The sequence below is a fragment of the Faecalicatena faecalis genome, assembly GCF_012524165.2.
GTDB lineage: Bacteria > Bacillota > Clostridia > Lachnospirales > Lachnospiraceae > Faecalicatena_A > Faecalicatena_A faecalis.
Window position 1 is genome coordinate 1 of record NZ_JABACJ020000020.1, and the last position, 57,671, is coordinate 57,671.

The following is a 57,671-nucleotide window of genomic DNA, read 5'->3' on the forward strand; positions in this document are numbered from 1 at the left end:
CCGAAACTGGGGACAGGTATACGGGGAACTGAGCCTTATGTATGAAGGCCGGCTGCCTATCTAAAGGAATCCAAAACCTTTCAGGCCAGGCGGAAGTCCGGCTGTTCTTGACATACGCAAATATATGCGTTATATATAAACCAAGGGCTGAATGCTCATAAAGAAGCCTTCAGCCCTACCATTATCATAGAAGATCTGCTTTTACAGAGATTTCTTCACACACTCGGGACTGATTAGTATCCCCCTACCTCTTTAAATATCTGCTCTTTTGTTGCCAAGATCATCTCTTTCAATTCTTCAATCCGTTCATCACTCATCCGGTCTTTGGGAGCCGAAATGCTGATAGCATAGGAAGGCTTTCCGCTGAAACTTTTCAGAGACACTGCAATACAGCGTACCCCCAGTTCATTCTCCTCATTGTCCATGGCATATCCATTCTTTCGGATATCCTTGATGAGTGCCTCTAATTGTGCAAAATCAGTCACTGTATATTCTGTCAGCCGACGGATATCACTGTGCTCCCAGATATATTGAATTTTCTCATCCGGCATTTCTGCCAGCATCGCTTTACCTACACCGGAGCAGTAGAGTGGGATGCTCTTTCCAACCATAGATACCAGCCGCACAGTGTTGCGTGCAGATTCCACCTTGTCAATATATACGGCATTCATACCATCAAGCTGTACCAGGTGCACGATCTCCCCGGACTGTTCGGCCAGTTGCTTCAGATAAGGCTTTGCAAGATCGACCATATTGTTCTGAGAGAGAATCTGGGTAGAAATCCTGCAAAACTTAAAACTAAGACTATATTTTGATGTTTCCGGGTCCTGCCTAACATAATCCATACAGATAAGCGAGTTCAGAATCCGATGGACGGTACTCTTGTTCAGCTCCAATTCTGTGCTCAATTCCTGTAGTCCCATCGGGCCGGATGCGGCGAGACACTCGATCGTGTGAAAGATACGTTCGGATACCTGGATTGGATTTTTCGTTTCCATAAATGGACAGCCTCCTGACAAGTCATAGTTATAATATACGATGTATTGTATCATGATTAAATAGAAATAGCAAAGAAAAACAGAGAATAAGATTTGCAAGATTTAGTAGAATAAAAGACAGGAAATTGCTTTTTATCTATGCTAAAATAAGCATGTTTGTGTGGGGAAGATCCAGAGACTTAAACAGACCCTGGGAATGAATCATGCATAATTCAATTCCCCACTGTAAAGAGATGACAGGCTGCCTAAAGGTCTGCCATTACGAAGCACAATAATGATTATATTTAGAAAGGAAGCAAAATTATGGAATTAAGAACAGCTGCATCACCAAGAGATGTAAAAAACTATACAACCGAACGTTTAAGAGAGGAATTTCTGATTCCACAGCTCTTTTTTGCAGATGATATCAAGTTAGTTTACAGCCACATTGACCGTATCATCACAGGTGGAGCAATGCCGGTCAAGGAGACACTTGTACTGAAAGCAGGGGAAGAGCTCCGTGCAGATTATTTCCTGGAGAGACGTGAGATGGGCGTCATCAACATCGGCGGAACAGGAATCATCACAATCGATGGAAAGACATACGAAGTCGGACATAAAGAAGGAATGTACATCGGCAGAGGTGCAAAGGATATCACATTTGCAAGTGTAAATGCAGATGCACCTGCAAAATTTTATTTGAATAGTGCACCAGCACATATGACCTATCCGACGGTACTGATTAAGAGAGAGGGTGAGCCGTCAGAGGGTGTTGTGATTGTAAAGGACGAGAATAAAGTAGAGCTTGGAAGTCTTGAGGATTCTAATCACCGTACGATCTGTAAATATATCCTGCCGGGACAGGTAGAGAGCTGTCAGTTGGAAATGGGAATGACCAGTCTGGAGCCGGGAAGTGTTTGGAACACAATGCCTTGCCACACCCATGACAGAAGAATGGAAGTTTACATGTATTTCGAGCTGCCCGAGGATGCATTTGTGATGCACTACATGGGTGAGCCGACAGAGACAAGACATATTGTTGTTAGAAATGAGCAGGCTGTGATTTCACCGAGCTGGTCTATCCATGCAGGAAGCGGCTCCAGGAACTATACATTTATCTGGGGAATGGTCGGAGAAAATCAGGATTTTGATGATATGGATCACTGTGAAATGAAGGATCTGATGTAAGATAAGAGTATAGTCACAGATTTCTATGTAAAATAATAAGTTTCTTATAACAGAAGAAAGTCAATCAAAGGAGGAAAATTGAGATGAAGATCGCATTGATCAATGAAAACAGCCAGGGTGCAAAGAATGCAATGATTTTAAACTCCCTGAAAAAAGTAGTGGAACCGATGGGACACGAAGTATTTAATTATGGAATGTATACAGCAGAGGATGAATGCCAGTTGACATACGTACAGGTTGGTATCCTGGCAGCAGTGCTGTTGAACTCCGGCGCTGCAGATTACGTTATCACAGGATGCGGAACAGGTGAAGGGGCTATGCTGGCATGTAACTCTTTCCCGGGAGTAATCTGCGGACATGTTGAGGATGCACTTGATGCATATACATTTGCACAGATCAATGATGGAAATGCAATTGCAATCCCATTTGCAAAAGGTTTCGGATGGGGCGGAGACCTGAATCTGGAATACATCTTTGAAAAATTATACGTAGAAGAGAGCGGACAGGGATATCCAAGAGAGCGCGCCGTTCCAGAGCAGAGAAATAAGAAGATTCTGGATGAAGTAAAAAAGGTGACATATCGTAAGCTCACAGATATCTTGAGAGAGCTGGATCAGGAACTTGTAAAGGGTGCACTTAGCGGAGAAAAGTTCCAGGAGTTATTCTTTGCAAATTGTAAAGATGAGGAAATTGCAGCAGCCGTGAAAGAGATTTTGGGGTTATAGAATATGAAGATTGGTGTACGTGCCCATGATTATGGGAAAATGGAAATCGAGCAGCTTGCCAAGACGCTTCATTCCGTTGGATATGAAGCTGCACAGCTTGCACTGCCGAAAGCATTTGCAGGGATAGACAGCTATGAAGATATAACACTCTCCCATTTAGACCGTATTCGTAATGCATTCGAAAAGAATGGAATTGAAATTCCGGTATTTGGATGCTATATGGATCTGGGCAACCCGGATGAAAGTGTGCGCAGATTTGCGGTAAAGACACTGAAAATGTGTCTGGCATACAGCAAAGAGGTTGGTGCAAAGGTAGTGGGAACAGAGACCGCATATCCTCATCTGAGCAGGGAAGAGAAGGCCGTTTGGTATCCTTATATGCTTGACAGCATTAAGCGTGTTGTGGAAGAGGCCCAGAGATTGGATGTAAAGCTGGCAATCGAGCCGGTTTACTGGCATCCGCTTGAGAACCTGGAGGCAGTCATGGATGTAATGGAGCAGGTGGGCGATGAGATACATCTGAGGATGATTTTTGATGCATCCAATCTCTTAGAGTTCCCGGATACGACAGACCAGAATGCCTATTGGAGCGAGTGGCTTCGTAATACAGGAAAATATATTGAGGCGATGCATATTAAAGATTTCTATTTTGATGAAAATAGAAATTATTGTCCGACCCCACTGGGGAAAGGCGCGATTGATTATTCAGCGATATCAAAGTGGCTACATGAGAACCGGCCGGATATGTATCTACTGCGAGAAGAAATGAATCCGCAGATAGCCCAGGAAGATATTCAGTTCATGAAAAATTTATAGTAAAATAAAGGGGCAGTTTCTGTAGTTTGCAGAGGCTGCCTTTCATCATATTTAAAGCAGGAGGTTTCAATAACAATGTTAAGATTAAGAAGAGATATACCTTTATTTCCACAGGGAAAAAAGAAAGCACTGACTTTAAGCTACGACGACGGCGTTACACAGGATGAACGTCTGATTGGTCTAATGCAAAGATATGGAATAAAAGGGACGTTTAATATCAATCCCGGGCTGGCGGGAGACAATGACTGGTTGGAGCAGCCGGGAGTCCAGGTGGACCATAATAAGTTTCCGAAGGAAAAAATAGCAGAGATTTATGAAGGACAGGAGATTGCAGTCCATACGATGACCCACCCGGATCTGCCCAGAGTGCCGGAAGGAATGGCTGCCTACGAGATTGCTGAATGCCGCAGGGAGCTGGAAGCCTTAGTGAAGGCACCGGTCACTGGGATGGCTTATCCGTTCGGTACATGGAGCGACAAGGTGAAAAAAGTTGCGGCTGCCTGTGGAATTTCTTATGCAAGGACTACAAAGCCGACTTTCGGATTTTCACTGCCGGAAGATTTTTTGGAATGGCATCCGACCTGCCATCACACAGAACCAAGGATGATGGAACTGCTTGAAGAATTTTTAAAGCCAATTGACCAGAATCAGTTCCTTTCTCCGCAGCTTTATTATTTATGGGGCCATGCCTATGAATTTGACGCACATGATCAGTGGGAAGAAATCGAAGCGTTTCTAAAGAAAGCATCTGGCAGAGTGGACATATGGTATGCTACGAACAAAGAGATCTGTGAGTACATAAAAGCGGTTCGTAATTTGGTATATTCCGCTACAGGAGATTACATTTATAATCCATCCTGTCTGGATGTTTGGATGCAGATCGATGGAAAAGAGTACTGTATCAAAAGTGGAGAAACAACAACAATACCATATGAACATCATTAATTTTGAGAGCAATATTCTTTGAAAAATGTGTAATAGAAGCAATATTTATAGAAAAACCCCATTTTTTTTGTGCTAGAATAGCAACATAACAAGTGCACAAACAATAAATGATACAAGATGAAATCGAGTATACCATGTGAGAAGAAGACCGGTCTGACTGACATGGGAGATTCATTGAAGAGAAGGAGAGTAACATGGGAAGCATCAAGAAAAAGATTGGGGTTGCGGCTTCCGCAATCGGACTTTTAGCTGTAGCTGCAACGTTCGTATCTGTTGTAAGTGCTAACAGCAGTGAGAAAGTGGAAATCAGGCTGGCACATAATCAGTCCGCCGGTTCAGAAATTGCAGACTCTATTGCAAAATTTTCAGAATTTGTAGCAGAAGACGATTCCAAGAATCTTGACATTAATATTTATGCCAGTGGTGTACTTGGAACCGAGAAGGAAGAGATTGAGATGGTCCAGGCAGGAATCCTGGATATGGCAAAGGTAAGCTCCAATACGCTGGGACAGTTTGATGACAGATATGCAATTTTCGCAGTACCATATCTGTTCGTAGATCAGGAACACTACTATACAGCGATGGAGGAGAGCCAGGAAGTAAAGGATCTGTTTACTGCAACAGAGGACCAGGGCTTTATCGCAATTGGTTATTATGCAAATGGCTCCAGAAACTTCTACTTAAAGAAAGATGTCTGCTGTGACAGCCCGGAAGTGCTCAAAGGATTAAAAATCCGTTCCATGCCAAGTTCAACATCTATGGATATGATCGAGAAAATGGGAGGTTCCGCAGTACCGATGGCAGGTAGTGAGACATATACTGCATTGCAGCAGGGAATTGTAGACGGTGCGGAGAACACGGAGCTGGCACTTACCGTTGACGGACACCAGGATCTGGTTAAATCCTATACATATACTGAACACCAGTATTCTCCTGATATCTATATCATCAGTACAAAAATGTGGAACAGCCTGAATGCAGACCAGCAGGATTACCTGGTGGAATGTCTGGAGAAGACAAATGACAACTTCAAGAGCCTGTACAACGGAATGATGGAAGAGGCGATTGAAGAGGCACAGTCCCATGGAGTGAATGTTTATAGGGATATTGATAAGAGCGCGTTCATCGAGGCCGTACAGCCAATCCATGAAGAGTTCTGTGAGAGAGGCGAAGGCTACAAAGCACTCTATGAAGATATCCAGAGTTACGCAGAGTAGGGGGAACAGATGATGAAAATATTAAATAAGATAATAGAATACGTACTGGCCATTCTGGTCGTAGTCATGGTGGCTGGATGTTTTTGGCAGATATTCACCCGGTTTATCCTGAATAATCCGAGTTCCTGGACAGAAGAGCTTCTGCGTTATGCTCTGATCTGGTTGACTATGCTGGGTGTTCCATATGCGTACGGAAAAGAACAGCATATCGCAATTGAATTTATTACAAGTACATTTACAAAAAAAGGTACATTGAAAAATAAGATTTTTATTGAAATTCTTGTACTTTTCCTCAGCTCCTTTGTTATGATCGCCGGAGGTATCATGGTTTCTGTCAATGCGGCAGGACAGGTCTCACCGGCCATGGGAATCCCGATGCAGCTCTACTATATCGGAATCCCGATCTGTGGAGTATTGATGGTAATTTACTCCGTACAGAGATTGATTCGGTTCATACGTGAATGGAAAGAAACAAAGGAGGAGGGCAAATAAATGGAATTACAGGCAGCTTTAGTACTGGTTATATTATTCTTTTTCCTGCTGGCGATGAGCGTTCCCGTATCATTCAGCATCATCACCTCAGCATTGGTTACAATTATCATGTTCCTGAACCCACAGTTCGGAATGTTTATCTCCGCACAGAAACTGGTCAGCGGAATCGATAGCTTTACACTGCTTGCAGTCCCGTTCTTTATCCTGGCAGGCCAGTTGATGAGCAGCGGCGGTATCGCAAGACGGTTGATCAACCTTGCGATGTTATTCCTTGGTAAAGTACCAGGATCTCTGGCACTGACAAATATTGCAGGAAACGCAATGTTCGGTTCTCTTTCTGGTTCCGGTATCGCAGCAGCAACTGCAATCGGCGGTGTTATGAACCCATTGGAAAAAGAATCCGGTTATGACGAAGGATTCTCAGCAGCAACTAATATCGCAACCGCACCAGTTGGACAGTTGATTCCTCCGACGAACGCATTCATCGTATACTCTGCAGCAAGCGGCGGCGCATCTGTTGCTACCTTATTCATGGCAGGATGGATACCAGGACTCTTATGGGCATTTGCATGTATGGTCGTTGCATTCCTTTATGCAAAGAAAAAAGGCTATGTAATTAAACGTGATAAGCTGACAGGAAAGATTATCTTAAAGACAATCTGGGATGCAATTCCAAGCCTTCTGCTGATCGTAATCATTATCGGCGGTATCCTGTCCGGTTACTTTACACCAACAGAGGCTTCTGGAGTCGCAGTTATTTATGCCTTTATCTTATCCGTATTTGTATATAAGAGCATCAAGGTCTCTGAAATCAAAGATATCCTGGTCAATGCTGCAGTCATGACAACAATCGTTATGCTGATCATCGGAGCATCCTCTGTATTGTCATTCGTACTGTCATTCACAGGACTGCCGCAGGCAATCTCAAGTCTGATGCTTGGAATTTCTGACAACAAGATTGTGATTCTGCTCCTGATCAATGTCATCTTACTGATTGTGGGAACCTTTATGGATATGGCACCGGCACTTCTGATTTTTACACCGATCTTCCTGCCGGTTGTGACAAGCATTGGCATGGACCCAATTCAGTTTGGTGTTATGATGGTTATGAACCTTTCCATCGGTACAATCACACCTCCGGTCGGAAGCGTATTGTTCGTTGGATGCAGCGTTGCAAAACTAAAAGTAGAAGATGTAATGAGACGTTTGATTCCATATTTTGTGGCAATCGTTGCAGCATTACTCTTTGTAACATTTGTGCCGGCATTTAGTACCTGGCTGCCGGGTGTACTCGGCCTGATGTAATCTAAGGCAGAGCAAGAAAGAAAAGACGCCGGAAAATCCCCCTGCTCAGGGATTTACCGGCGTTGTATTGGAAATAAAGAGATTCCGGGCTTTACGGTATTTTAACGGGGACATGGTCATGTAGTTCTTAAAGGTTTGTTCAAAATGAGTAAGGCTAGCATAGCCTACCATCTCCGCAATCTCCGAAATGCTGTAATCAGTCTCCTCAAGAAGTCGTTTGGCCTTCTGAATCCGGTGAATATTGATATATTCGCGGATCGTATAACCGGTGACATCCTTGAATAACCGACAGACATAATACTTGCTCAAGAAGAAACGCTCCGCAAGCTGTTCCAGGGAAATTTCATCCTCGCAGTGTTGAGAGAGATAGTCAGCAATCTCATAAACATGATGGTACTTCTCGTCGTTTGGCAGAAGCGGCAGTTCCTGAGTAGTGGAATCTAAATCCCGCGAAATATTCAGGAAATAAGAGGTGACGGCAAGCTCTATGGCCTGCTTGTAATTACGTTTTTTATTTTTATATTCTTCCTTGAATAGATAATACAGGTTCATGAATTGTTCCTGCTGCTGGGGAGTCAGATGGTAGACACCATAATTCTGATGGAAGAAGCGGACCAGATGCAGGGTATTGAACTTTTCATCCAGCTCCTTCATCTTATCCAGCGTAACGTAAAGGATGATCCTATTGTGGCCTGTATCTTCTGCAGATACAGATTTTGTCATGTGAATCAGGTTGGTATCTACAAGGATCAGATCGCCTTTGGAGGCAACGAAATTCCTGTTATTAAAGAAGAAAAGGCGCTGCCCTTCCAGAATATAAAAAATCTCATACTCGGTGTGGAAATGCTTAACACGCATATCAAATTTGCCGTAGCGGACCATGTGTTCCAGGGAAATGCCGTCAATGGCTGCATAATAAGTGACCTTTTCCAAAGCTTGGACCTCACTTTCTCTTTCATTAAGTATATTTCATCGAACATTCGTAGTTCAATAAGTTTATTCTATTGACCATTCGTAGTTTAATAAGTATATAATAAAGGAAGAAAAAAATCCATAACAGGAATAGGAAAAATCGGATATCGTATGGAACATAAGCAGTTCAATAAGCATACCTTATTGACCAATCGTAGTCCAATAAGTATGCATTAAAATCATTTAGTAATCGATAGGAAAGGAAATCAGGAATGAATATTAAAGAAACAGAACTCAGAAAGAAATTAGATCTGGTAATTGAGAAGCTTCTGAACCTCGGCGGACCGGATAATGAAAAAGAACTGGAGGAATCCGGCGGGGAAGCAATCGGATTTTTCAAAAGGGATTTTGGAATTAGAGAATGGGACTGGCCTCAGGGAGTTGGTCTGTATGGGCTGCTGAAAATCATGCAGTATGACAAGAACGAGGAGTATAAAGAATTCCTGCATGATTGGTTCGTAGAAAACATGGAGCAGGGACTTCCGTCAAGGAATATCAATACCACTACTCCATTGCTGACACTGGTCGAGCTGAATGAGTACTATCATGACGAGAAGTTCGAAAAATTATGTCTGGATTGGGCTGACTGGCTGATGAACTGCATTCCGAGGACAAAGGAGGGCGGCTTCCAGCATGTGACAAGTGCCAATGGTGACCGTCAGGGAGTGCGCCTCAATGAGAATGAAATGTGGATCGATACTTTGTTCATGACAGTTCTCTTCCTGAATAAAATGGGACAGAAATATCAGAATGAAGAATGGATCAATGAGGGAATTCACCAGGTACTGATGCACATCAAGTATTTGTATGACAAAGAGAGCGGACTGTTCTATCATGGATGGACTTTTAATGGATACAACAACTTCGGTGGAATCTTCTGGTGCCGCGGCAACAGTTGGTTCACTTTGGGAATTCTGGATTATGTAGATATGTTCAAAGGCAGTCTGAATCCAGGTGTGAAGACAATCATCATTGATACCTATAAGGCACAGGTAAAAGCACTCAAAAAGCTTCAGGCTCCGAGCGGTCTGTGGCATACTGTGCTGACTGATCCTGACAGTTATGAAGAGGTATCCGGGTCCGCTGCAATTGCGACAGGTATCCTGAAAGGTATCCGCTTTGGTATCCTGGATGATTCTTACTTGCCATGTGCAGAAAAAGCAATCAAGGGAATCTTAAAGAACATCGATAAGGATGGTACTGTTCTCAATGTATCCGGCGGTACAGGTATGGGAATGGATGCTGACCATTATAAAAATATCCTGATTGCGCCGATGGCATATGGACAGTCACTCACAATTCTTGCATTGGCAGAGGCACTGCTACATTTATAATCAGTGTGAAGTTTTTTAGGAACAAGCGGTAAAAAACGGTCATGGGCAAGTATTGCAATTGTTTGAGCGTCCGCTTTACAAACGTTTTCTTACCGCAACCAAGAGATATTATAGGAGGAAAAATAAATGAGTATTTTAAACAGTTTTTCATTGGAAGGAAAAGTTGCGCTGGTAACAGGCGGAGCTTATGGAATTGGGTTTGCCATTGCAGAGGCATATGCAAAGGCAGGAGCAAAGATTGCATTTAACTGCAGAAGCCAAGAGCACATGGACAAGGCACTTGCAGATTACGAGGCAAAGGGTATTGACGCAAAAGGTTATATCTGTGATGTGACCGATGAGGCACAGGTCGCAGATATGGTTGCTTCTATTAAAAAGGAACTTGGTATCATCGATATTTTGGTAAATAATGCAGGAATCATCAAACGTATTCCTATGACAGATATGAGCGTAGAAGAATTCCGCCAGGTAATCGATATTGACCTGAATGCACCATTTATCATGTCCAAGGCTGTTCTTCCAGATATGATTGAAAAAGGTCATGGAAAAATCATTAACATCTGCTCCATGATGAGTGAACTGGGACGTGAGACTGTATCTGCTTATGCAGCAGCTAAGGGCGGTCTCAAGATGCTGACAAAGAATATCTGTTCTGAATATGGGGAGTACAATATCCAGTGTAACGGTATTGGACCTGGATATATTGCAACACCACAGACAGCACCTCTTAGAGAGACACAGGAGGATGGAAGCAGACATCCATTCGATCAGTTCATCATCTCCAAGACACCAGCAGCACGCTGGGGAAATCCAGAAGATCTGATGGGACCGGCTATCTTTCTTGCTTCAGATGCTTCCGATTTTGTCAATGGACAGATACTGTACGTAGATGGAGGAATCCTGGCATATATCGGAAAACAACCCAAATAAAAAGACGTAGTGACGAGCTTTAGTCTCGGAACGGATGGGGAGGACGCCAAATGAAACGGGGGACCGGGAGCCTGCTGACCTGTGATGTCGTTTCAAAATCCGACCGCTTGACGAAGATGTACTAATGGCCCAGTAGGCACTCAGAAGGACAGACCCGGGATGCGGTGAAAAAAATCGATATTTTTTCACCGCATCCCGGGATGAAAATTGATTTTGGAGAATCAATTTTCATTCCTTCTGGGTACCTACTGGGCCACAAGTACATCTAATCGTCCGCTTTAAGGACTTTCGAAACGACATCACAGGTCAGCAGACTCCCGGCCCCCGTTTCATTTGGCTTGGTGCATCCAGACGGTCGGAAAAGCTGTTACTAAGGCAGCCACCCAACTGAAGCAGCGTATTCATTCGAAGAGGGGGGAGTGGTCAGGAGAGTTCATATTGTTATAGAAGTGAAGTTCACTCTTTATCGAGTAAATACGCTTTTCAGGTATGCGGGCCCCTTAGTAACATTTTTCTGACGTTTGGATGAGTCAGCTGAGGAAGATATGGAGGGTGATCGGCCCTGCCTGTGCCCCTGGTGGTTCCAAACCCATAAAGACCGTGTTAGAAAACGTTACAGAAAAAATGAGGAAAAGGAAGGTCGGAATTAGGCGTTCAGCGCCTAATTGCGTGCCATACTTGCTGAGAAATCATCCAGATTTCTCAGCATATATGGCAGTGCCTTTCTTTTCCTCATTTTTACTGTTACATTTTCTTCACGGACGGTAAGGGTTTGGAACCAACAGGGGCACAGGCAGGGCCGATTACCCTCCATATCTTCCTCAGCGTCCCTATATAATCTAAAAACTGTTACTCCTTCCCCCGCTTCAGCGTTCGAATTGGGCGTATTTTTTGGGGGATATCCCCACTGCCTTTGTAAAGGCTTTCAGGAAGTTGCTGTAGTCATTGAATCCACACATTGGGCAGACATCGGTTACGGAATATCCCTCTGCGAGCAGAGCCTTAGCGTGTGTGATTCGTTTGGCGGTGATATAACGGTTGATGGTAGTTCCGGTCTCAGTCTTAAAGATCTTGCAGAGATAGGAGGGGCTTAGGTAAAAGTGGGAAGCAAGGTTCTGAATCGTCAGCTCTTCTGTCAGATTTTGGTTCACGTAGGACAGAATCGCGTCAATCTGTGTGTGACGTGAGGTAGTATTCTTTTCAAGGTCCCCATCCTTTTCGGCTGCATGGACAGCTTCGTCTAAAGAACCTTCCGAAGTCTCCGACTGGATGTTACGTGTATAAAAAATTTTATTTAAAAATGTCATCAATTCCAGGAATAGTGCATGTTCCAGAATATCTTGTCCAAATGTCCCTACATCTCTGAGTTTATGGATATAATAGAGAAAACGGTTTTGCTCATCAGCGGTTAGAGAAATCTTATGGCCGCCCGCATGTTCACGGCTGGAAAAACAGTAGTTCAGGTCCGTCTGCTGGCTGCAGCAGCTTTTCAGATAATCCGGGTAAATGGAGAGGATGATTCGTTCATGGGTCACACTATCAATTTGTGACAGGTAGTGGCTTTCATATTGGTTGATGAAAAAAAGGTCCCCGGGTCTGAAATCATAGAAGCGGTTATCAATCAAGAACTGTTTTCCACCGGAAATGGAATAGTAGATTTCATAACAGTCATGGATATGGATTTTCATCGGTTTTTCATCATTATATAAATGAGCTGCAGCGAAGCGCTGTGTATTCAGACAAGATTCAATGGCGTCCTGACATGAAGTATGGATCAGCATAGCTTTACCTCCTTTTGCTATCAAGTATAACATGTCCGTCAAGCGGATGAAAACAGCAGAAAATGAAAAAAATAATCCCGGGAGGTTTTTTGCGAATGGCATGAGTGAACAGTAACAAATTTTCGAGATATTTTGGATAAACAGGTTGACAACGAGGGCGAAAAGAGTATAATAAAAAACATAAGAGGTTCATAATATGGAATATAGTTCCATAATATGAAATGATGAACAGGCAAGACGAGCAGAAAAGTAATCCGCAAATATTAGAAATCAAAAAAGGAGAACAGTTATGAACGAAGTATTAGAGAAGATTCAGAAGATAGGACTTGTACCAGTTGTAGTACTTGAGGATGCAAAGGATGCAGCACCTTTGGCAAAGGCACTGTGTGAAGGCGGACTTCCATGTGCAGAGGTGACATTCAGAACTGCAGCAGCCGAAGAGTCTATCCGTATCATGGCATCTGAATTCCCGGAGATGCTGGTAGGAGCAGGGACTGTACTGACAACAGAGCAGGTAGACCGTGCAGTGGCAGCGGGCGCGAAGTTTATCGTAAGCCCTGGACTGAATCCTAAGGTCGTAAAGTATTGTATCGAAAAAGGGGTGCCGGTCACACCGGGAACCTCCAATCCAAGTGATGTTGAGCAGGCACTCGAATTAGGCTTAGATGTTGTGAAGTTCTTCCCGGCAGAGGCGTCAGGCGGACTGAACATGATCAAATCCATGGCAGCCCCATATACGAACCTTAAGTTCATGCCGACAGGCGGAATCAACGCAAAGAACTTGAATGAGTACCTTGCGTTTCCGAAGATTCTCGCATGCGGCGGAAGCTGGATGGTAAAGGGAGACCTTGTTAAGGCTGGGAAGTTCGATGAGATTACAGCACTGACAAGAGAGGCAGTGATGAAGATGCTTGGTTTTGAGCTGAAGCACATCGGTATCAATTGTGCAGATGAAGATGAGGCGGAGAAGACAGCAGGAGCATTTGCAGGAATGTTCGGACTGGAGAAGGTAAGCGGCAACAGCTCTGTATTTGCAGGAACTATGGTAGAAGCAATGAAGAGCCCATTCAAGGGAGCGAACGGACATATTGCAATTGCAACGAACAGCGTAGACCGTGCAGTGAACTACCTGGAATCTCAGAACGTAGAATTTGATTATGATACAGCAAAATATAAAGATGGAAGAATGACCGTGATTTACATGAAAAACGAAATCGGTGGATTTGCAGTACATCTGGTACAGAAATAAGAAGCAACAAAATAAAAATTAAAATAAGAATTTTAGGATCAAAGCGGAGGATTACAGATCATGAGTAAGAAAGTCATTACATTTGGTGAAATCATGTTAAGACTGGCACCGGAAGGATATTATCGTTTCGTACAGGCAGAGACATTGGGAGCGACCTATGGCGGAGGAGAGGCAAATGTAGCAGTTTCTCTGGCTAACTATGGATTTGATGCAAAGTTTGTTACGAAGCTGCCAAAGCACGAGATTGGGCAGGCAGCAGTGAACTCCCTGAGAAGATATGGAGTAGATACCTCTTACATCGCACGCGGCGGTGACAGAGTGGGAATCTATTTCCTGGAGAAGGGTGCATCCCAGAGACCATCCAAAGTAATTTATGACCGTGCAGGTTCTTCTATTTACACTGCATCAAAGGAAGACTTTAATTGGAAAGAGATTTTTGATGGAGCAGAGTGGTTCCACTTTACAGGAATTACACCGGCGCTCAACGATGGTGTTGCTGAGATCTGTCTGGATGCATGTAAAGCTGCAAAGGAAGCAGGGGTCAAGATTTCTTGTGACCTGAACTACAGAAACAAGCTGTGGAGCAAAGAGAAAGCTGGTCAGGTAATGGGCGAGCTGTGTAAATATGTAGATGTCTGCATTGCGAACGAAGAGGATGCAGCAGATGTATTCGGTATCCACGCGGCCAATACAGATGTTACAGCAGGAGAAGTAAATCACGAAGGTTACAAGGATGTTGCAAAACAGCTCGCTGACCGCTTCGGATTTGAGAAAGTGGCAATTACACTGCGTGAGTCCCTTTCTGCAAATGATAACAACTGGTCTGCAATGTTATATGATGGAACTGATTATTATTTCAGCAAGAAATACAAGATGCATATCGTTGACCGTGTAGGCGGCGGAGACAGCTTTGGAGGCGGATTAATCGCTGCATCCTTAAGTGGATATGATCCACAGGCTACTATCGAATTTGCAGTTGCTGCATCTTGTCTGAAACACTCCATCGAGGGTGACTTTAATATGGTATCAATGGACGAAGTCGCAAAACTGGCCGGAGGAGATGCTTCCGGACGTGTCCAGAGATAAGATAGAGAATCTCATTTTGCCAATTTAGGATATGGCTGTCACATTTTTGTGGCAGCCATATTCTGTTATATGGAATCCATCACCTCACCCCAATAAGCAAAAGGGTAAGCGGCATCACAGCGACAGATAGTTTTACTGGCTGCTTTTGCGCATGTAGGTTGAAATGAGCTGTGAACAGTAATGACGAAGAAGCACAGAAAATAATAAATAAGAAAACAATAAATAAGAAAACAACTTTCTATTTTTATATAAATATAGTAAACTGAATGCAGGAAAAAAGAGTTATAATTGGACATAGAATAGAAGATATTGAGGGATAGAACAGCAGCAGAAAGGGAATAGACCGGCATGGATGAATTAAAACAGTATCAGGAAAGACTACATATCGCATTGACCGCTGCTAAAATCTGTATTTTTGAAGTGGATATTACTAAGCAGTTATATACATTCTTTGAAAATGCAGAGGCAATCTTCGGTGTGTCAGATGATACGATTTTAAAAGCAGTTCAGCCCTACAGCACATTGGAACCGGAAGCATACCGCGTGGCAGTGAGTTCTTATTTTTCTCATCCTGACGATGGAGAAGTGATTGCGGATGCTTTTGAGCATATCTTAAAAGGTGACCCGGTCACCTACGAGGCACGGATGAAAGCAGGAGATTCAGAATTTATCTGGTGCAGGCTCCATATGACTCCTATCATAGAGAATGGGAAGTCTGTGAGGATGATAGGGGTCATTACGGATATCAGTGACATTAAAAAAAGGACGGACAGTTTGGAGCGGGCCGTTTTCAGGGATAGTTTTACAGGCCTTTATAATAAAAAATATACAATCTCATTGATTGACCGCATGCTGAAAAAAGAGGGGAATTTGCAGCATGCCCTCATTATCGTAGATATAGATAATTTTAAAAGGTTTAATGACACTTATGGCCATCATGAGGGCGATAAGATCATTGAGGGAGTATCCCGACAGATCAAGAATACCTTCAGAAAAGAGGATATTGCGGGCAGATTCGGCGGTGATGAGTTTATCATGCTTGTTCGGGATATCGCTGACAGTGAGAGACTGCGTGAGAAATTGCAGGGGCTGACATATTTCACAGTTGACGGGGTGTCCTGTACCAACAGTATAGGTGTTTCCCTGTTTCCACAGGACGGAGAAGACTTCCAGGAACTTTTTAAACGGGCAGATGCAGCACTGTACAACGCGAAGGTACAGAAGGAGAAGTTTATGTTTTACACAGAAATACAGGAACAGGCAGAGAATAAGGCAGCAGAGTAAAAGACAGGGAACTTAGAGAATGCAGGGGAATGGAGGATACCATGGAAAGAATCTTGATTGTAGAAGACGAGGAAAAAATCAGGGAAGAACTTTGTACGGCCCTAACGAAGAAAGGATACACCTGCATCCTGATTGAGAATTTTGAGGACGTGGCGGGACAGATTGTTTCCCAGGCACCGGATCTGGTTCTTCTGGACTTAAATCTGCCGGTGCAGGATGGGTTCTATATCTGCCGGGAGGTAAGAAAGAGTCTGGATGTTCCGATCATTGTTGTGACGAGTTCCAACAGTGATATGGATGAGCTGATGAGCCTCAATTGTGGTGCAGATGATTTTATCACAAAGCCATACAACATGCACATCCTCCAGGCGCACATTGCAACGGTGCTCCACCGTGCATACGGACGGAAACAGAACATGGTGCTGGTGCATAAGGGCCTGTCTCTCGACATCTTGAAGGGGCGTATCTCCTATCAAGGAAAAGAGACGGATCTTACCAAGAATGAGCTTGGCATTTTAAAACTGCTGATGGAGAATGCAGGGAGTATCATTTCGAGGAATGATATTATCTGTCAGTTATGGGAGATGGAAGAATTTGTGGAAGAGAGCACACTGAATGTGAATATCAATCGCCTGCGTCGTAAGCTGTCTGAGCTGGGATTGGAGGATTACCTTATCACAAAGCGTGGAATGGGGTATATGGTATGAGCATAGGCGAATATATCAAGGATAAATGGGCTTCTATTTGTATTGAGGTTCTGACCTGTATATTGACTACAGTTTTTCTTATCTTTATGGAAGTGGAAATCCCAGCAGTCGCTGTAGTGGAGGCTATTTTCGTCTTGGGGGTCCTGGGACAGTTCTTTTATGATTGTGTACAGAAAAAGCGGTATTATGACGAACTAGCCGAGACATGGAATGATCTGGAGGAAAAATCTTACCTTTGTGAGGTGATTGATCCTCCCTACTTTTATGACGGAAAATTAATGTACCAGATCATCAAACAGAGTGGAAAGTATTTAAATGATGTGATTGCGGCTCAGCAGCAGGAAATGCTGGATTATAAAGAATATATTCAGACCTGGGCGCATGAGATTAAGACTCCGATCGCTGTACAGGAGCTGATTATTGAGAATAACCGCAATCCAGTTACATCAAGCCTTGAGGAAGAAGCACATAAAATCACGGCCTATGTTGAGCAAATGATGTACTATACCAAAAGCGGCAGTCTGGAATCCGACTATATCATACAGCACGTGGGCCTTAAGAAGCTGGTGATGGAGGTAATACGGAAACATTCTAAGATGATGGTAGGGGCAGGAGTGATCCCCAAATTGGAAAACCTGGATTATGAAGTCCTGACAGATCCCAAGTGGATGGAATTCATCTTGGGGCAGATTGTTATGAATTCGGTAAAATACTGCGATCCGAAAAAGAAACCTTATATCCTGTTTCGTGCCGTCATGGAGGATAAAAGTATCATTTTGTCGATTGCGGATAATGGAATCGGGATACCGAAGGGAGATATATCCCGGGTATTCAGAAAAGGCTTTACTGGAGAGAATGGCAGGGTCTATAAGAAATCAACAGGGATGGGCTTATATCTTTGCAAGGATCTATGTGAGAAAATGCAGGTGCCTCTCGAGATTAGTTCCACGCAGGGGGAGGGAACGAAGCTTTCACTGCGTTTAAAAATGTGGGATGGGGATGCCGGGCAGCAATAGAAATTTGATAAAAGAAAAGAAATCGTGGATTCAAAGGAAACGTGTCAGGAAGCTTCATGAAAGGGAGAAGCACCTGACACGTTTTGTTTTATTCCATTCGATAAGCGTAAAAAGGGTATGAACCATAACAAAATATTACAGGATTGTAATGTTTCTGTCAGCTAAATGCGTGGTAACTTTTGAGTCAGAATGATAGACTAAGTTCAACAGCAAGAGGTAAGGCAAACAGAACATCGTGAAAAGTTAATAAGAGAAAGACAGAAATAAAATAGAAAATAACAAAGACAGGAAAGGAGAGAGGACAAAAATGAGAACTGTTCTGAGAGTGGAAAATCTGGAGAAATTTTATAAGACAAAAGGCAGCATCACAAAGGCTGTAAATCATATTAACTTTGAGGTCGAGGAAGGGGAATACATTGGAATCATGGGAGCATCGGGAAGTGGAAAGACGACACTTCTAAACTGTATTTCTACGATCGACCATGTAACAGCCGGCCACATCTACATCAATGGTGCGGATGTGACAGAGATGAAAGAAAAGACATTAGCAAAATTCAGAAGGGAGGAGCTGGGATTTATCTTCCAGGACTTCAACCTTCTGGATACACTGACAGGCCGTGATAATATCGCACTGGCACTCTCCATTGTAGGAGAAAAGCCGAAGGTGATAGACAGAAAGGTCAATACGATCGCAAGTGCACTTGGGGTACAGGAGATTATTGATAAGTACCCATATGAGATGTCAGGCGGCCAGAGACAACGAATTGCATGTGCAAGAGCGATTGTTACAAAGCCATCCTTGATTTTGGCGGATGAGCCCACAGGAGCTCTGGATTCCAAATCAGCGGGGATGTTCCTGGAAACACTGGGGATGATGAACACGAAAATGCAGGCGACGATTCTAATGGTGACACATGATGCCTTTACAGCCAGTCATTGTAAACGAATTCTTTTCGTAAAGGATGGAAAGATATTCAGCGAACTGGTAAGAGGTGCAGATACACGAAAAGAGTTTTTTGACAGGATCATGCAGGTAGTTTCTTTATTGGGAGGTGACAAGAGCCATGCTGTTTAAACGCAGGATTTCGAAAAAAGTATTCCGTCAGCTTGCGTCAAAGAATGTGAGAAAAAGTGCTAAGGATTACTTCATCTATTTCTTTACACTGACGTTTGCAGTATGCCTTTTCTATACATTTAATTCCATTGGGGCACAGTTTGCCGCATTTGACATTCCCGATACATTGAACTATCTGTCAGCGGCACAGGGGGCGATGGCGGGTGTTTCCGTATTGGTATGCGCAATCATTGGATTCCTGGTCGTATATGCCAATCGGTTCTTGATGAAACGCAGGAAAAAAGAATTCGGTATTTATTCGATTCTCGGGATGGAAAGAAGAGATATCAGCCGGATTCTGATGAAGGAGACCGTACTGATCGGCGGATTTTCACTTATTGCAGGACTTGTTTTAGGGGTCCTGGCATCTCAGGGCTTGACAATGATCACGTCAAAAATAGCAGGAGTTGGGCTGGCAAGCTATTCATTTATCTTTTCACCGGGGGCAATGGCAGCATCCGTGATTTTCTTCGGACTGATCTTCCTATTCGTACACATTTTCAATGTGAGAGAAATGAAGAAGATGAAACTGATAGATTTGCTTTATGCAGACCGGAAAAATGAGGAGATTCCAGAGGAAAAGAAAAGCGCACTCCTGAAAGGGATTCTTTCGATCATGTTCATAATAGGTGGATATTTGCTGATCCATTTCCTGAGCGACCGCGACCTGTTCAAAATTCTCGGCGCTGGAAGTACCATGATCGGGATAGGGACCATCCTGCTCTTCTTCTCGATAGCTGGAGTATTAATTAAATTTCTAAAGAATAGAAAGAAATTTTATTACAAGGGCTTGAACCTGTTCGTTGTGAATCAGCTTGGGAGCCGCATGAAGAGTACCGGCTTTTCGGTGGCAGTCGTATGTATTCTGATGTACCTTTCTGTATCCATTATGGGAATTGGAATGGGACTGGGACAGAGCTCCATGAGCCTGATTGGGAAGACAGCACCATATGATTTGAGTGTGGAATATTATTTTGATGGGAAAGGGGGAAATGATGCGGCGGTAGAACAGTCTGGAATTAAAAATGAGCTGGAAGCAAAGAATGCCAAGCTTTCCAGCTATATAGGAGAGTCAGAGGAGATCAACTTCTATGTTTCAGAGAATCTGAATATGCAGGAGCTGTTCGGAAAAAGTGCACAGGGAAACCAGAAAATGCAGAAATTATACAAGACGGGTAATGTCTGGTATGTTGGTCTGGATGAATATAATAAGCTTCGGACTTTTCAGGGGAAGGATGCAATCTCTTTAGGAGACGATGAATATGCAATTACCTATAATGAACCGGAAGCGAAGGCGGTACTGGTAAAGTTCGAGGAACAGGGGGATACAACATTATCAATAGGAAACAGTAATTTGAATATGAAAGAAGGGGGGATTTATTCCGCCACATTATATAACATGAATGTATTATCCGATATTGCAACGATTGTCGTGCCACAGAAAGTGACAGAAGGACAGAAGCCGTATATGAGGATCATGGATGCCAATTATGAAGGAAATGCATCAGATGCCTATCATGCTCTGCTGGATGACATGCTGAAAGTAAAAGGTTTTGATTATAGCAGTCAGAAGGATATTCAGATTCAGATTATGTCTGATAAGCTGATGGCCACCTATATCGGAGGATATCTTGGAATCACGTTCCTTGTAACAGCGGGAGCTGTCCTTGCATTACAACAATTGACACAATCAGCAGATAATAAGAAGAGATACAATCTGCTCTACAAGATGGGCGCAGGTGAAAAGGCCATGAAGAAGTCCTTAATGACACAGATGTTATTTTACTTTGGCCTTCCATTCCTGGTCGCAGCGATCCATTCCGGTTTCATCATGGCAGGCGTATACAGAACGATTCCATATCTGACCGGGGCAGATATTGCAAGAAACATCCTTCTTGCATCAGGACTGGCAGTAGTATTGTATGGGATCTATTTCATAACTACGTATTCAGGAAGCAAAAGGATTTTGAAATTATAAGAACTGCAGAAAAAAGTACAGCAAAAAATGTAACAGAAATATAATATGAAAAATAAGAGATTATGAAAGTAGGAGGAAATATAAATGAAAAAAGCAGGAGTGATCGGGATTATATCAGCGATGATTTTAGGGGCACTGGGTGGATGCGGGAAAAAAGCACAGCCTGTCGGTGACGCGAGTGAGGCGAAGTCTGGATTTGCGACGATGGAGACGGTGGATCTGGAACAGAACGAAGTAAATAAGGATATTTTCAAGGAGAATGATCTGACGATGATCAACACATGGGCTACATGGTGCAGCCCATGTGTAGGGGAACTCCCAGAGCTGGAGGAGGTAAATAAGGAGCTTTTGGCAGAAGGGAAGAAGGTTGCAGTCAAAGGCATGGTCATTGAAAGTGAGGGAATTATCAAGCCCGGTCTGTCTGATAAAGAAAGAGGAAAGGTGGAGAAGGTCCTGAAAGAGACGGGTGTTACTTATCAACAGCTTCTCGTATCAGAAGATCTTGCCAATACTGTACTGAGCAGTCAGTCAGTATTCCCGACGACCTATTTTGTTGATAAAGAAGGAAATCTTGTAGGTGAACCTGTTACAGGTTCCCGGGATAAAGATGACTGGAAAAAAATCATTGACGAAAAATTGGGGGAATTAAAGAGTGAATAAATTTATCAAAAGAAATTATGCAGGTCTTATGGTATTCTCTCTTGGAATTGCATTTATTGCAGTAGGTGTCTACCGGGTTGAAATCGGGACTGTATTCATGAAGGCGGCAGCCATATGCCTGGAATGTATCGGAATCGGTTAAGGGGACAAAGAGAAAGACAAAAGAGGACTTTAGAGAGGACAAAATATGGAACTGATTCATAAACTGAGAAAAAATATCCGATTAGTTGTTCAAATCTGCTTTACCGCTCTTACAAATGGATACATCAACGGCTATCTGCAGGGTACGATATATCGGGGGACTGGAAAAAAGTTCTGCGTACCAGGTCTGAACTGTTATTCCTGCCCAGGGGCAGTGGGAGCCTGTCCCATCGGTTCGCTGCAGGCCGTACTCAACAGCAGCCAGTATAAATTTTCCTTCTATATCATAGGATTTTTGATGGCAGTCGGGGCATTTTTCGGAAGATTCGTCTGTGGGTGGCTCTGTCCCTTCGGATTAGTACAGGATTTATTACATAAGATTCCGGGCGTACGCAAGATCAGGAAGGTTCCCGGAGATCGATATTTGAAATATCTGAAATACGTGGTACTTATTGTGTTCGTAATCGTTCTTCCACTGACGATCGTAAATGTAGCAGGTGGCGGTACACCGTGGTTCTGTAAGCTGATCTGTCCGGCAGGGACTCTGCTTGGAGGGATACCGCTGACGATTCTGAATCCAACCTTAAGAAGCGGCCTTGGATTTCTATTCAGTTGGAAGGTACTTGTTTTAATCATCATCGTTGTGTTATCAATCAAGATTTACCGTCCGTTCTGCCGTTATCTCTGCCCCCTGGGCGCGGCATACAGCCTGTTTAATCCGATCGCTCTATATCGGTTTGAGATAGACAAGGATACCTGTACAGGATGCAGGGCATGTCAGAAGGCATGTCCCATGGACCTTCCAGTTCACGAGACACCTAACAGCATGGAGTGTATCCGCTGCGGAAAATGCTTAAAATCGTGTAAGAACCATTCGCTGAAAAGCACATTTTCAAGACAGAATGCAGAGAAAGGAAAGGAGGACTAAGAGAAAATCTGCATGAAATAGAGAGAAGTACAAAAAAAAAGACAGCCAATATCAGGAGAAATTAAAATGATTCCTTATATTGGCTGTTTTGTGTTTGTAAAGATATATGATACGGTCTAATTAGTGAATCCTTGAGGGTGGTGAGGGAGACGTCGAATGAAAGAGTGTTGTGATTGGAGGGAATTAAGGGTATACTATAGATACATTATTATAAAAAACTTCCAAGCCCTTTTAGTTTATGATATGATGAATCTATATAAAATGTAATGTACATATGATCTTCTATATAACAACTAAGTGACGGAAAAGTGAAAAGAAAGAATGAGGGATATTTTATGATTTGCAGGAATTGTAACCAGGTAATTGATGACAACGTAAAGTTCTGTCCATACTGCGGGACACCGCAGACACAGGAGAGTCAGGATAATACTGTACCGCAGAATGCCCCAGCAGACGAGCAGAAGCCAACGATTAAGCAGACTTCATCACAGTACTATTATGAGCAGGAGAATAGAGGTTCCTATCAGCAGGAGAGAAATTATAGCCAAACGGGATACTACGATCAGTCAACGGATTATAATCAGTCGGGCGGCTATGGACAGGCTGGGAACAGCAATCCATATGGGAATACATATCAGGATCCGAATGAGATGATTAATACGACTCCATACCTGGTTTTTGCAATTTTGTCTACAATTTGCTGCTGCATCCCATTGGGAATTCCGGCGATTGTATTTGCCAGCAAGATCGGCAGTGCACAGCAGAGGGGACGTATGGAGGAAGCAAGGAACTGTGCGAATAAAGCAAAGATATTTTCGATCATCGCTGCAGTAGTAGGCGTATTATATTACATTATATGGATCATTTTGGCCGTTATGGGGAATTTTTCTTATTACTATTAAAATACTAGAACAGAAAGATTCATTGCTTTTAGACTGATAATCACAGTGCAGGAAAGGCTGGGACGGTCAGCGAAAGAGAATCAGACAGGGAGTGTACAGCCTGATGAGGCAGATGAAGCAATATATAAAAAAATATTGGACTCTAAGGGCAGCAATACTTTTGAGTATTGCCGTCCTCTTTTTACTGGGTGCAGTATACCTATATGGACATAATCCTGTAGAGGTGCCTTTTATTCCCTGTATTTTTTATAAACTGACAGGGCTGTACTGCCCAGGCTGCGGTGCCGGTCGGGCCAGCTATGCGATTTTACATGGTCAGTTTTACCAGGCATTCAGGTATAATCCCCTGATGATTTTCGTTCTGTTTTTCCTTGCACTTTATTTTACAGCAAGAGGACTGGATTGGTTGATAACGGAAGGCAACCATATTGACAGACATATCCCGGACAAATATTTATACTGGCTTTTGGTGGTAATTCTGATTTATGGTATTATACGGAATATTCCATGTTTTCCGTTCTATTTATTAGCGCCGTGCCAGGTGTGAGGAACAATCGAATGACAAAAGACTTGACGACAGGAAATGTAACAAAAACAATGCTTTTATTTGCCGGCCCTATGATTGTCGGTAATCTTCTCCAACAGTTTTATAACATTGCAGACACTTTGATCGTAGGAAAATTCTTAGGCGCATCGGCGATGGCGGCAGTTGGGACTGCATATACTCTGATGAGTTTTCTGACCTCTATTTTAATCGGTTTGTGTATGGGCAGTGGTTCGCTGTTTTCTTTTTACTTTGGGAAAAAGGACATTTTCAAAATGCAGAGCTGTATTCGAGCATCATTTTTTATGATTGGTGGGATAACGGTCTTTGTCAATGTTCTCTCTTTTTTATTGGTGAATCAGATTCTTTGGCTTCTGCAAATTCCAGACGAACTGATGGATATGATGCGGTTATATGTGCTCATCATATTTATAGGAATTATATTTATATTCCTGTATAATTTTTTCTCTTATTTTCTGAGAGCGCTGGGGAATTCCATCATTCCGTTGCTTTTTTAGGGGCGACCTCAATTTTGAATGTAGTATTGGATCTAATATTTGTCATTGTCTTCCATTGGGGAATCGGCGGGGCGGCTGCGGCAACTGTAATCTCACAAGGAATTTCGGGAATTGGGATTGGTGTTTATGCCTTGGTGAAGGAGCCTTGGCTTCGGGAGTCACTTTTACCGGGAGCGTGGCATAGAAGAGTACAGGCCGCGGCCAGCGAGGGAAAAGAACGTACGGCCCCGGCAAAAGAAGCTTTAAAGGAGGTTGCCAGGTTTTCCTTTGCTGCATCGATTCAACAGTCTGTAATGAACTTTGGAATTCTGGTGGTGCAAGGCTTGGTCAACAGCTTTGGGGTCGCAGTCATGGCAGCATTTACTGCGGCAGTAAAGATTGATTCCTTTGCCTATATGCCGGCACAGGAATTCGGTAATGCCTTTTCTCTCTATGTGTCACAGAACTTTGGCGCGGGAAAAGAGGAACGCGTGCAGACAGGAATCAAACGTGCGCTGGGAGTTTCGATGATATTCTGTATCTTTATATCTGTGGTCGTATTTGGATTAGCGGATAAGCTGATGCTTCTGTTTGTCTCAGCCTCTGAGACAGAGATTATTGGGATCGGAGCAGGATATCTGCGTGTTGAAGGGGCGTTCTACTGTGGAATTGGAATCCTGTTCCTGCTATATGCATTCTATAGAGGAATCAATAAGCCTGAGATGTCTCTGATTCTCACAATTATCTCGCTCGGCACCCGCATACTTCTTGCTTATGTACTTGCACCTATACCGGCTATCGGTGTACTGGGAATCTGGTGGGCGATACCGATCGGGTGGTTCCTGGCAGATATGACGGGAATTCTTTATTGGATCTTGAAAGTCAGAAGGCCGAAAAGTATTTCTGGATAAAAAAAATAAAAGATAGAAATTTTACCCTGTAAAAGGAAGCGATATGAAAAGCCCTTTACAGGGTATTTTTATGGAGTCTGTTTAGGAAAATCTATAATATCCTCTGTATTGAATTGATGTTTATGGAAAATAATAGTATGTAAAGGGTATATAAAGTCAAAATAAATCATATTCAATCAGAATCGTGCAAATGTAACAAAAATGAAAGAGAATATTTGTGAATTAATTTGATTGAATTTGACTGAAAATGATTATATAATAAAAACATCAAAAAGAGCAGGAGGTTATGTGATGATATATACAGTAACTTTTAACCCGTCGCTGGATTATATTGTCTCTGTGGAAGATTTTCGTCTGGGACTGACCAACCGGACCAGTTCTGAATTGATTCTTCCGGGAGGAAAAGGAATTAATGTATCGACAGTTTTGGGTAACCTGGGACTAAAGAGCACGGCACTCGGGTTCGTTGCCGGTTTTACAGGGGAGGAGATCTGCCGGGAGGTAGAAGCATTAGGAATCAAGTCTGATTTTATTCGGATCGAGAAAGGCGTATCCAGGATCAATTTAAAGCTTAGGTCGATTGAAGGTACGGAGATCAACGGACAAGGGCCGGATATCAGTGAAGAGCAAGTGCAGCAGTTGATGGAGAAGTTGGAAGCACTCGAAGCAGGGGACATCCTGGTACTGGCAGGCAGTATTCCTTCGACCATGCCGGATGATATTTACAGCCGTATTATGAAAATGCTGGAGGGAAGAGGTGTCAAAATCGTCGTAGATGCTACCAGAGATCTGCTGATGAAAGTTTTGGAATACCGGCCATTTCTGATTAAGCCGAATAACCATGAATTGGGAGAAATCTTTGATGTAGAACTGACGTCCCGGGAGGAAGTAATTCCCTACGGAAGGAAGCTGCAGGAAAAGGGAGCATTAAACGTGCTCATCTCCATGGCTGGCGAAGGGGCTGTCCTGATTGCGGAGGATGGACAGATATTGGAGTCACCCGCCCCTAAGGGAACGCTGGTCAATGGGGTCGGTGCCGGAGATTCTATGGTCGCAGGCTTCCTGGCGGGATGGCTGAAAAGAAAGGACTTTCGCCATGCCTTTCATATGGGAGTCGCAGCAGGAAGCGCCAGCGCTTTTTCAGAGTATCTGGCAAAAAAGGAAGAGATTGAGACAATCTATCAGACATTAGTTTAGAAAGGGGATTGAATATGAGAATCACAGATTTACTGGATAAGAGAAGTATTTGTCTGGACGGCGCACCAAAGAGTAAGAAGGAAGCCCTGGATCAGATGGTAGAGTTGATGGCAGAGAGTGGGAAAATCAATGATATAGAAGCATATCGCGAGCAAGTCTACGCCAGAGAGGAGGAAAGCACTACTGGTATCGGGGAAGGGATTGCGATTCCTCATGGAAAATGTGATGCTGTGTCCAAGCCTGGACTGGCTGCCATGGTCGTAAAGGATGGAGTCGACTTTGATTCCCTCGATGGCGCTCCGGTGACACTGCTCTTTCTGATCGCGGCACCGAACACAAAGGATAATGTCCACCTGGATGTATTGAGCAAACTCTCGGTCCTGATGATGGATGAGGAGTTTTCTTCTTCCTTGAGGAATGCCCGCACAGTAGAAGAATTTTTAGAAATCATCGATAAGGCAGATGAGGAAAAAAGTGATATTGATGAGCGGCTTGCAGATACAGGATCTGCAGAGGAGTCCCAGATAAAGCTTCTGGCGGTGACCTCATATCCGACTGGAATTGCACATACCTATATGGCTGCGGAAGGAATTGAAAAGGCTGCAAAAGCTAGGAATTGTTTCGTAAAGATTGAGACCAGAGGTTCCGGTGGAGCGAAGAATGTACTGAGTGCACAAGAGATTGCGGACGCAGACTGTATTATCGTGGCGGCAGACGCACAGGTTCCTATGGACCGATTTGACGGGAAAAAGGTCATTGTCTGCCAGGTATCCGATGGAATCAGCAAAGCCGATCAGCTCGTCGAAAGAGCGATTGCCGGGGAGGTGCCGGTCTATCATTCCGCGTCCGGGGCTGCGGTAAAGACAGAGAGTGCAAAGAGCGGGGGTGCAGGACACCGTATCTATACACAGCTTATGAACGGGGTCTCTCATATGCTGCCCTTCGTAGTAGGGGGAGGAATTCTGATCGCGATCGCCTTTTTGATTGATGGTTTGAGTGTTGATATAAATGCACTTCCTGCAGATCAGAGGGCCAACTTCGGTTCGATTACCGAGGCAGCGGCGCTGTTTAAAGGAATTGGAGATACTGCATTTGGATTTATGCTCCCGGTTCTGGCTGGTTTCATTGCTATGGCAATCGGAGACAGACCGGCATTGGCTGTGGGATTCGTGGGAGGAATGATTGCTTCTGGCGGAAAATCTGGATTTTTAGGAGCCTTGGCAGCAGGCTTTATGGCAGGATATCTGATTGTAGGACTGCGTAAGCTCTGCGATAAGCTGCCTGATGCGTTGGAGAAGATTGCTCCGGTACTGATTTATCCGGTGGTCGGTATTCTGATCATGGGGCTTGCCATGAATTTTGCTGTAGAACCAATCATGGGAGGAATCAATACCGGACTCAACGGAGCATTGAATCACATGGGCGGTACCAGTAAGGTCGTACTTGGCCTGGTTCTCGGTGGTATGATGGCAATTGATATGGGTGGTCCTTTCAATAAAGCGGCATATGTATTCGGAACTGCTTCCATTGCAGCAGGAAACTATGATATAATGGCAGCAGTAATGGTCGGAGGTATGACTCCGCCGTGTGCGATCGCTCTTGCGACACTGCTGTTCAAGAACCGTTTTACAAAGGAAGAGCGTCAGACGGGACCGACGAACTTCATTATGGGGCTTGCATTTATTACTGAGGGTGCGATTCCTTTTGCAGCTTCCGATCCGCTCCATGTCCTTCCGGCTTGTATTATCGGCTCTGGTGCGGCAGGGGCATTGTCCATGCTGTTCAACTGTACATTGATGGCACCTCATGGCGGGATTTTTGTATTCCCTGTTGTGGGAAATGCACTTATGTACCTGCTGGCATTGGTCGTTGGAACTGTAATCTCGGCGGTATTGCTTGGAGCATTCAAGAAAAAAAGAGCATAGACAGACGAAAAAGATCCGAAAGGGTCTTTTTCGTGCATCATGAAGGCCGATTTGGAAGGAGAGAAGAAGCATGTTGACAGAACAGAGATATGAACTGATTTTAAAGCTTTTGGAGGAAAAAAAGAGTATTACCGTGTCAGAGGTAAAAGAGATAATCCACACTTCCGAATCGACCGTCCGCCGGGACATTACAGCATTGCACCAGGCCGGAAAGCTGGTCAAGGTATTCGGCGGAGCAATCGCAGCGGACCATACCCTGATGGCAGAAGAACCTACTGTGGCGCAAAAGGTAGAGGTACATAAGGATGAAAAGCAGCGAATCGCTCAATATGCGGCCTCTCTGGTGACAGCGGAGGATTTTGTGTATCTGGATGCAGGGACCACGACCGGGCGTATGCTGGATTATTTAGAAAAGTCTGAAGCTACATTTGTAACCAATGCGGTAGCTCATGCCCAGGCATTAGCAGCTGCGGGATTACGGGTTTTCCTGGTAGGCGGCGAACTAAAGGCTTCCACAGAGGCGGTTGTCGGGAATCAGGCAATGCTCACTTTGAAGAACTATCATTTTACAAAGGGGTTCTTCGGTACCAACGGAATCAGTCGGAAGGCAGGCTTTACGACCCCGGATGCCAATGAAGCACTGATTAAAAAGACAGCAATGGAGCAGTGCCAGAGACGTTATGTCCTGGGCGATGCATCTAAGTTCGGTAAGGTCAGTGCCGTCACATTCTCCGACTTCCAGGATGCAGAAATCGTGACGGAGAGCCGGGTAGAAGGATATAGTGACTGTGAGAATATCACGGTAGTGCCATAAGAGGTCTTATTTCTATTCGTTTACGTTTCTATGAATCGTTTCTATAAACATGAAAACCGTACCAGATGGATCGTTAAATGATCCATAGGTACGGTTTGTTGTTTTCTAATTCCATTCCTGATTAAAATTAGAATGTAGGTCTCTTCTCTGCCCGATTCATGCCGGTCTGGAGCTTGCAAATCCACCGTCATGCGATTGCTTGGCTTCATACAAGGCTTCATCTGCCTCTTTGGCAAGTGCAGCATAATTGTCTCCGCGCCGCGCGATGACAGCGCCAGAAGAGAGGGTGATGGCTGGAAGATTGCGCTTGGCAGCTTCTTCTGCCATTGTGTGGTTGATATCCTGCATAATCCTGTCGGCAACGGTGTAGTCATTGGTCTTCGAAACGAAGATGGCAAATTCATCACCATGCAGGCGGGACGCGAGGTCAATGGTACGGATACGTCCGACAATCATCTGTGCGGAGAGCTTGATTACTTCATCCCCGATGGAGTGTCCATAATTATCATTCACGGCCTTAAAGTGGTCGCCGTCAATCATGATCAGGATTCCGCTTTCGTCAGATCCCATGGAATTGAGGATGCTTGAGACTCCTCTTTGGAAGGAGGCAAAATTCATCAGTCCGGTCAGATCATCAATCGCAGCCGCCTTTTGTGCAGCGGAAAGAGCAATCTCTAAACGCTTCTGTGTCTGCCCAAGCTCCACATAGGCCTGATGCAGTTCCTTATTTTTCTGACTCTTAATAACACGGCCAAAAAGATAGATTAAAAGCAGCTCCATAATCAAAAGTGGTATGAGCCAGACCTGAACAGTATCCTTTAGCATGGAAAGAACAGGAACAAGAACGAGAAAATGATAATCCTCTCCATTTAAAAGATATCCATAATAGCTTTTGGAGCCAAGCTTCATTTTCATGACCTTTTCGGGACTTCCTGAAAGTGCGGTAAATTCCTGACCAAATTCCTGCTGGAAGGAATAAAAGGCATCCAGGGAATCCATCTGCTCTTTTAATTTATCCTTCTCAGTATCAGTAATATCACCTGCATTTTCGTAGGCATCCTGTGCATCCTTCAAGGCAGCGGCGGTCTCATCCAGCGTATTATAAAGGACACCGCCCAGATAATTTTCATTCGTACTGCCGACAATTGTCCCATTGTTATCAAAGATCATCATCTGTTCCTGGTCATAGGTCTTCAACGTAGTGACCAGATTCTGAATATCCCCCATCTTGATATCATAGGCAAATACAGTCTCATTATCCGGCTGGAGCTGTGATATGGTAGACAGGATATAATGGTTCGCATAACTCATATATGGAGGTGTGAATACGATCTCTCCATTCCCTGCTTCTGCTGCTTTATACCAAGGACGTTCTGTTGCAACATATCCGGTGCTTTCATATTGGGAGTAAGGTGTATCCCAGCTATAGAGGTAGCGGCCCTTATAATACATATAAAGACCATCGTAAGTGTCACCTTCGATTTCCAGCATTTTAGAATCCACCGTCTTTAGATAATCCCAGATATAATCCGGGTCGGGATGATTCTTGATCTCCCGGGTCAGCATATAGGAAAATAGTTCAAAAGAGTGGGTATAGTTATCCATGACATCCTCTGCTTTCTCCATGGAAAGCTCGGTGTGGGAATTCAGGCTTTTGCTGATATATGAGTTTTCCTTCTTGTAAATAATGAATATGCCGATGATATTAACGATTAAAAATACTGCTGCGTACCATAAGTGGACTCTCCGTTTCCTGTCAGTTTCCATACCCCGCCCTCCTGAAAGTGATTCGTGTTATTTTTTGAACATATTTTGTATTTCTATTACATTTGGTTTTCCAGTTGACTCGGATAGCTGAACACTTACGGACGCTTTCGGGGCCTTTCTGCTGGCTTCTGCTTCTTCGGGGGTGGCATATAATCGGTCTTCCTGGAGCTTCATAGCACCACATGAACCAATTAGCTGCACGATATAAGTGGTCCCCTGCTTGCTGACAACCTTTACCTGTGTGGGACGCGGGTTATCTTCTAAGATGTAACATGTATCACCACGTTTATATGGCATAATCTCACCTGCTTTCTATTTGTAAAGTACTGAATTTAAAACTAATACATCATAATATCAGACTGACAGGACTGATTGCATTCTAATAGATGATGTATCAGTGTCAACAGCAGGTATTCCTGTCTGCATAATGGGCATCAGACAGCTTTGCTGTATTTAGTTTATACTCGTATTTATTATACAATACTCGCGGGCATAACGTCAATGCAGGCGGAGAAAGGAATCGAAAATAGTCGTTTATTTCCGCCCTGGAAAAAGTTGAAAGAAAATGATATACTTGACAATACATGAGAAAAATCACATAAGAATGAAGGATGGATTGAGAAATGAGTGCAAAAGTGAAAAATGATGGTATGCTTGTTCTGACGGCGCTAATCTGGGGAAGTGCTTTTGTAGCACAGAGTGTCGGGATGGACTATATCGGCCCCTTTACTTTTAATTCCCTGCGGTGTTTGCTTGGAGGTCTGGTACTTCTTCCGGTCATCTGGTTCATGGGAAGAAGGAAGTCAACCGAACAGTCAGAAGAGAGCACAGATGGAAGCAGGGCAGATAAGAAGACCCTGTTGATCGGCGGAATCTGCTGTGGTCTTGCCCTTGCGGCAGCAAGCTCCCTGCAGCAGATCGGTCTGGTCTATACCAGTGCCGGAAAAGCTGGCTTTATTACCGCCCTATATATTCTGATCGTGCCGCTCCTTGGACTCTTTCTTGGCAAAAAGGTCGGTATCAAGATATGGGCAGGAGTCGGTCTTGCGGTCATTGGGATGTATTTTCTGTGCATCAAGGAGGGCTTTTATATCTCTTACGGAGATTTTCTGGTCGTCATCTGCGCGTTTATCTTTTCGCTGCATATTCTGCTGATTGATTATTTTTCTCCGAAGGTGGACGGAATCAAGCTGTCCTGTATTCAATTCTGGATTGCTGGTGTGGTCTGTGCAGTCCCGATGGTCCTCTCGGAGAGGCCAAAGCTGGAAGCGGTGCTTTCTGCTTATGCGCCTCTTATCTATGCAGGTGTGTTATCCTGTGGTGTGGCCTATACGCTGCAGATTATTGCACAAAAAAATACGGATCCCACTGTGGCTTCTTTGATCTTGAGCCTGGAATCCGTATTTGCAGCCTTAGCTGGCTGGGTAATCATACACGAGACACTGTCATCAAAAGAATTATTTGGCTGTCTGCTCGTATTTGCTGCAATTATTCTGGCGCAGCTCCCTGAAAAGCGTAACGCATGGAGCCGTCAGGATGATAGAGGGTAAAGCAGTTCTTGCCATTGTGCTTGGAGGTGTGTAAAGCTTCACTCGCATGTGTGAATAATTCCTCATAGGTCGGTCCGTTCTGTGGAAAAACAGAGGCACCGATGCTGATGGTATATTCTAGGCCCTGATAGCATTGCTTTAAGGCCACGGAAAGCATACGGCAGTACATCATCGTGATTTCTTCTGAGGCTATCTCACGAAGATAGATCAGGAATGTATTGCCTCCTACCCGGGCAGCGATATCCATCCTGCGGATATTATTTTCTGTGAGCCTTGCAACATGCTTGAGGATCTGGTCGCCAAAGAGGTGACCATTCTGTTCATTCAAAGCCCTGAAATTGTCCAGATCGAAGAGGATCATTACCCCTGGGGAATCCTGAGAGCCTTCCAGAGTCTGGGTAATCAGCTTTTTCGCAGAGAACTGATTATAAAGGTTAGTCAGAGAATCCTTCTGTGCAAGTGTTTCCAGACGTTTTCCTTCCATTGTCTGTCTGTGGATATTGGAAATCCTCCCCACACAGCTATATAGCTGGCTATTCTGGCTGTCAACAGCCCAAAGGGTCCTACCGATTATCTCATACCATTCCTTAGCACCGTCCGCCTTAGTCAAAAGCAGTTTCATCTGAAAGGTAGGAGATTCTGGAGAGGAATTAAAAACATGTTCTTTCAGTTTTTCAAATGCCTGCTGATCAAGTTTGCCTTGTAAATTTTCATATTTTAAAAAATCTGTAATAATGGTAGGAATACTGAATTCTGCCTGACAGCGGTCAGAAAAGGTGACTGCATCTGTATTAAAATCATATTCGAACAAGACCTCATCAGAGATGGAAGTAAGGAATTGATATTTTGTCCGCTCCTGTTCTAAAAGAAAGAGTGTCTTATCGGATAATTTAACACCCTTTTTCTGTACCAGCTCCTGGGAAAGCTGGTTGACATTGAAAAGATGTCCCGGATCTTTGCTTCTGAGCCTTACGGCTTCATCCAGATGGTCAGATACTTCTTTCAGGCATTCTATCAATTTTGGATTGAACATTCCGCACTCACCATTTAAAATCATCTCGATTGCCTTTTCGTGAGAGTAGGCAGGTTTGTATACGCGTTCGCTTACGAGTGCATCATACACGTCGGCAAGAGAAACAATCTGTGCGGCAATCGGAATCTCATCCTCTTTGAGGTGATCTGGATATCCATTGCCGTCCCAACGCTCATGATGCCAGCGGCAGATCTGTCTCGCATATTTGACCAGCTCCTCGTCATTTCCAAATCTCAGATTATCCAGCATTCCAGCTCCAAGTGCTGAGTGGGTCTTCATAATCTCGAATTCCTCTTTGGTCAGTTTACCTGGCTTGTTGAGTATCTCTTCAGGAATCTCGATCTTTCCGATATCATGCAGAGCGGCAGCGTTAGAAATCAGGGCAATGTGTGATTCTGCCATGTCATATTCCTGATAGCGTTTTCGGAGCGCTTCCATCAAAATCTCGGTGATGATGCGGATTCGAATGACATGCAGCCCGGATTCTCCGTTTCGGAATTCAACAATGGTACTCAAGATATTGATCATAAGTGCATTATTGCTTTCCTTTTCAATCACCTGCTCTTTGACGAGAGATTCTAATTCCTTCTGTTTGGAGTACAGGATAATAGTGTTTTTTACACGCTGTGTGACGATGATCGGGTCAAAAGGGCGGCTGATATAATCAACAACGCCGAATTCATAGCTTTTTTCAATATACTCAGCCGAATTCTCAGAAGATATAATGACAACGGGAATGGTCTCGTGCCAATGGTTCTTCTGCATGATGGCCAGCACATCGAACCCGGTCATCTCGGGCATGAGCAGGTCTAATAAAATCAGGGAGATAGAAGCATCATTCTTTTTTAAAATTTCAATTGCTTCTTTGCCGTTACTGGCCTCGACGATGTGATAATCCTCCTGTAATATGTCCGCCAGAACACAGCGGTTGAGTTCTGCATCATCTACGATCAGAATGGTCTTCTTTTGTACCATGCTTTCCATTTATTTGCTCCTTTATTGTAGCAGATTACGGATGGTGTTATATTCGGTCATGAGTTTTTCGTATTTCTCATCTACAATCGTATTGTCTTTGGGGGTATCATTGCGCAGATATTCGGTCAAACTGGATGCTGCATCTGCAAGGGGGCTCAATTCCAGATTCAGAGCCAGACCTTTGATGGTATGGGCAGCGCCAAAAAGCTGCTGATAGTCTCCGTTCTCTTTGGCTTCTGCCAGAAGAATGAAGGTCTGATCCTTGAGGAAGAGTTTTAGATATTTCTCAATCAGGTCTTCTCTGCGCAGTCTTCTCAATACCGTATTATAGTTAACACCAATCGCTTTGTAGAAATTTTGAAGGTCCATTTTAACACTCCCCATTATTCCATCATAAATTTTTCGATTACATATAAAATTCCGTCTTCATCATTAGAGCGGGTAATGAAATCGGCACTGTCTTTTACAATCGGCTGTGCATTTTCCATGGCGACACCAAGACCGGCATATTCAATCATGGATAGATCATTATACCCGTCCCCGCAGCAGATCATCTGGTCTGCGGTCAGTCCGATGCTGTTGAGCAGCTTCTGAAGGGAGTATGCTTTATCAATATTCTGGGGCATGATCTCCAGAAAATAAGGCTCTGACCGGTAGATATTCAGCAGCTTATGGAAGTGCTTTTTCAGAACCTCCATTGCCTTCTCAATGACAGCAGGATCACCGGTGACCAGAAGCTTGTTGACGGGAAAGGTCAGATGTCCGATAAAATCATCTATCTGCACGACCGGCATTTTATTTATGTACGACTCCTTTTTGGTATACTCATTGCAAGCGATGCCAGAAAGGATATCAGGTCCCTCGTAAGTCAGAACATCAAGCTCAGGAAAGGAGCAGACGATGTCGTAAACGGGTCTTAAGACCTCATTTGGCAGCGTCTTGTTGTAGATGATCTGTCCGTCTGAGCATTGTGTGATTCGTGCACCGTTGAAGGATAGGATATAGCTTCCATATTCCCCAAGTCTTAATTCTTCTGCAAGCGGGAGGACGCCATTGATGGGACGCCCGCTTGCCAACACGACCTTCTTCCCTTCCTTTTGGATTTTAATCAGAGCTTCCTTGGTAGGAGGCGTAATTTTTTTCTCGGAGTTGGTCAGTGTACCATCCAAATCCAGAACCAGCATTTCGTATTCCATAATTACCTCGTCTTCAATGCTTCTACGAGTTCCGGGAATTCCATCCCGTGAGAAGCCTTAATTAAAATGGTATCTTTTTCTTGGATCAGAGAATCTACATTTTTCAGGAAATCTGCTTTTGTCTCATAGTGGTAGATCTCCATTGCCGTCTCTTCGGAGGCAGCCCCGCGGGCAATCTCTTCGGCCAGGTCTCCAATGCAGATAAGAAGGCTGATCCCAGCCTTTGCGGCATATTGACCGACTTCGTAATGCATTTCGCGTTCCTTTGCTCCTAATTCGAACATATCTCCCAGGATGGCCGCGGTACGTCCTTCTGCCTGGGAGAGTACATCCAGCGAAGCCTTCATGGATGCAGGGTTTGCATTATAACAGTCGTCGATGAGCGTCAGATGACTGGTCTCAATCAGGTTGTTCCGGCCGGCCAGAGGGACTAAGGCTTCTATTCCCTGTTTGATCTCTGCATCTGTCATCTCCAATATACGTCCGACAACAAGAGCGGCGAGTGCATTATAGACCATATGTGCTCCCGGGATCGAAATATGTGCGTAAAACTCGGAATCCGGTGTGCAGAAGAGGGCGGCTGTCCCCTTTAAGCCCAGGTTCTCAATATTTTCTGCATAATACCGACATCCAGGGTCAAGTCCGAAGAAAATCGGATCGATCCGGTTGGCAGGTGTCACAGTTGAAAGCATATCATCATCCCCATTCAGGACGATGCTTCCTTCTGGATTCATATAAAGGAACATTTCCGTCTTTGCTTTTAAAATCCCTTCGCGGGACTTCAACTGTTCCAGGTGGGCACAGCCGATATTTGTGATGACACAGATGTCGGGTCTCGCGATCTTGGCCAGGCGTTCCATCTCACCGAAATCGCTGATTCCCATCTCCAGCACGGCGACCTCATGCTCCTCACGAATATTGAAGATCGTTAGAGGCAGACCAATCTCATTATTAAAATTCCCTTCTGTTTTCAGGACCTTATACTTTTGACCGAGAACAGAGGCAATCATTTCTTTGGTACTTGTCTTCCCGACGCTGCCGGAGATTCCGACGACCTTAATATGAAGGGAACGGCGGTAATGTTCGGCGATATCCTTTAAAGCCTGAACGCAGGAGTTGACCATAATATATGGATAAGAAGCATTCTCGATGCGTTTTTCTGAAACCGCACAGAGTGCACCGTCGTGGATGGACTGCGGGATGAACATATGTCCGTCGACCCGTGCTCCTCTGATTGCGACAAAAAGGCAGTCCTTTTCGATCTTGCGGCTGTCAATGGTCACACTGCTGACCTCTTTATAATAACTTTCTTCATCGCCGTAATAAATGCCTCCGCAGGCAACGGCGATTTCCTTCAATGTCATATTTCTCATGGTGTACTCCTATTTTTGATATCTTGCTTCCAGTGATTTCTGGATAATCAGTTCACATAAATCTCCATATTCGATGCCGACAGCTTTGGCTTCCTTTGGAAGAAGGCTGGCAGCAGTCATTCCAGGAAGAGTATTCATCTCCAGGCAATACAGATTCCCATCATCATCCAGAAGGAAATCGGCACGGCTGTAAACGTTGAGCTTTAGTGCATGGAAGGCTTTGACAGTCAATTCCATCATACGGTCGGAGATCTCTTTGCTGATATTGGCAGGGCAGACCTCGTCAGTCGCGCCATCCTGATATTTATTAGCATAGTCAAAAAATCCGGTCTTCGGTATGATCTCGATCGGCGGAAGAGCCTTGCCGTCGATGACACCGCAGGCGAACTCACGGCCCTTGATATAATCCTCGATCACAACCTCATCCTCATATTTAAAGGATTTCTCCAATGCAGCTTCATATTCTTCCTCTGTATTTACAATATAAACGCCGATACTGGAACCACCGGAACAGGGCTTTACGACAAGAGGAAGAGTCAGTCCGAGCGCATCCAGGGAGTGCTCCTTCTGCTTTTGGTGGAGGCAGACACCTGCGGGGGTATCAATCCCTTTCTGCAAGAATACCTGCTTGGTGAAGCCTTTGTCCATGGCGACCGCACAGCCCAAGGAATCAGGGCCTGTATATTTGATGCCTAACAGGTCAAAAGTAGCCTGCAGCTTACCATTCTCGCCCTCACCTCCGTGGAGTCCAAGGAAAGTAATATCTGCCATGCGGCACAGCTCGATGACATTCGGTCCCAGGAAGCAGTCTGACTGGTCTGGACGTGAAGCCTTGACAGCCTCGATATCCGGTTCTGATGTACTGATATTCTTTGCAATCTCAAGTCCATGGCCCGGCAAGGTAAATACTTCCTCCAGCTTCTCCGGGTCATATGGAAAGCCCAGGAATACATCCAACAGGAAAGCATCATGTCCTTTTTCCAGCAAGGTCTTACAGATTCCGGCACTCGAAGAAAGTGAAACATCACGTTCTGTACTGAGCCCTCCGGCTAAAACAATAATTCTCATAACAAAAAATCTCCTTTTATCTACTCATTTCATCCAATAATTTTGCTTTTGTATCATAAAGCTTCTGGGACAGATCCACATAAACGCGGTGTGGATAGAAGAGACGCTTAGTCTCATCCCAGAGAGTGTCTTTTTCACGCTTGCAGTATTCTGCAATCTCCATGACAGACGGGGACTGATATTTGCATTCACCGTTGATGAAGATCGGTTTTAAAATCTCACGCATGGTATAAGTGCCGCCTTCCAGTCTGGTCTTTTTCCAGGTGGCATTGGGATCGAAGAGTAAAAGCTCCTCATTGGTATCATATTGTTCGTCCGCAAAACAGATCAGGTCTGCGCGGATCTTACCAGTCTCTTTATCATATACGCGGTAGATTGTCTTGTTGCCCGGATTCGTGATTTTCTCTGTATTCTCTGAAATCTTGATCTTAGGTACAAATTCGCCTTCCTTATTCTGGATAGCTGCAAGCTTGTACACACCGCCGAAAGAAGGGCAGTCCTTGGAAGTAATCAGGTTCGTGCCTACCCCCCATGAGGTGATGGCAGCACCCTGGATCTTAAGGTCGTGGATCAACATCTCGTCCAGGTCGTTGGATGCGGCTATGACAGCATCTGTGAAGCCTGCTGCATCTAACATCTTACGGGCCTGCTTGGAAAGGTACGCAAGGTCACCGCTGTCCAGACGGATTCCGTAGGACTTAGGTTTGATTCCGGCATCCCGCATCTCCTTAAATACCCGGATCGCATTCGGCACACCTGATTTCAGGGTGTCATAGGTGTCCACCAAAAGCGTGCATGCGTCTGGGTACAGCTTGGCATATTCTTTAAAGGCAGTGTATTCATCCTTAAAACTCATAATCCAGCTATGGGCATGTGTTCCCATGACAGGAACATCGAACAGCTTCCCGGCCAGCACATTGGAGGTGCCGACGCAGCCGCCGATGATTGCGGCTCTGGCGCCATAGAGGCCTGCATCTGGTCCCTGGGCACGGCGAAGCCCGAATTCCATGATTCCGTCTCCCTGTGCGGCAAATACGACACGGGAGGTCTTGGTCGCGATCAGGCTCTGGTGGTTGATGATATTTAAAATCGCAGTTTCGACAAGCTGTGCTTCCATGATCGGAGCAATTACCTTTACAAGCGGTTCCTTCGGGAAGATGACAGTTCCTTCTGGAATTGCATAGATACTTCCGCTGAAATGAAAACCACTTAGGTAATGCAGGAAGTCTTCGCTGAAAATGCCGAGGCCTCTCAAGTAGTCTACGTCTTCGTAAGAAAAGTTCAAATTTTTAATATATTCGATTACCTGCTCCACGCCCGCCATGATTGAGTACCCGCTTTTATTGGGATTCTCGCGGAAGAACACGTCGAATACAACAGTTTCATTTTCCTGAGTTTCAAAATAGCCCTGCATCATCGTCAGCTCATACAGGTCTGTCAGCAATGTAAGATTCTGCGCACTCATAATAATCTCCTTTTTGTGTGAAACATATATACTGGAACAGTATAGCACAAATAAAAAATTCGCGAAAGCCCCCCAGTATGCGAAAGATACATAAAAAAACATGACCGAACTATCTGCCGTCGTCTATCTGCCTGTGAACAGTTACATGACAAAAGCCATGAAATTACTTTCGCAATTTCATGGCTTATACAACAATTCTGTTTACAGTCCGTTATTTTGAATGACCTTTTGATACCAGTAGAAGCTGTCCTTTTTATAGCGGTTCATGGAACCTCCGTCCGCCTCTTCCCTGTCCACATAGACAAATCCGTAGCGTTTCTGATAGCCGTTGAGCCAGCTTAAAAGGTCAGTAAAGGACCAGGTACAATATGCCAGAACCTCACAGCCTTCTGTAACGGCCTCTTCTAAAGCACGGATATGTTCTTTCAGATAATGGATCCGGTAGTCGTCGTGAATCTCATTTTCCTCTGTCTTCTGATCAAATGCACCAAGCCCGTTTTCGGATATAATAATAGGAAGGGCATATCTGCTGGTAATCTCTCTACAGCAATAGCGAAGCCCGTCTGGATCAATGCTCCAGTCCCAGTCTGTGGTCTTTAAATAGGGATTGGCCGGATTATTATAGATTCCAGGAATCCCGATTTCCTGCGCGGAACCCTTTACACCGGTAGTATTCATTGTTCCATAGGGCGTGACTCCATCCATCGGATTATACTCACAGACACAGCTCTGATAATAGTTTACGCCCATAAAGGAGATTGCCGCTGCCGCCTGTTTTAAGAGTTCCTGGTCGCCGTCCTGCATCACAGGGGCGATACCCTTTTCTTTCAGGTAAGCCATCGCCGCTTTTGGATATCTTCCGTAAGCATAGACATCCATCCACCAGAAATTTTTCAAATCATCATAATTATACTTTGCCATCGCATTTTCAGGGCGGCAGTCCAGTGCATAAGAAGGGGTATAAGCAAAGCTTGCACCAATGAGGCCTGTACCGCCCATTTCTCTATATGCGAGCACTGCTTTTGCATGTGCCATGAATGCATGATGGTTCACCTGATAGAACATCTTCTGATCATCAAATTTTCCCGGTGGATGCTGTGCTGTCAGCCATCCAAGGGAAGTGAAGATGTTCTGCTCATTCATCGTGATCCAGTATTTTACCTTATTCCCATAGTACCGGAACAGGGTTTTCGCATAGTTCACATAATCGCTGATGATCTGCGGACTTTCCCATCCGCCGTAAGCGTCCACCAATGCCTGCGGCAGATCCCAGTGGTAGATGGTGACCATCGGCTCGATTCCATATTTCAGGCATTCATCAATGATATTCTGATAGAATGTAATTCCTTCCTCATTTATGTCTCCTGTACCCTGTGGGTAGATTCTTGCCCATGCAATGGAAAATCGATACGTTTTCAGTCCCATTTCCGCCATCAGGGCAATGTCCTCCTTATAACGGTGATAGTGATCGACTGCTACATCACCTGTTGTTTCCTTATAAGTCTTACCCGGAATCCGTACAAAGGTATCCCAATTTGTCATGCCCTTACCGCCATCGAGATATCCCCCCTCGATCTGATATGCCGCTGATGCACTTCCCCATAAAAAATTCTCTGGAAATCCAGTCTTTTTCATCTCTTCCATCATTCTGCCTCCATTTTTATCTAATATAGATCAGCTCGTCCATAGCTGACACATGTTCTGTCTCTATAGTATCAATCTTCGCAAATTGATCCGAATTGGTCACGATCACTGGCGTTGTAATATCGTAACCAGCGTCCAGAATCGCCTGTCTCTCAAATTCGATGAGAACCTCGCCCTTTTTCACGGTATCGCCTGATTTTTTCTTAGGGTGGAAATACTTTCCTTCCAGATTCACGGTATCGATTCCCATATGAATCAGAAGCTCCACGCCATCTTCACTGACCAGACCTGCCGCGTGGCCAGTCTCAAACATCATGTCCACTTTCCCGTCAAAAGGTGCATAGATCACACCAGTTTCCGGCACGATCGCACATCCTTTTCCAAGAATCTCCTGTGCAAAGGTAGCATCGTTTACCTCATAAAGAGGAATCCGTTTCCCTTCGAGAGGGCTTGCAATAGTGATCTGCATCTCTTCCGGCAGCGGTTCTGCCATTGCTTCTGTTATCATCATATCCAGATCCTCCTCGTCTTCATCTACCACATCTTCGAATCCAAGGAACATGGTTACGATAAATGTCACAGCGACGGTCAGAAGAATCGTCAGTGCCGCAATCAAAAGACTGGAAGGTCTTCCTTCTTCTACATACTGTACAATCGTAACGATTGCCGGAGTGGCGATACCAAAACATTTCAGTTGGAAAAATCCTCCGAACAGTCCGCCGACTGCACCACCAATACATGCTCCAAGCATGGGACGTTTTAACCGGACGGTAACACCATACAGAGCGGGCTCTGTGATTCCAGCAAATAATGCGGAAAATGCAGAAGAACCGGCAATCTGTTTAAAATCCTTATTTTTACTTTTAATAGAAACTGCAAGAGCAGCCGCTCCCTGTGCCATATTCGAGCAAAGCTCGCCGATACAGATGAAATTTTCGAATCCTGTTGTTGCGATCATCCCAAGTTTGATCGGTGTAAAGGCGTGATGCATACCAGCCATTACCACGAACGGATAAACACCTGCGACCAGCCCGATTGCGATAAAGCCGAGCTTATCATGAATGGCATATACAACATCGGATAATACATTTCCGCAGATGGCTCCTAAAGGTCCTAATACGATCAGAGCAATTGGAGCTTCAATCAATACAACCAGCATTGGTTTCAGGAAGTTCTTCGTCACCACTGGGGTAATCTTATCCACCAGCTTCTCAACGTATTTCAGAGACCAAACTGCCAGGATAATCGGAATTACGGAGTAGGAGTAAGAGGCATATGTAACCGGGATGAACTTCAAAAATTTGACCGTTTCCCCTGCTTCTTGTGCGCCGTTCATCAAGCTGATAAAATTCGGATGCAGCATGATCAGAGCGATGCTTGCTGCATAATACATATTGGTGCCGAATTTCTTGGAAGCAGAGATGGCAATCAATACCGGCATAAAGAAGAAGGCTCCGTCCCCCATGACGCTTAATAGATTGTAGGTGTACCCTTCGGTACTCAGTATTCCGATCATAGGAAGAAGTGTCAGCAGTACCTTGATCATTGCCGCACCGATGATCGCCGGAATAACCGGCGCCATAATGCCTGAAATGGTATCCATAAGCATGGAAAACATGTTCTTCTTTTCCTGTTTCGTCTCTGTCTTTTTCGGCGCTTCATTAGAAAAATTTCCGAGCTTCATTAGTTCCGCGAATACATTTCCAACATCATTGCCGATAATAATCTGATATTGTCCGGCCTTTTTCATGATTCCCATGACGCCCTTTGTTTTCTTTACTGCTTCATCATCCACGATGGATTCATCTTTCAGGACAAAACGAAGTCTTGTCATACAATGTACCAGACTGATTACATTTTCTTTTCCTCCCACACGCTGCAGGATTTTTTTTGCTGTACTTTCATAATCCATATCTTTTCACCTCATAATTTTAAATTTTATTTTACGGCCGTATCTATATAAAATGCATCTATATAAAAAGACCTGACCTCAGAATATCCACGTAACTATTCAGCCATGCGGAAAGGTTTGTACAGTTTCTGCGTGGGAGCTTGCTCACTAAGCATAAAGTGTATAAATCTTTCACGGCTGTATGTCTACAATTTTATGGATATTTTGGGATCAGGTCTTGCTTAACTGAATAATTACAAACCTGTCAGTCTATTCTGTTAGTTCCTGTTCGTCCAGGATTCTCTTGATATGAATCAGCAGATAGAGCTGTTCATCAATACTTAATCTGTGTTCTAGTTGCTTTTCAATATACTGTCCTACTTTTACGACACCAGAGTATGCACCGGGGTTCTGTTCCACCATGACCTTATAAATCTCCCGCATACTGTCCTGATAGGGCTTCTGGTCCAGCACTCTTACTGCAAAGAATTTCAAGTGGGTTAGAAAGCGCTGATATGATACGGAGTCTTCCTGAAACTCAATCTTAAAGTGAATCTTGATAATTCGTAAAATGGCGGTAATTACTTCTGTGATCTTCTCTACATCACATCCCTGACTTACCTCGAATTCTGCTGATACGATGTGCATGGCAATGAAGGCCGCTTCATCGTTACCAAGATCAACACCGGATTTCTCGTAAATCCATTGAATCGCGTCCCGTCCCACCTGATACTCCTTCGGGTAGAACTTCTTTACCTCCAGCTTCATCATATTCTTGAGATGAATTCCTGCACGGTCACGATCCAATGCCGAATTGATATGGTCTGTGAGCGTGATGTAAAGAGTATCTCTGATCTGCAGCCCCTCCATCCTTGCGGCTTCGACCACCCTTCCGGCAATCTCAAGATACTGCTCTGAGATTTCCTTTACGACCTCCTGCAGGCGATGACTTTCCTCTGCATTTTGAAGGTAATAAGTCTTATCTAACAGGGATTCGTCCAGATTTTCACCCTTCTTTTTCTTAAAACCGATTCCGACTCCGGTTGCAATGATCTCTCTGCCTTTTGAATCTACCGTTACAACTGCATTTGTATTAAGCACTCTGATTATCTTCAATTGACCACTCCTATGGCATAAAAAAAACTGCTTATAATACACCTCTAAACGTATTATAACCAGTCTTGCTTACCCTAACGTAATAACAAACTTGTTCTACGGGTATTATGTTAACAGCAAAAGATCTGTTTGTCTAGGGCATATTTTAAATTCATCAAATGTGCTAATTGGAGAGGGGCTTTTTTGTGCAAAATAGCTACTGAACATATTTGCAGAGGTGTTTCTTGAAGAAAGTCAAGGGATAATGAAAATTAAAAAATCCAGAGGTGAGAAAGAGGCATACGCTGCATATAGGCAGTGGAAAAGCCCGAAGTGCGTGTGAACACCAGGGCTTTTCTTTTATTCAAGGGTAATTTCAAAATGCAGTTTGCTCTGATCCCCGCGACAATGGGAGCAGGAGTACTCGATAATCTCGTCATCTTTATTATATCCGATATTAGTAAAGAGGTGAATCGGGCTGCCACGCTTTACCCCAAGCATCTCGACGTCCTCAATACCGGCAGGTACAGCTTCACAAGTACGGGATATTCGATAAATTTTGGTGTCAGGGTGCAAGGACAAAACTTCATGTAACCCCTCTTTCATGAAATCGTGTTCGAGTACAAATTGACATCTATCATATGGAAGATATGTTTCTACACGTGCGATGGGCTCACCGTCAGCAGCACGTCTGCGATATAGGCGGATAACCTGCTCACAGGATGCGTTTCCATACACCTTTGCAACTTTTGCTGGCGTTGTGATTGCTTCAAGTCCGAGAACTTCGGTACTTGGAATCCTGCCACTGTCTTTTATCTCTTCATTGCTCGGAACATTAAAAGACTGGAGTCTTCGGATGTAATTTTGGTCGATTTTGGGTTTTGAGACAAAGGTTCCTTTACTTTTAATACGGTAAAGCTTTCCTTCCTGGACTAATTCAGTAATTGCCTGTCTGACTGTAGTGCGGCTGATACTAAACATTTCCATTAACTCATTTTCGGTAGGCAGGATGCTGCCAACTGGTAATTCTCCGCTGTCCAGTTCATCTAAAATCAACTTTTTGAGTTGAAAATAAAGAGGAATCGGAGTGTCCTTATTTAATTGTTTATTTTGTAACATGAACATCACCTCGGGTTTCCATGACATAGGTTACTATGTCATTACATTGTAACACCACACATTTATTTTACTCGTTTTGCTGGGAAATGTCAACAACTACCATATAAAGGAGTAAAAGTGCACAAAAAAAAGAAAGAAAATATTACAGAATACACAAAATATACAATTGTCATTGATATGATTAAATAGTTATGATACAATGTCATTACATAAGAACAAAGCACCTTTAATGAAGGAGGAAGTAGAATGAAGAAAAGAAGTTTGGCATTCATGGTTTCAATTGCAATGGCAGCAACACTTATGGGCTGCGGCGGCGATGACAGTGCATCAGGTGGTTCAGCTGAGGAACCAAAAGAGGTTACCCTTACAATTGGCAGTAATGCAGACCAGCCCACATCGTTAGATCGGTTTGTAAATGTAGGGTATGGCTGTGATGATCTGGATTACTTGATTTTTGATCCATTGGTTAATTCCGATCATCAGGGAACGTATACTCCTGGACTGGCAACGGAATGGGAGGTATCGGAAGATTACTTGACTTATACTTTCACCCTGCGGGATGGAGTTAAATTTACGGATGGCAGCGAGTTTACGTCTGCCGATGTAGCTGCCACCTTCAATCGTATTATGACAGATGAAACCTTGACGGATACCGGAGCATGGGGGAATCTTGAATCAGTAGAAACACCGGACGATCAGACTGCGGTAATGCATCTGTCAGCGGTAATGCCGACTTTTTATGATGAATTGTACCGAGTTCCGATTCTGTGTGCTGCAGCACTTGAGACGGACCCAGAGGGGTACTTCATTACTCCGACCGGTACTGGCGCATTTACGGTGGACAGTTTTGATCAGCTTTCTGGAAATACAGTATTAAGAAGGAATGATGACTGGTGGGGCTGGAAGGAAATGGACCAGGAGAAGACAAATGTAGAGGTGATTAACTACCAGTTCATTGGCGAAGATACAACCCGTGCATCCGCTTTGAAAGCAGGAGATATGGATATTGTTCTCCAATTAAGTATGGATTATAAGGAGGATTTGGAATCAAGTGGTTACAAGATGATTGAAGTACCTTCTGATACACATATTCATGTAGAGTATAACTGTGCTAAAGATGCACTATTTAATAATAAAGATCTGCGTATTGCTTTGTCGGAGGCAATTAATAGAGAGGAAATAGTGAATAGCATTTTAGGCGGCGGTGAGGTAGCGACATGGCCCTGCCCGTCAAGCAATCTTGGGTATGTAGATAATGGAGAAGGATATAAATATGATCTGGAAGAGGCGAAGAAGTTAGTTGATGCATCTGGTTATGATGGATCAGAAATTGATTTGATTTACACAAGCTCAAGTTTTATCCGTGCCGATGAAGTGGCGCAGGCAATACAGTCCATGGCGGAAGAAATCGGACTAAATATTAAGCTTGAACCATTGGAGCAGGCGACTTTTACAGATCGTCGGTCAACAGGAAAATTTGACTTGATTCTTGGCGCATTTGCATCTACAGCAGGGGATACCCAGACAGAAGTAGCAGTAATTATCGGGTTTGATGTATTTGGTTCTAATTATATGAATGCGGATCTAACAGCTCTTTGTGATCAAATCAGGGTATGTAGTGATAAAGAAGAAAGAACAAAACTACTTGAACAGGTATTCCAGCTCGAGATGGATGAAATGGCACCATTCAGCTACCTTTATTCACCAGTATATGTGTGCGCAAACGCTGATAATGTAGAAAACTATCATATCTTTGCAGATGGATCAGGTGAGTACCGTTTTGTTCAGAAGAACTAACGTCGACAAGTGGTAGGAGGTACAAAATGTTAAAAAAAATTCTGCGCCGTGTTGCGCTGACTTTAATTGTCCTGTTTGGTGTTACAATCATAGCATTTGTTCTTGTCCGGCTTTCACCTGGTGATCCGGCTGTGCAGATGCTCCCGGCGACAGCGACGGAAGAACAGATATTGAATATGCGGGAAAGAATGGGGCTTAATGAACCATATATCATACAGTACTTTATGTACTTGGGGAATTTGTTAAAAGGTGATTTGGGATTCTCCTTCCACTTTAATATGGATTGCGGTGCTCTGATTCTTGCGCGTCTGATAAATACTGCAAAAATTACAATTATTGGGGTTCTCATTGCTCTTATCATTTCAATTCCGTTAGGGATGATAGCAGGGATAAAAAGAGGGACAGCAGTTGACACTGCGGCAACTGCATTCGCTCTTTGCGGGCAAGCGATGTCACCGGTCTGGTTGTGTCTGTTAATGATTTTGATCTTCAGCGTCGGCTTGAAATGGCTGCCGACTCAAGGAGTAGGGACTTGGAAACATATGGTGATGCCGTCTCTATGCGTGGGATTCTCTTTCTGCTCACTCGTAACGAGGATGTTGCGTTCCAGTATGATCGATGTACTACAAGAAGAATATATAACGGCGACGCGTGCAAGAGGAATTAGCAAGTTTGTCGTGTATGTAAAGTATGCATTTAAAAATGCAATTCTTCCAATTGTTACGATTTCAGGAGCACAGCTGGGACTTCTTCTGGCAGGCTCTATGGTTATTGAACAGATTTTCAACTGGCCGGGACTTGGCCAGTTGACTGTTACGGCTATCTCATCGAGAGACTTTCAGTTAGTACAATCGATTTTGGTCGTGGTGGCTATTATTATGGTACTTTGCAATCTGCTTGTAGACATACTGTATACATTTATAGATAAACGAGTTTCATTTAACTAGGAGGGCAGGAGATGAGTAGAAAAGATTTTATTCGCAGGATGCGAAAGAGCAAACTGTTTATTATAGGACTTGCAGGGATTTTAGCTATTGCGCTCCTGTGTTTTCTGTCACCATTATTTGCACAGTTTAATCCAACGAAGTCAGAATTATCGAATCGCCTGCTGGAACCTGAATGGTTTTCGAAAGGGCTGGGCGGGCATGTATTCGGATGCGATTCGATGGGGAGGGATGTTCTGACAAGGCTTCTTATAGGTGGAAGGACCTCTCTTCTGATTGCATTTAGTGTTGTGATCATAACTACCTTGATTGGTTTAGTCATAGGGCTTCTTGCAGGGTATTATGGCGGTGTTATGGATTTAATGCTTATGAGAGTATGCGACATTATGATGGCGCTACCGACACTGCTGCTTGCAATCTGTGTGGTTGCAGTTATGGGTGCCAGTGTCACGAATCTAGTGGTGGTTCTTTCAATTACGGGATGGATCATGGTAGCTAGAGTGGTCAGAAGTACAGTGATGACGATTCGTAATTCAGAATATATTAAGGCAGCAATCGTACTTGGTATTCCAAATTATAAAATCATTTTTAAGGAAGTACTTCCGAATGTAGTTTCCCCAGTGATCATTACTGCAACACAAGCTTTCGGAGGAATGATTCTGACGGAGGCCAGTATGAGTTTTCTTGGTTTAGGCGTTCCAGCCCCGGCTCCGTCATGGGGAGCGATGATTTCCGATGGCCGGGAATATATAGCAACGGCCCCATGGGTCGTAATTGTCCCAGGAATTGCATTAATGCTGGTCGTATTGGCATTTAATTTTCTTGGAGACGGTTTGAACGATATTATGAATCCGAAAAATAAAGATTGATGAATTTAGCATGATAGAAAGAGAGCTTGTTATGGACGAATTATTAAAAATATCAAATTTAAGTGTGGAGTACCGTTCAGGCGGGAAAGTTGCTAAGGCCGTCAATAACCTGAATCTGACCATTAAGAAGGGACAGGCAATGGGGCTTGTGGGAGAAAGCGGTGCGGGTAAAACGACTACTGCACTATCTGTCATGGGACTGCTTCCTGAAAATATAGGAATGATTACAGAAGGGGATATTACATACAATGGAGAATCCTTGATTCAAATGAAGGAGAAGCAGAAAAATAATATTCGTGGAAAGAAAATCTCCATGGTTTTTGCTAATCCGTTATCATCTTTGAATCCGGTCTTCACTATTGGACATCAGATTACTATGGTGCTTCGGAAACACAAGAACCTTTCAGAAAAAGATGCTAAAAAAGAAGCTGCGGAAATTCTGAAATTAGTTGGAATTCCGGATTATCGGATGGGAGATTATCCTCATCAGTTTTCAGGTGGGATGAGACAAAGAGTGGGAATCGCTGCAGCACTTGCATGCTCGCCGGAACTGTTGATTGCAGATGAGCCGACAACTGCATTGGATGTTACGATTCAGGCCCAGATTCTGGAGCTGATGAAGGATCTACAGAAAAACTTGAACAGCTCCCTTCTTATGATTACTCATAATCTGGGAATCATAGCAGAGTTATGTCAGACAGTTGCTGTGATGTATGGGGGAGAGGTCGTCGAGTATGGAAGCGTGCAGGAAGTATTTGAACACCCCAGCCATTGGTATACGATTGGTCTTTTAAATGCGGTGCCGAAGCTGGCCGGAGAGAGACAGCGGCTCATTTCGATTCCAGGAAATGTTGCAAATGCACAGATGCTTCCAGAAGGCTGTAAATTCCATCCGAGATGTTCCAGATGTATAGAAAAATGTAAGGCTAAACGGCCGGATATGATTTGCCTGAATGAAAAACATTATGTTCAGTGCTGGGAGGCAGGAGGTAGAAATGGAGAACAATAAAAAGAATGCATTATTGAGAACAGAAAATTTAAAAGAGTATTTTAAAATCTCCGGTAAGGGCTATCTTCATGCTGTTGATAATATTTCCCTAGAAATAATGCCTAATGAAACACTTGGGCTTGTAGGCGAAAGTGGATGCGGAAAGAGTACGGTGGGTAATACACTGATGAGGCTGTTAAAACCTACAAACGGCAAAATCTTTTATAAAGGAGAGGACATAACCAATCCTTCTAAAAAGAAAAAACTGGAGCTGACTAAGAAAATGCAGATGGTTTTTCAGGATCCCTATTCTTCCTTGAACCCTAGGAAAACAATCCGTAGTATTCTGTCTGAACCATTTCTGATCAACAAAGCCGCCAGCGGTATAGAACTAGAGGAAAAGGTGAACGCGTTGGCAAAGCGGGTAGGTTTGGAGGAATATGTACTGGGGCAATTCCCTCATGAGCTGGACGGTGGAAAAAGACAGATGGTCGGAATTGCTCGGGCGCTCGCTATGAATCCCGAATTCATTGTCTGCGATGAACCGGTTTCTGCACTGGATGTATCGGTACAGGCAACGATCATCAATTTATTGATCGATATGCAGAAAGAGATGAAATTATCGTATTTATTCATCTCACATGATTTGAGTGTTGTTCGTCATATTTCTGATAGAGTCGCGGTTATGTATCTTGGACAGATTGTGGAGATCGCTAAGACCGATACGATTTTTTCCAATACGCTGCATCCGTATTCTGTTGCGTTACTGTCGGCTGTACCCAAAATCCAGTTCGGTCAGGAAGAGGAACGAATCGTATTGACGGGAGACGTACCGAGTCCGATGAATCCCAAACCGGGCTGCCGATTTGCTCCAAGATGCTGGATGGCATGTGAGGAATGCAAAAATAAAGACCAACATCTTGCAGAGGTGGAAGACGGACATTATGTTGCGTGTATGCGTTGGCGGGAAGTCCGGGAGAAGACTGCGGGACAGGCTTGGAAAAAAGGGATAGAGGTGGAGCATGAATAAAGCATGGAAGTATCCATATATTGATTTGTGGAATGAGGAAAAGTGGGAATGCAAAATCAGCCCGATTCGCGAATTAATTCACTGGTTATGGGAAAAAGACCATGAGTATGACAAGGAGGGAAAAGCCCAGATAGATGACTCATTATGGAAGGATTTTTTTGAAGATTCATGTTACCACAAAAAAACAGGAAGTATGAATGTGCCTGCGGTCCTAACAGATCTTAAGTCCAGGGGGATTTATTATGAGGATCGGGAGTTGGGGCATATCAGATGGCTCGTAATCGCACCAGAGCGGACAATTCGAGAAAAAAAACCGGAAAATAGGATGAGGACTATACTTGTTGTTCGCAATATGGATTATTCAGACTATTATTGGGCGATGGAAACGGTTGAATATTACAGAGAATATCTTGATATGGTATTAAAAGAAAATGTGATGATCCTATTTGCTGTTATGGAAGAACCAGATATGAGTATGATGTATTCTAACATTCTGATGGAAGGTCTATCAATTTACCCAACGGATACGCACCATGTTTATTTGGATTTGAGTGCAGTGGAGAATGAACCTGAACTAGAGCACATGCTTGCACAAAAGATACAAATTGGGTCACAGGATGGTTGGAAAAAGGAAGTTATTTCCGATAGGAAAATTCCTGTACTGAACATAGCCGGAATTTGGGCCAATAATAAAACCAACAACTTCTTTCAGACAAAAGATTGTGGAAATGCCAGTTACAACAAAGAGCGGCTTTTATTTAGTGAAATGGGAGCAAAGCTGGCTGAAGGTATGTCCTATGAGTATTTGTATGATTCCTTGGAGGATGAAGCATTGCAGCAAAAGCTGAATGAAATGGGGCTTACAGGTCGAAATGAAGATACTCTAGGAAATCGATGGACCATTTTGTATCCTGCTGGTGCTGTAGAAGAGGGGATAAAACTTCCGGTTGTAAGTATTTTTCAGGAAGTAAATTATTCCAATGATCATCTGATACCAGCAGCAATTGGAATTTATTCTGGATATGTCAGACTTGCGGCAGGCGGCGAACTAGCGGTGATATTTTTTGCGGCCGAGGATCCAGATGATAATGATATATTGTGTGACATTCTAAAATACGCAGCTAGAAATTATCCAATTGATGAACAGCGTATATACATCACAGGTCACTCCCATAATGGCCATTTCACCCGGGAATTTGCGTACAGGCATTCGGATATGATTGCAGCAGCAGCGACACTTGGAAATTTTCCGGGCCTACCGAAGCCGGAAGAGAGCGGTGAGGCAGTGCTTTGCCCTGATGAAAAAGTGGAGAGGATGAGGCTGTGTGATATGCCCCTGATTAACATCAGCGGTTATAGTGAGTGCGGCTGTATGTATCCGCTGAATCAGGAGGCCGTCAATCTTCTGCCAGGACAGGAGTTCATGTGCCCAATTAATTTTGAAAGTCGTGCGGAAAGTTGGCAGAGAAGGTTAAAAGCGTCTGGATGCCCTATAGTGTCACTGGAAGAGATAGAAGCTACGAAGGAAAGCAGCGATTACGTGACAAGAAAATTGGGAATTCCGAACGATAAAAGTGAGCTGTTGTTTATAGATGGTTTCGAACATTACATTGTGGACATTAGGAATACAAATGGCAGATATCATCTTCGGATGGTTGGAATTGAAAATATGCCGCATATGCCGGTTCCATCTATGACAGAATTGTCGTGGTCATTTATGAGACGTTTTGCAAGGGATTTGGAGACCGGAAATGTAATTGAGAGATTTTAAAAAGGAGATAATAAAAATGAGCAATTTAAAGAATAACTGTATTGAAATGTATCTACGGGAAGATATTCCCAGAAGGCCAGGCCGTGCAGGAACTTGGATTTTAGGGCAGGAATTTAAGGAGCAGGAATATTTTGAAGAGGCGCCGAACATGGTCGAGATTTTGATGATTACAGGAAATTATATGATGATGAATGGTTTTCCAGAAGGATTTCAAAAGAGGACCTATAATATGGGAGATCATAAGGGCGGCCCCTTTCCCAAATATAATAAAGGCTGTGATAAGACCATGATTTTTTCTGGTACGAATATGGAAGATTTGAGAGATCTTGGAGCACATGTAGAGTTTCATTTAGGAGAAGGAGAAGACGAAGTCGTATTTGAATTTGACTCACCGAGAGCAGTATTTATTCCGCAGAATGTTAGATATGGTCCGATTTATATCACTGATTTTAAGTCGGATGTCATGGTTACAAATGTATATACGGTCAACAGTAAAGCGGCTGCACAGGTTGTTAATGATTTTGAATTCGTCGGTGATGATGCAAAGATTAAAAAGGTCATTGGCAATGATTTGGAGGCTTATAAAAAGTTTTACGGAAGTGATCCGGTTGTTCCTATGGAAGAAGTAGTAAAACGTTCAAAGAAAAAATAATAGATAAGCTGGAAAGGGAATGAATAAATGGGAATGTACGAGAAATATTGCGTTGAATTGAACATAAAAAAGGATGTCCCTCCTATCAAAGGAAAGTCCCCAGTTTATATGTTCGGCCAGGATTATTTCAGGGATGCATTTTCCTGGACGGAAGTTATGACTATTACAGATGAATTCATGATGATGGAAGGTACTGCCAAGGGAAAAGAAAAGATTGTACATATCGGTCCTGATGGACATAAAGGCGGTCCATATCCAAAGTGGATACATAATGCAGAGAAGGTATTTTTGTTCTGCGGAACAGACTTGGATCATCCTGAAGATTTAGGCGCTACGGTAGAATTTCATCTGGGAGAAGGAACGCAGGAAGAGGTATTGGTCTTTGATCAGCCGAGAGCAGTGTTCGTCCCTAAAAATCTGCGTCATGGACCGGTTTATGTAAAAGATTTTCACCGAAGTTTGAACGTAGTCAGTGTTTTGAATGCTCCAAATAGACAATCGGCGGATATTGAAACGGATTTTACTTATGAGCAGGAATAAAAATGAGGAAGATGGTGGTTATGATGCTGGCAGAACAACAGGATAAAGAAAAAAAGGAATCAATATGGAATCGAGTGTATACCTGTGTGTTTCTGGCAAATGCAATGTTGTTTTTAGGGATGCAGATGGTAAATACGCTAATCTCTCTTTATGCAGAGTACCTAGGAGCTGCAGCCACTTTGATAGGTATCGTATCCAGTTTATTTGCGTTGACGGCATTGATTTTTAAAGTCATTTCAGGTCCAGCGATTGATGCATTCAACAGAAAATACATATTAATGGGAGCAATTGCAGTGATTGCTGTCTCGTTTTTCGGGTTTGCTATTTCCATAACTATGCCGATGGTGATTGGTTTTCGGTTACTCCAGGGAGTGGGCCAGGCATTCACTGCAACCTGTTGTCTGGCATTAGCAGCAGATTCGCTGCCGCCGGAAAGATTCGGAGTGGGAATCGGTACCTTTACATTGGCTCAGGCAGCGTGTCAGGCAATCGGTCCAAGCATTGGATTGGAATTGTCAAAAATCTTGGGATATCAGATTACCTTTGCAATCGCGGGCGTCTGCACAATGTGTGGAGTGTTTGTAATTATGTTGATAAAAACACCGTACAGGGAAAAGCAAAAGTTTCAGATTTCTATTAAGAATATTTTTTCAAAAGAGGCAATGCTTCCAGCAATTTTGCTGCTTTTCTTACAGATGGCCTTTATTAATATTAATTCTTTCCTAGTGATATTTGCGAACCAGAGGGATGTTGCAGGAATAGGACTATTCTATACAGTTTATGCTGTTTCCATGCTATTTGCTCCAAGAACAGTTGGAAAACTGGCAGACCATTATGGAGCTGCCAAAGTACTGCCTCCAGCAATGCTGATGTTTGCGTTTGCCTTTTGGCTTATAAGCGAGTCCTCCGCTCTATGGATGTTTTTAATTGCGGCAGTTGTAGCTGCCTTTGGATATGGTGCATCTCAGCCGGCAGTACAGACATTATGCATGAAGTGTGTGCCGAAGGAAAGAAGAGGTTCTGCAAGCAGCACAAGTTATATTGGTCAGGATTTAGGAAATCTGATTGGTCCGGTACTGGCCGGAAGTATTGCGGAGCAGGTGGGATATGTTATGATGTGGCGGGCTATGATGCTTCCCATTATTGCTGCATTTGTCTGTGTCATATGGTTTCGGGGTAGAATCAACAAAATTGAGACCGCATTTATAGAATCAAACAAGAAGGCAGCAGATGGAAAATAGGAATACTTTATACCATAATCTGACGAAGGAAAATGTGGCAGAACAGTTAATTGCTTTTGCGGCACCTCTTTTTCTGTCTGGCCTCCTGCAGACGGTATATACTATGGTTGATACGATTATTGTTGGCCGTTACGTGGGAAAAGAAGGGCTGGCAGCAGTGTCTGTGGGAGGAGAAGTGCTGGTATTTTTAACCTTTGTAGCATCAGGTTTTTCTAATGCAGGACAGATTATTATTTCCCAATACATTGGGGCACAAGAGTATGAAAAAGTAAAACGTATGGTAGGAACCATGTTTTCTTTTCTACTAGTAATTTCTGTCGGAATTACTGTAGTGTGTTTTTTTCTGCATGAGAAGATTCTGGTGTGGCTTCATATGCCAGAAATTGCTATGGAGGAGGGAAATTTTTATATTCTTGTCTGTATTCTGGGACTTGTGTTTATCTATGGATATAATCTGGTCAGTGCAGTATTGAGAGGAATGGGAGATTCCAAACATCCGCTTTATTTTATTGCAATCGCATCAGGAATAAATGTGATTCTTGATTTTCTATTTGTGGTGGGATTGCATATGGGAACAATGGGGGCGGCTCTGGCAACGGTAATGGGGCAGGCTTTTAGCTTCCTATGGGCTCTACGGTACCTTTATAGTAAAAGAAATATATTGGGGCTTGATTTAGAAATCAAAAGCCTGCAGAGTGATCGAGAAGCTTTTTCGCTTTTAATGAGGCTTGGAATTCCCATGGCACTTCAGACGGCGGCCATAACCTTTTCTAAACTATTTATAACAACTTGGGTCAACACATATGGCGTGGAGGCCGCTGCGGTTGCGGGAATCGGAAATAAACTTCAGACGCTCACCAATGTATTTGCACAGGCATTATCAACAGCTGCGGGGTTAATGATAGCACAGAACATAGGTGCAGAAAAATATAATCGGGTTCCTAAGATTATCCATACCTCTTTTGCATTGGATGGGGTAGTTACTGCTTTTGTTTTTATCATTACTGTCCTGTTTCCCAGCCAGATTTTTGGGATTTTTACACATGATCAGCAGGTACTGGAATTGTGCCTGACTTATACACCAGTAGCATTGCTGCTGTATGCAGGCTGTATCTTACGTCCAACGATGAATGCCCTGATTAATGGATCCGGGAATACGAAACTAAATCTTATCATCGCCTTGTTAGATGGTATGATTGCGAGAATCGGTCTTGCTTATCTTCTGGGGAAAAAACTGGAATTTGGAGTATACGGGTTCTGGTATGGAAATGCATTGTCGGGTTTTGTACCATTCTTGATTGGGATGCCATACTATTTGTCTGGAAAATGGAAAAATCATATATATGTACAAAGTTAGGTGGGCGTATTGCCATGGATTGAATGGAGTGCAGTCATGCCGATACATCAGGGAGTGTGAATAGGCACACATAAAAAAGGAGAAAAAATGAGTAGGATTGAACAAAATTATAGAGCGGCAAAAGAATTATATGCGGATTTGGGGGTCAATACAGATGAAGCTTTAGAAATATTAAGGAATACTCCCGTATCCGTTCACTGCTGGCAGATTGATGATCTGACAGGATTTGAGAATCCTAATGCGGTTCTCTCAGGAGGAATTGCTGCTTTTGGTAATGCGCCTGGGAAGCCAAAGAGCAAAAGTGAATTTATACAGAATTTGGATCAGGCTTTGAATTTGATTCCAGGAAAGAACAAACTAGCGCTTCATGCAGTATATCTGGAAAACAATGGTAAAAAAGTGGAACGCAATGAAATACGGCCGGAGCATTTCACCGGTTGGGTAGAATATGCAAAGAAGAGAAATATTGGTCTTGACTTTAACCCAACATATTTTTCACATCCGATGGCTGAATCGGGATTCACTCTGGCAAGTAGAGATGAGGGAGTGCGAGGGTTCTGGATTGAACATGGAAAAAGGTGCAGGGAAATAGGAGCTTATTTTGGAAAGGAATTGGGACAGGTCTGTGTTACAAATCACTGGATAGGCGATGGATATAAGGATCATACCAT

At 43.7% G+C, this 57,671-nt stretch carries 51 protein-coding genes and 1 pseudogene (1 of these 52 running past the window's edge); 37 read left to right on the forward strand and 15 right to left on the reverse strand.

The genetic code is table 11. The annotated features are described in order from the left end of the window. Positions 1–233 precede the first annotated feature (233 nt). Positions 234–998 (reverse strand): IclR family transcriptional regulator, encoded by a 765-nt coding sequence (locus tag HGO97_RS17300; protein WP_216244184.1) that lies wholly within the window; start codon positions 996–998, stop codon positions 234–236. Positions 999–1,301: 303 nt separating this feature from the next. On the opposite strand from HGO97_RS17300, the gene kduI reads away from it, so the two are divergent. The 7 genes from kduI to HGO97_RS17335 all read left to right on the forward strand — a co-directional run bounded on the left by kduI (position 1,302) and on the right by HGO97_RS17335 (position 7,665). Next, positions 1,302–2,165: a 5-dehydro-4-deoxy-D-glucuronate isomerase gene (kduI, locus tag HGO97_RS17305; RefSeq protein ID WP_216244185.1), complete on the forward strand. Its 864-nt coding sequence runs from the start codon at positions 1,302–1,304 to the stop codon at positions 2,163–2,165. Positions 2,166–2,248: 83 nt separating this feature from the next. Next, positions 2,249–2,890, forward strand: a complete 642-nt coding sequence (locus tag HGO97_RS17310) for an RpiB/LacA/LacB family sugar-phosphate isomerase (RefSeq protein ID WP_216244186.1) — start codon at positions 2,249–2,251, stop codon at positions 2,888–2,890. Between the two features lie 3 nt (positions 2,891–2,893). Then, positions 2,894–3,706: a sugar phosphate isomerase/epimerase family protein gene (locus HGO97_RS17315; RefSeq protein ID WP_216244187.1), complete on the forward strand. Its 813-nt coding sequence runs from the start codon at positions 2,894–2,896 to the stop codon at positions 3,704–3,706. 75 nt (positions 3,707–3,781) lie between these two features. Continuing rightward, positions 3,782–4,651, forward strand: a complete 870-nt coding sequence (locus HGO97_RS17320; protein ID WP_216244188.1) for a polysaccharide deacetylase family protein — start codon at positions 3,782–3,784, stop codon at positions 4,649–4,651. A 194-nt stretch (positions 4,652–4,845) separates the two neighbouring features. After that, positions 4,846–5,868, forward strand: a complete 1,023-nt coding sequence (dctP, locus tag HGO97_RS17325; protein ID WP_216244189.1) for a TRAP transporter substrate-binding protein DctP — start codon at positions 4,846–4,848, stop codon at positions 5,866–5,868. Between the two features lie 9 nt (positions 5,869–5,877). After that, a complete protein-coding gene (locus HGO97_RS17330; RefSeq protein ID WP_216244190.1) occupies positions 5,878–6,360 on the forward strand; it encodes a TRAP transporter small permease in 483 nt (160 codons plus the stop codon). After that, positions 6,361–7,665, forward strand: a complete 1,305-nt coding sequence (locus tag HGO97_RS17335) for a TRAP transporter large permease (RefSeq protein WP_216244191.1) — start codon at positions 6,361–6,363, stop codon at positions 7,663–7,665. A gap of 45 nt (positions 7,666–7,710) precedes the next feature. Here HGO97_RS17335 and HGO97_RS17340 read toward each other — a convergent pair whose 3' ends face one another. Next, positions 7,711–8,598, reverse strand: coding sequence for a helix-turn-helix domain-containing protein (locus HGO97_RS17340; RefSeq protein WP_216244192.1), 888 nt, complete (start codon positions 8,596–8,598; stop codon positions 7,711–7,713). Between the two features lie 251 nt (positions 8,599–8,849). On the opposite strand from HGO97_RS17340, the gene HGO97_RS17345 reads away from it, so the two are divergent. Continuing rightward, positions 8,850–9,971 carry a glycoside hydrolase family 88/105 protein gene (locus HGO97_RS17345; RefSeq protein WP_216244193.1) on the forward strand — a complete coding sequence of 374 codons (1,122 nt, stop codon included), beginning with the start codon at positions 8,850–8,852 and terminating at the stop codon, positions 9,969–9,971. Positions 9,972–10,097: 126 nt separating this feature from the next. Next, positions 10,098–10,901: a gluconate 5-dehydrogenase gene (locus tag HGO97_RS17350; protein ID WP_216244194.1), complete on the forward strand. Its 804-nt coding sequence runs from the start codon at positions 10,098–10,100 to the stop codon at positions 10,899–10,901. A gap of 866 nt (positions 10,902–11,767) precedes the next feature. Here HGO97_RS17350 and HGO97_RS17355 read toward each other — a convergent pair. Further along, positions 11,768–12,682, reverse strand: a complete 915-nt coding sequence (locus HGO97_RS17355; protein ID WP_216244195.1) for an AraC family transcriptional regulator — start codon at positions 12,680–12,682, stop codon at positions 11,768–11,770. Between the two features lie 289 nt (positions 12,683–12,971). Here HGO97_RS17355 and HGO97_RS17360 point away from each other — a divergent pair, with 289 nt between their 5' ends. From HGO97_RS17360 to HGO97_RS17435, 16 genes and pseudogenes are all read left to right on the forward strand, one after another. Beyond that, entirely contained in the window at positions 12,972–13,931 is a 960-nt protein-coding gene (locus HGO97_RS17360) for a bifunctional 4-hydroxy-2-oxoglutarate aldolase/2-dehydro-3-deoxy-phosphogluconate aldolase (protein WP_216244196.1), read from the forward strand. A gap of 60 nt (positions 13,932–13,991) precedes the next feature. After that, positions 13,992–15,017: a sugar kinase gene (locus tag HGO97_RS17365; protein WP_216244197.1), complete on the forward strand. Its 1,026-nt coding sequence runs from the start codon at positions 13,992–13,994 to the stop codon at positions 15,015–15,017. A 348-nt stretch (positions 15,018–15,365) separates the two neighbouring features. Beyond that, positions 15,366–16,301 carry a sensor domain-containing diguanylate cyclase gene (locus tag HGO97_RS17370; RefSeq protein WP_216244198.1) on the forward strand — a complete coding sequence of 312 codons (936 nt, stop codon included), beginning with the start codon at positions 15,366–15,368 and terminating at the stop codon, positions 16,299–16,301. Positions 16,302–16,342: 41 nt separating this feature from the next. Further along, positions 16,343–17,008, forward strand: a complete 666-nt coding sequence (locus tag HGO97_RS17375) for a response regulator transcription factor (RefSeq protein WP_216244199.1) — start codon at positions 16,343–16,345, stop codon at positions 17,006–17,008. After that, entirely contained in the window at positions 17,005–18,024 is a 1,020-nt protein-coding gene (locus HGO97_RS17380; RefSeq protein WP_216244200.1) for a sensor histidine kinase, read from the forward strand. The genes HGO97_RS17375 and HGO97_RS17380 overlap by 4 nt, the downstream gene beginning before the upstream one ends. 307 nt (positions 18,025–18,331) lie before the next feature. Further along, a complete protein-coding gene (locus HGO97_RS17385) occupies positions 18,332–19,099 on the forward strand; it encodes an ABC transporter ATP-binding protein (protein ID WP_216244201.1) in 768 nt (255 codons plus the stop codon). After that, positions 19,089–21,116: an ABC transporter permease gene (locus HGO97_RS17390; protein ID WP_216244202.1), complete on the forward strand. Its 2,028-nt coding sequence runs from the start codon at positions 19,089–19,091 to the stop codon at positions 21,114–21,116. Before HGO97_RS17385 ends, HGO97_RS17390 begins: the two co-directional genes overlap by 11 nt. Before the next feature lie 84 nt (positions 21,117–21,200). Next, positions 21,201–21,776, forward strand: coding sequence for a TlpA family protein disulfide reductase (locus HGO97_RS17395; RefSeq protein ID WP_216244203.1), 576 nt, complete (start codon positions 21,201–21,203; stop codon positions 21,774–21,776). Beyond that, positions 21,769–21,918, forward strand: coding sequence for a CD1871A family CXXC motif-containing protein (locus tag HGO97_RS17400; RefSeq protein WP_216244274.1), 150 nt, complete (start codon positions 21,769–21,771; stop codon positions 21,916–21,918). The genes HGO97_RS17395 and HGO97_RS17400 overlap by 8 nt, the downstream gene beginning before the upstream one ends. A gap of 45 nt (positions 21,919–21,963) precedes the next feature. Continuing rightward, positions 21,964–22,845 (forward strand): 4Fe-4S binding protein, encoded by an 882-nt coding sequence (locus HGO97_RS17405; protein WP_216244204.1) that lies wholly within the window; start codon positions 21,964–21,966, stop codon positions 22,843–22,845. A 335-nt stretch (positions 22,846–23,180) separates the two neighbouring features. Further along, on the forward strand, positions 23,181–23,747 hold the full coding sequence (locus HGO97_RS17410; protein WP_216244205.1) for a CD225/dispanin family protein: 567 nt from the start codon (positions 23,181–23,183) through the stop codon (positions 23,745–23,747). A gap of 112 nt (positions 23,748–23,859) precedes the next feature. Then, positions 23,860–24,294, forward strand: coding sequence for a DUF2752 domain-containing protein (locus HGO97_RS17415; protein WP_216244206.1), 435 nt, complete (start codon positions 23,860–23,862; stop codon positions 24,292–24,294). Positions 24,295–24,305: 11 nt separating this feature from the next. After that, positions 24,306–25,699: pseudogene (locus tag HGO97_RS24445) on the forward strand (MATE family efflux transporter). Positions 25,700–25,990: 291 nt separating this feature from the next. Next, positions 25,991–26,896, forward strand: coding sequence for a 1-phosphofructokinase (gene pfkB / locus HGO97_RS17425; protein ID WP_216244207.1), 906 nt, complete (start codon positions 25,991–25,993; stop codon positions 26,894–26,896). A gap of 14 nt (positions 26,897–26,910) precedes the next feature. Then, the gene (locus tag HGO97_RS17430; RefSeq protein ID WP_216244208.1) at positions 26,911–28,821 is read left to right on the forward strand and encodes a PTS fructose transporter subunit IIABC; all 1,911 of its coding nucleotides are present in this window, start codon (positions 26,911–26,913) and stop codon (positions 28,819–28,821) included. Positions 28,822–28,891: 70 nt separating this feature from the next. Further along, positions 28,892–29,635, forward strand: coding sequence for a DeoR/GlpR family DNA-binding transcription regulator (locus HGO97_RS17435; protein ID WP_216244209.1), 744 nt, complete (start codon positions 28,892–28,894; stop codon positions 29,633–29,635). A 156-nt stretch (positions 29,636–29,791) separates the two neighbouring features. Here HGO97_RS17435 and HGO97_RS17440 read toward each other — a convergent pair whose 3' ends face one another. Together HGO97_RS17440 and HGO97_RS17445 are read right to left on the reverse strand one after the other, a co-directional pair. After that, positions 29,792–31,402, reverse strand: coding sequence for a sensor domain-containing diguanylate cyclase (locus tag HGO97_RS17440; protein WP_216244210.1), 1,611 nt, complete (start codon positions 31,400–31,402; stop codon positions 29,792–29,794). Between the two features lie 27 nt (positions 31,403–31,429). Further along, complete coding sequence (locus HGO97_RS17445; RefSeq protein WP_216244211.1) at positions 31,430–31,699, reverse strand: hypothetical protein; 270 nt, start codon at positions 31,697–31,699, stop codon at positions 31,430–31,432. A gap of 326 nt (positions 31,700–32,025) precedes the next feature. Between HGO97_RS17445 and HGO97_RS17450 the strand changes: the two genes are divergently transcribed. Continuing rightward, positions 32,026–32,952, forward strand: coding sequence for a DMT family transporter (locus tag HGO97_RS17450; protein WP_216244212.1), 927 nt, complete (start codon positions 32,026–32,028; stop codon positions 32,950–32,952). Here the strand turns inward: HGO97_RS17450 and HGO97_RS17455 are convergent. The 10 genes from HGO97_RS17455 to HGO97_RS17500 form a co-directional block, all read right to left on the reverse strand. Beyond that, a complete protein-coding gene (locus HGO97_RS17455; protein WP_216244213.1) occupies positions 32,891–34,969 on the reverse strand; it encodes a GGDEF/HDGYP domain-containing response regulator in 2,079 nt (692 codons plus the stop codon). The genes HGO97_RS17450 and HGO97_RS17455 overlap by 62 nt on opposite strands. Positions 34,970–34,981: 12 nt before the next feature. Continuing rightward, the gene (locus HGO97_RS17460; RefSeq protein ID WP_216244214.1) at positions 34,982–35,329 is read right to left on the reverse strand and encodes an Hpt domain-containing protein; all 348 of its coding nucleotides are present in this window, start codon (positions 35,327–35,329) and stop codon (positions 34,982–34,984) included. Between the two features lie 14 nt (positions 35,330–35,343). Beyond that, the gene (locus HGO97_RS17465) at positions 35,344–36,156 is read right to left on the reverse strand and encodes a Cof-type HAD-IIB family hydrolase (protein WP_216244215.1); all 813 of its coding nucleotides are present in this window, start codon (positions 36,154–36,156) and stop codon (positions 35,344–35,346) included. Between the two features lie 2 nt (positions 36,157–36,158). Continuing rightward, positions 36,159–37,529 (reverse strand): UDP-N-acetylmuramoyl-tripeptide--D-alanyl-D-alanine ligase, encoded by a 1,371-nt coding sequence (locus HGO97_RS17470; RefSeq protein WP_216244216.1) that lies wholly within the window; start codon positions 37,527–37,529, stop codon positions 36,159–36,161. 9 nt (positions 37,530–37,538) lie between these two features. Beyond that, a complete protein-coding gene (locus tag HGO97_RS17475; protein ID WP_216244217.1) occupies positions 37,539–38,597 on the reverse strand; it encodes a D-alanine--D-alanine ligase family protein in 1,059 nt (352 codons plus the stop codon). Positions 38,598–38,613: 16 nt separating this feature from the next. Next, positions 38,614–40,062, reverse strand: a complete 1,449-nt coding sequence (locus HGO97_RS17480; protein ID WP_216244218.1) for a nicotinate phosphoribosyltransferase — start codon at positions 40,060–40,062, stop codon at positions 38,614–38,616. A 201-nt stretch (positions 40,063–40,263) separates the two neighbouring features. Further along, entirely contained in the window at positions 40,264–41,706 is a 1,443-nt protein-coding gene (locus HGO97_RS17485) for a glycoside hydrolase family 1 protein (RefSeq protein ID WP_216244271.1), read from the reverse strand. 16 nt (positions 41,707–41,722) lie between these two features. Next, positions 41,723–43,618 carry a beta-glucoside-specific PTS transporter subunit IIABC gene (locus HGO97_RS17490; RefSeq protein ID WP_216244219.1) on the reverse strand — a complete coding sequence of 632 codons (1,896 nt, stop codon included), beginning with the start codon at positions 43,616–43,618 and terminating at the stop codon, positions 41,723–41,725. Positions 43,619–43,867: 249 nt separating this feature from the next. Next, entirely contained in the window at positions 43,868–44,713 is an 846-nt protein-coding gene (locus HGO97_RS17495; RefSeq protein ID WP_216244220.1) for a PRD domain-containing protein, read from the reverse strand. A gap of 339 nt (positions 44,714–45,052) precedes the next feature. Next, a complete protein-coding gene (locus tag HGO97_RS17500) occupies positions 45,053–45,811 on the reverse strand; it encodes a GntR family transcriptional regulator (protein ID WP_216244221.1) in 759 nt (252 codons plus the stop codon). A gap of 246 nt (positions 45,812–46,057) precedes the next feature. On the opposite strand from HGO97_RS17500, the gene HGO97_RS17505 reads away from it, so the two are divergent. The 11 genes from HGO97_RS17505 to HGO97_RS17555 all read left to right on the forward strand — a co-directional run. Beyond that, positions 46,058–47,608, forward strand: a complete 1,551-nt coding sequence (locus HGO97_RS17505; protein WP_216244222.1) for an ABC transporter substrate-binding protein — start codon at positions 46,058–46,060, stop codon at positions 47,606–47,608. A gap of 26 nt (positions 47,609–47,634) precedes the next feature. Next, positions 47,635–48,555: an ABC transporter permease gene (locus tag HGO97_RS17510; protein ID WP_216244223.1), complete on the forward strand. Its 921-nt coding sequence runs from the start codon at positions 47,635–47,637 to the stop codon at positions 48,553–48,555. A gap of 11 nt (positions 48,556–48,566) precedes the next feature. Continuing rightward, the gene (locus HGO97_RS17515) at positions 48,567–49,421 is read left to right on the forward strand and encodes an ABC transporter permease (RefSeq protein ID WP_216244224.1); all 855 of its coding nucleotides are present in this window, start codon (positions 48,567–48,569) and stop codon (positions 49,419–49,421) included. 31 nt (positions 49,422–49,452) lie between these two features. After that, positions 49,453–50,430 (forward strand): ABC transporter ATP-binding protein, encoded by a 978-nt coding sequence (locus HGO97_RS17520; RefSeq protein WP_246597547.1) that lies wholly within the window; start codon positions 49,453–49,455, stop codon positions 50,428–50,430. After that, positions 50,417–51,439, forward strand: coding sequence for an ABC transporter ATP-binding protein (locus tag HGO97_RS17525; protein ID WP_216244226.1), 1,023 nt, complete (start codon positions 50,417–50,419; stop codon positions 51,437–51,439). The genes HGO97_RS17520 and HGO97_RS17525 overlap by 14 nt, the downstream gene beginning before the upstream one ends. Beyond that, positions 51,432–53,210, forward strand: a complete 1,779-nt coding sequence (locus tag HGO97_RS17530; protein WP_216244227.1) for a hypothetical protein — start codon at positions 51,432–51,434, stop codon at positions 53,208–53,210. The genes HGO97_RS17525 and HGO97_RS17530 overlap by 8 nt, the downstream gene beginning before the upstream one ends. A gap of 16 nt (positions 53,211–53,226) precedes the next feature. After that, positions 53,227–53,862 carry a hypothetical protein gene (locus HGO97_RS17535; RefSeq protein WP_216244228.1) on the forward strand — a complete coding sequence of 212 codons (636 nt, stop codon included), beginning with the start codon at positions 53,227–53,229 and terminating at the stop codon, positions 53,860–53,862. Positions 53,863–53,889: 27 nt separating this feature from the next. Continuing rightward, positions 53,890–54,402 (forward strand): hypothetical protein, encoded by a 513-nt coding sequence (locus HGO97_RS17540; protein ID WP_216244229.1) that lies wholly within the window; start codon positions 53,890–53,892, stop codon positions 54,400–54,402. 2 nt (positions 54,403–54,404) lie between these two features. Further along, the gene (locus HGO97_RS17545; protein ID WP_216244230.1) at positions 54,405–55,643 is read left to right on the forward strand and encodes an MFS transporter; all 1,239 of its coding nucleotides are present in this window, start codon (positions 54,405–54,407) and stop codon (positions 55,641–55,643) included. Continuing rightward, complete coding sequence (locus HGO97_RS17550; protein ID WP_216244231.1) at positions 55,633–57,000, forward strand: MATE family efflux transporter; 1,368 nt, start codon at positions 55,633–55,635, stop codon at positions 56,998–57,000. The genes HGO97_RS17545 and HGO97_RS17550 overlap by 11 nt, the downstream gene beginning before the upstream one ends. An 87-nt stretch (positions 57,001–57,087) precedes the next feature. Beyond that, a protein-coding gene (locus HGO97_RS17555; RefSeq protein WP_216244232.1) for an L-rhamnose isomerase crosses the window boundary here: on the forward strand, positions 57,088–57,671 show its 5' portion. The gene runs 646 nt beyond the window's last position; only the first 584 of its 1,230 coding nucleotides appear in the window; the start codon lies at positions 57,088–57,090; the stop codon falls past the right edge of the window.

What these genes read in the sequence shown, in the direction of transcription:
- HGO97_RS17300 (WP_216244184.1), bottom strand. Translation starts at nt 998, where the DNA reads ATGGAAACGAAAAATCCAATCCAGGTATCCGAACGTATCTTTCACACG.
- kduI (WP_216244185.1), top strand. Translation starts at nt 1,302, where the DNA reads ATGGAATTAAGAACAGCTGCATCACCAAGAGATGTAAAAAACTATACA.
- HGO97_RS17310 (WP_216244186.1), top strand. Translation starts at nt 2,249, where the DNA reads ATGAAGATCGCATTGATCAATGAAAACAGCCAGGGTGCAAAGAATGCA.
- HGO97_RS17315 (WP_216244187.1), top strand. Translation starts at nt 2,894, where the DNA reads ATGAAGATTGGTGTACGTGCCCATGATTATGGGAAAATGGAAATCGAG.
- HGO97_RS17320 (WP_216244188.1), top strand. Translation starts at nt 3,782, where the DNA reads ATGTTAAGATTAAGAAGAGATATACCTTTATTTCCACAGGGAAAAAAG.
- dctP (WP_216244189.1), top strand. Translation starts at nt 4,846, where the DNA reads ATGGGAAGCATCAAGAAAAAGATTGGGGTTGCGGCTTCCGCAATCGGA.
- HGO97_RS17330 (WP_216244190.1), top strand. Translation starts at nt 5,878, where the DNA reads ATGATGAAAATATTAAATAAGATAATAGAATACGTACTGGCCATTCTG.
- HGO97_RS17335 (WP_216244191.1), top strand. Translation starts at nt 6,361, where the DNA reads ATGGAATTACAGGCAGCTTTAGTACTGGTTATATTATTCTTTTTCCTG.
- HGO97_RS17345 (WP_216244193.1), top strand. Translation starts at nt 8,850, where the DNA reads ATGAATATTAAAGAAACAGAACTCAGAAAGAAATTAGATCTGGTAATT.
- HGO97_RS17350 (WP_216244194.1), top strand. Translation starts at nt 10,098, where the DNA reads ATGAGTATTTTAAACAGTTTTTCATTGGAAGGAAAAGTTGCGCTGGTA.
- HGO97_RS17355 (WP_216244195.1), bottom strand. Translation starts at nt 12,682, where the DNA reads ATGCTGATCCATACTTCATGTCAGGACGCCATTGAATCTTGTCTGAAT.
- HGO97_RS17360 (WP_216244196.1), top strand. Translation starts at nt 12,972, where the DNA reads ATGAACGAAGTATTAGAGAAGATTCAGAAGATAGGACTTGTACCAGTT.
- HGO97_RS17365 (WP_216244197.1), top strand. Translation starts at nt 13,992, where the DNA reads ATGAGTAAGAAAGTCATTACATTTGGTGAAATCATGTTAAGACTGGCA.
- HGO97_RS17370 (WP_216244198.1), top strand. Translation starts at nt 15,366, where the DNA reads ATGGATGAATTAAAACAGTATCAGGAAAGACTACATATCGCATTGACC.
- HGO97_RS17375 (WP_216244199.1), top strand. Translation starts at nt 16,343, where the DNA reads ATGGAAAGAATCTTGATTGTAGAAGACGAGGAAAAAATCAGGGAAGAA.
- HGO97_RS17380 (WP_216244200.1), top strand. Translation starts at nt 17,005, where the DNA reads ATGAGCATAGGCGAATATATCAAGGATAAATGGGCTTCTATTTGTATT.
- HGO97_RS17385 (WP_216244201.1), top strand. Translation starts at nt 18,332, where the DNA reads ATGAGAACTGTTCTGAGAGTGGAAAATCTGGAGAAATTTTATAAGACA.
- HGO97_RS17390 (WP_216244202.1), top strand. Translation starts at nt 19,089, where the DNA reads ATGCTGTTTAAACGCAGGATTTCGAAAAAAGTATTCCGTCAGCTTGCG.
- HGO97_RS17395 (WP_216244203.1), top strand. Translation starts at nt 21,201, where the DNA reads ATGAAAAAAGCAGGAGTGATCGGGATTATATCAGCGATGATTTTAGGG.
- HGO97_RS17405 (WP_216244204.1), top strand. Translation starts at nt 21,964, where the DNA reads ATGGAACTGATTCATAAACTGAGAAAAAATATCCGATTAGTTGTTCAA.
- HGO97_RS17410 (WP_216244205.1), top strand. Translation starts at nt 23,181, where the DNA reads ATGATTTGCAGGAATTGTAACCAGGTAATTGATGACAACGTAAAGTTC.
- HGO97_RS17415 (WP_216244206.1), top strand. Translation starts at nt 23,860, where the DNA reads ATGAAGCAATATATAAAAAAATATTGGACTCTAAGGGCAGCAATACTT.
- pfkB (WP_216244207.1), top strand. Translation starts at nt 25,991, where the DNA reads ATGATATATACAGTAACTTTTAACCCGTCGCTGGATTATATTGTCTCT.
- HGO97_RS17430 (WP_216244208.1), top strand. Translation starts at nt 26,911, where the DNA reads ATGAGAATCACAGATTTACTGGATAAGAGAAGTATTTGTCTGGACGGC.
- HGO97_RS17435 (WP_216244209.1), top strand. Translation starts at nt 28,892, where the DNA reads ATGTTGACAGAACAGAGATATGAACTGATTTTAAAGCTTTTGGAGGAA.
- HGO97_RS17440 (WP_216244210.1), bottom strand. Translation starts at nt 31,402, where the DNA reads ATGGAAACTGACAGGAAACGGAGAGTCCACTTATGGTACGCAGCAGTA.
- HGO97_RS17445 (WP_216244211.1), bottom strand. Translation starts at nt 31,699, where the DNA reads ATGCCATATAAACGTGGTGATACATGTTACATCTTAGAAGATAACCCG.
- HGO97_RS17450 (WP_216244212.1), top strand. Translation starts at nt 32,026, where the DNA reads ATGAGTGCAAAAGTGAAAAATGATGGTATGCTTGTTCTGACGGCGCTA.
- HGO97_RS17455 (WP_216244213.1), bottom strand. Translation starts at nt 34,969, where the DNA reads ATGGAAAGCATGGTACAAAAGAAGACCATTCTGATCGTAGATGATGCA.
- HGO97_RS17460 (WP_216244214.1), bottom strand. Translation starts at nt 35,329, where the DNA reads ATGGACCTTCAAAATTTCTACAAAGCGATTGGTGTTAACTATAATACG.
- HGO97_RS17465 (WP_216244215.1), bottom strand. Translation starts at nt 36,156, where the DNA reads ATGGAATACGAAATGCTGGTTCTGGATTTGGATGGTACACTGACCAAC.
- HGO97_RS17470 (WP_216244216.1), bottom strand. Translation starts at nt 37,529, where the DNA reads ATGAGAAATATGACATTGAAGGAAATCGCCGTTGCCTGCGGAGGCATT.
- HGO97_RS17475 (WP_216244217.1), bottom strand. Translation starts at nt 38,597, where the DNA reads ATGAGAATTATTGTTTTAGCCGGAGGGCTCAGTACAGAACGTGATGTT.
- HGO97_RS17480 (WP_216244218.1), bottom strand. Translation starts at nt 40,062, where the DNA reads ATGAGTGCGCAGAATCTTACATTGCTGACAGACCTGTATGAGCTGACG.
- HGO97_RS17485 (WP_216244271.1), bottom strand. Translation starts at nt 41,706, where the DNA reads ATGGAAGAGATGAAAAAGACTGGATTTCCAGAGAATTTTTTATGGGGA.
- HGO97_RS17490 (WP_216244219.1), bottom strand. Translation starts at nt 43,618, where the DNA reads ATGGATTATGAAAGTACAGCAAAAAAAATCCTGCAGCGTGTGGGAGGA.
- HGO97_RS17500 (WP_216244221.1), bottom strand. Translation starts at nt 45,811, where the DNA reads ATGTTACAAAATAAACAATTAAATAAGGACACTCCGATTCCTCTTTAT.
- HGO97_RS17505 (WP_216244222.1), top strand. Translation starts at nt 46,058, where the DNA reads ATGAAGAAAAGAAGTTTGGCATTCATGGTTTCAATTGCAATGGCAGCA.
- HGO97_RS17510 (WP_216244223.1), top strand. Translation starts at nt 47,635, where the DNA reads ATGTTAAAAAAAATTCTGCGCCGTGTTGCGCTGACTTTAATTGTCCTG.
- HGO97_RS17515 (WP_216244224.1), top strand. Translation starts at nt 48,567, where the DNA reads ATGAGTAGAAAAGATTTTATTCGCAGGATGCGAAAGAGCAAACTGTTT.
- HGO97_RS17520 (WP_246597547.1), top strand. Translation starts at nt 49,453, where the DNA reads ATGGACGAATTATTAAAAATATCAAATTTAAGTGTGGAGTACCGTTCA.
- HGO97_RS17525 (WP_216244226.1), top strand. Translation starts at nt 50,417, where the DNA reads ATGGAGAACAATAAAAAGAATGCATTATTGAGAACAGAAAATTTAAAA.
- HGO97_RS17530 (WP_216244227.1), top strand. Translation starts at nt 51,432, where the DNA reads ATGAATAAAGCATGGAAGTATCCATATATTGATTTGTGGAATGAGGAA.
- HGO97_RS17535 (WP_216244228.1), top strand. Translation starts at nt 53,227, where the DNA reads ATGAGCAATTTAAAGAATAACTGTATTGAAATGTATCTACGGGAAGAT.
- HGO97_RS17540 (WP_216244229.1), top strand. Translation starts at nt 53,890, where the DNA reads ATGGGAATGTACGAGAAATATTGCGTTGAATTGAACATAAAAAAGGAT.
- HGO97_RS17545 (WP_216244230.1), top strand. Translation starts at nt 54,405, where the DNA reads ATGAGGAAGATGGTGGTTATGATGCTGGCAGAACAACAGGATAAAGAA.
- HGO97_RS17550 (WP_216244231.1), top strand. Translation starts at nt 55,633, where the DNA reads ATGGAAAATAGGAATACTTTATACCATAATCTGACGAAGGAAAATGTG.